The following is a 55,868-nucleotide window of genomic DNA, read 5'->3' as shown; positions in this document are numbered from 1 at the left end:
AATAACGGTTCCTGCGAGAGGTGACGGTTTTACCCCGGTTCTCCAATTCTTGTTTGACGGCTTCAGCATAATCTTGCAAATTTGTATAACGATCTTCTAAATCCAGAGTAATGTTATCCTTTTTGTACCCCATAAACCAATTAAATCCAAATATTGCAGCTATGAACAAAATGACACCAATGAAGAAGCCCACGGTTAGCCTCCTAATGAACGGTTATATATTAAAATTACGAAGGGTTAACAAAAAAGTTTCGTTTGTTGTTAATTAGGTGAGTTAGATGCTGCCTTTAGTTGTTTCCGCAGTGTCTCGGCTCCAAAGTCAACAATGGATGGTTGGTGGATGAGTCTGGATGTGGCCGATCCCACTTTCCCCAAGGTGATGTCATGGTGTAGTTCATAAGCCGCGCCGATATCAGGAAAGCGGTCTTCGTCGTATTGGAGCTCACTATAGGTTTGCCACACTCTGCTGCCGTTGTGAATAATGGGGCTGCCATTCGTCGCTGTTGGGTATTCCGGAACGCGATGCTCAGCTAAGTGTAAGGATGTATTGCTATCATAACCAACGCCTAGCAGTAAGACATAACCCTCTAGATCATAGACTTTGCCTAAGGGTGATTGTTCACCGAGTCCATCAGCAAGGGAATGATTGCTCACGATCCAGTCGTTATCTTTACCCCAGGCAGCGAAAGAATGAACCGGGTGGTTACTCCTTTTAACATCTGGAAAAGTTCGAAATAATTCAGGGACTTTTCCCATTGAGTAGGTTGGTGTTCGATCGGGATCAAAGGCCGGCATCTCGTTGCGAATCGTTTCCCACCAATCTTCAGGCACAGGCGGGTTTTTCCATTCCTTTGGATCAGACACATTCGCGCTATGCGTTGGGATAATGAGGTTGCCGCGAACAGAAACAACATCTTGCAGGGCTTGAATGACAGTCATTGGCCCACCGCAGACCCAGCCAAGTGCGCTCATGGATATATGGACCATCACAGTCATGCCTTCTTTGATGCCGAGCCGGCGCAAATCGTTGGCTAAAGAATCCCGAGTACGAGGTGCATCAGCATTTTGTACAGTATTTGCTTCGCTCATTGTCATCCTCCCCAATCATTATCGGCGTTAGTGAAAGCCCTTTTAGTCCAGTTTAACATAAAAATAAGCGGTGCATTGGCACCACTGGTTAAGCTCCATTTTGGTATAAAATTGTTTGCGCAATACCGATGAAGTATTCGGATTCATCAATAATATGTTTCATGACAACTTTGCTTGTCGGATTGGACTTGATGGGTTCACTAGATTGCAAGAGTTTATGACAGAAGTCAATGAAGGCATGGCTTTGATCAAGACAAAATTTGACTAAGTTCATCACGTCCACATAAAAGGCCTGGGAGAACATGCCTTTTGAACGGGTGGACGTTTCAATAAATCGCACTACACGTTCATGGGCCTGATTTAATGTTGCTTCCCACTGAGTTAACGCATCAACATACGTTTTCTCGAGCCCGCTAACCAACTCACGAATGACGACCGTATGCTCGGCCTCCTGTTGCTTCCAGAATTCGCACTCATCCAACACTCTTAGGGGCATTTGGCTTCCGTAGTAAAATTGCATGATGTTCACCCTCCGTATGGTTGTTCTACAAAAGGCATATTCAAGAACTTGTTGCAAAAGAACTATAAATTTGCGGCTGTGATCAAAATAGGAACTGTCATATTTGAGGTCAGAGGTCAAACATGAAGGTGATAATTTTATGAATTCATGATATATTTAGAATATTATTATTATATTAATGCATAAATTGTCTGTAAGGACAGTAGCGATGTTAGGTATTCTGCTATAATTCACCGACGCCCCTTCTAAAATACATTTTTTCACTTTTAAGAATTGACAACTTAGACGCTCTTTTTTAACGACTGATGTGACCGAGTGTTAATAAAATCTTATAAAAAAGGGAGTTGAGGCATGTGACCATTCACGACCAGCAGTCTGTCTCGTTGCAGCGGGCGCGCCGCAATACGGTATCTGATTTGTTAGAACGAACGCGGGATCGATCGCCGGACAAGTTAGCGTTGGTTTATCAGGATAAAAGGTTAACGTATGCAGCGTTTGATGATCAGGTGAATCAAACAGCACATGCATTTCAAGAAGATGGTATTGGGAAAGGGACGATGGTGGCGGTTTTGTCCAAAAATAGTATGGACTTTGCTGTCATCAACTTTGCTCTAGCCCGCATTGGTGCGGTAATGGTTCCAATTAATTATATGCTGACGGTATCGGATATCCAGTTTATTGTTGAGCATGCGAAAATCACTGAATTTGTGGCTTCGATGGAATGCGCGTCACTTTTGGATAGCGCTGCACAGGGGAGTCAGTTGAAAATTTTCAACCGTTATCTGATGGATGTACCCATGAATGCCTTGATTCCAGAGGACGTCTCTCATTGGGCGGTTTTATCAACAAGGCGCCATGGTTTGTCTACCAGCTTGGTTGAAGCCGATATTGAGCATGATGACCTTGCGCAAGTATTATATACAAGCGGTACCGAATCTCGACCCAAAGGAGTCATGTTGTCACATAGTAACTTGGTGGGGGAATACGTCAGTTGTATCGTCGATGGCCAAATGGAAGCTCGTGATGTCGCCATTCATGCATTGCCGTTGTACCATAGCGCTCAATTGAACTGTTTTCTGGGTCCTGGGATTTATGTCGGAGCGAGTGGTATTATCCTTGGACAGGCAACACCTGAAGAGATATTAAAAACGATTGAAGAAGAACACGCGACGCAATTGTTTTGCCCACCGACGGTTTGGATTGCCTTGCTTCGTCACCCGGATTTTAGTAAACGGGACTTATCTTCTCTAGAAAAGTGTTACTACGGTGCTGCTATTATGCCAAAGGAAGTGCTGAAGGAATTGTCAGAGCGGTTACCGCAGGCTAAGTTCTGGAATTTTTATGGACAAACAGAGGTTGCGCCATTAGCGACGTCATTGCAGCCGGAGGATCAAATCCGCAAGTTGGGATCAGCCGGGAAACCAAGTTTGAATGTGCAAACAAAAATCGTTGATGACCAAGATCAAGAGGTACCACGCGGTCAGATGGGCGAGATTGTTCACCGGTCCTCCCATGCAATGAAAGGCTATTTACACGACCCCGAGAAGACGGCTGCCGTTTTTGCAAATGGTTGGTTCCACAGTGGGGATCTTGGTGTCATGGATGAGGAAGGTTATATCACGATTGTCGACCGGAAGAAGGATATGATTAAGACTGGCGGTGTCAATGTATCCAGCCGAGAAGTTGAGGAAGTTATTTACCAAATGGACACGGTTTCAGAGGTCGCTGTCATTGGTGCCCCAGATTCTTACTGGATTGAGGCGGTCACAGCCGTGGTTGTTCCCAAACCCAATACCCAACTACAAGAGAAAGACATTCTATCATTCTGTAAAGCAAAATTGTCAACGTTCAAAGTGCCGAAGTTAGTTGCGTTTGTGGATAGCCTGCCGAAAAATCCGAGCGGTAAAATTCTTAAACGGGATTTGCGTGATCAGTTTGAAAATACCGTGATTAAAGATTAAAGCCCAAGATAAGTGCTAAGTTACTCGACAATGATAATAAAACCAATTATAATAAAAATTAGAAACGGGAATATGTATATTATGATTATTATTTTTGAATAATCATAAAAATAACCGAGGTGCTGGTAACACCCCGGTGACAACTTTAGCCGCAAGAAGAGCGGTGGCCATTATAGGAAAAGTAATCACCCTATTAATTGACCTGGTGCAGGGTGGTTACTTTTTTTGGTTTAAAGAAACGACGATAGCGACAATGGCTGTTAGAAACCCGGCTATAAAGATGCCAAAGTTAATCATAAGTGTTAGCGTCTCGTATGTTGTCACGGTATCACCCCCTTTCTGCAAGGGAGTGGTCACCGCCCACCCTGCTTATGAAGTTGTCTAGTTCATTCTATCACAAAACTATTCTTAATAGTTCAAAAAGTGACACGCTATTTACTATAAAAAGGTGGTGTGTCATTTTTTAATGGAAAGGTAGAATTGTAGCACGCCAAAGAAGGGAATATCTCGTTCCTATCTTCGAAATCGCTCATAAGATTCGGACGAAACCATCACTCCCGACAAAGCATCCAAGGCGCGAGCGTCATTTTTCAAGCCTTTCACCTCCGTCTAGAAATACCCTGCCTGTGATTTAACATTCATATGGTCTCTTTGAGATAGTTTTGCACTAATCAAAAGGGAGTGAAAAGGGTATAATGCATCTAAAATTGTCCCCTTTTTCAGAAGGAGTATCGTTATGGATTTATCCTATTACCAGCTTCGTTAATTTTTAAGTATCATCCGATCAGGCGCCGGACGTTTCATCCGATGATCCAAGATATCCGCTTTGAAGCGTTCGGACAGCTTGATCTGCGCCGGTTATGGATACCGCGATCATACAATTAAAAAAGGGGTTGATAGAATGGCGGAGCAAACAGTAGTGAAAGAATTGACGACCGATCAAGAGGCATTGGAGGCGTTCCCTGTTATGCGGCAGTTGCGTCAGCATTTAAATCATCAGACTTACCTTGAGGGCATTCAGAATATGCGTGAACAAGGTTATAGACTCTTCGCCTTATACTATGGGAACGATGTCGTAGCGGTGGCCGGGCTTAATGTCATGATGAGTTTTGCATGGGGACGCTATGTCTGGGTGCACGATTTGGTAACGGGTGAGTCACAACGTTCAAAAGGATATGGTAAGCAAATGCTTGAGTTTATTCATAACTGGGCTCGTGAACAGGATTGCGATGAAGTCGCTTTGTCGTCCGGTGTGCAGCGTACCGAAGCCCATCGTTTTTACGAAGATAAAATGGGCTATCGTAAGAAGAGTTTTGTCTTTCGAAAACGATTATAGGGTGGAAGAAATGCTTTGAACCGATACATTAGTTTGATACGTCGTATCAGTGCTTCCATACATACCTCCATCTAAACTTTTGTATTTTGATTATAGATGTTTTTTTCTTGTAATGCCTGAATGGATGGATTAATATAATAATGACATTGAGAATCATTATCATCAATGTTAAACTTAATTTATAAGTTATAAGATGGAGGGATTATATCATGTTTGTTATGAATGCCAGTTTTACAGTAGACAAAGCCCATGAAGAACGGTTAGCTCAAAAGTGCAGGCAAAATGATCAAGACTTAAAAGAAGCACAAGGTCGGATTTCCCATGAATTTTGGCATAAAGACCATGGTGAAACGGTTGAATATGTCATTGTCTCAAAATGGGAATCAGAGGACGACTTTAAACAGTTTATATCGCGAGAAGATCATGTTCAGGAGCATAAAGCAATGAATAAAGAAAGAAAAGAAAATCCTGAAAATCACTTTAAAGTTGATAAGAAATTAAGATCATTTGAAGTATTTGACGTCTCTTAAGGAACCGGTGCTTGTGAATAGCAGCCACCGTTAGGCAGGGGGGATATGAATGCGTCTTAAGCGTGGGCATTATCTGGGACCGTTAATCGTTATTATCGAAGGCATTGTGTTATATTACATCTCTTACCGATATTATCCTCATATCATTGGCATAACGAATGTGTTTTTAACGGTGATGATGGTCGAGTTGATTACCCTTCTATATTTATTGGTCAAAGAACCGGGTAAAGGGATATTCGTGTTTCATGCTACGCGTCTCATATTATTTCCTGCTTTTTTCGCTGTAGCTTTACCGGAATACAGCTATGAGGAAGCCAAACAACGTGTGGTTGCCCAGAATAATGAAGTTGTCAATGTCATCCAGCCTTCTGACCGCCATGAGAAAACGGTTCCGGTTAACAATCATGTATCATGGTTTCTAAATGATCGGTTTTACTATTTTGTCGTTACAATGAAAGATCATCAAAAGGAATACATTTCGGTGAATCCTATTAACGGTCAGTTAGTAAAATTGGATAAACCGTATTGGGGGAAGCATTAAAATTTATGGCAACTTTGGCTCATTGGAATGACTGTTGTTCTAGCACTTCGAAATAGCGTGATGTCACGGACCCAAACCTAAATTCACCGCCTCTCAAATGTTACTTATACCGCCAAAGATCCAATAATGGCGCCTATAACTATACCAAGCACAATAAAACATCCCATCTTCGCGAACCCTTTTTTTGAAACCGTACCATCCTCATTTTTGTCCTTCCGAATAAACAGATAGCCGAGGAGCCGATCCCCGAGCCCCCGTACATTAATAATAAGTCCGACCTTCTATCAGAAAGCTTCCTTACTCAACTTTTCGATCGATTGCCGTGAGCCTCTAACCTCCCTTGGCACCATTCTAATGTTAAGCTTCCTTTATAATCCGTACTATTTGTTATAAGGTTGAAACAAATCATGGATGGTTTCGTTTGACATTAAGAGAGTATTAAAAGGGGGAACGATGATGTCGGAAGAAACAGCTATTGAACTATCAGGTTTGAATAAGCAATACGGGCGAACAGCTGCTGTTAAATCATTAGATTTGCAAGTGTCAAAGGGTGAATTGTTCGGTTTTCTTGGACCAAATGGTGCAGGTAAAACAACGACGATTAAAATGATGACAGGTTTGTTGGAACCGAGTCTTGGTCAAGCGTGCATTTGCGGTATTGATATTTGGGAGACACCGCTTAAAGCCAAACGTCGGCTTGCTTATGTACCGGACGAACCCAACTTGTATCCAAAATTGACAGCTTGGGAATATTTGCGTTTTATCGGTTCCGTGTTCCAAATGTCTAATGAAGCGTTCCGGACCCGTGCGCATGAATTGCTACATAATTTTAATATCGAAGCTCGGGCTCATGAATTGATTGAAAGTTTTTCACATGGGATGAAACAAAAAGTCGCTTTATCCGGTGCGCTGCTCCATGCCCCTGATGTCCTGTTTCTTGATGAACCAACGGTGGGACTCGATCCTGGAAGCGCAAGACATTTAAAGAATATGCTCCGCCGGATTTGTGATGAAGGAACAACGGTATTTTTATCAACTCATATTTTGGAGATTGCTGAAAGAATGTGTGATCGGGTCGGCATTATTAATGAAGGCGACTTGATTGCTCTTGGAACGATGGAAGAACTTCGCAATCAAGAAAAAGGTGCCAGTCTTGAGGATATTTTCTTAGAAATGACAGGGGATGAATCATCTGCAGAATGGGCTAAGCAATTAGATAAGGAGGACAACTAATGGTTCGCTTACTCCTTCGTAATGAATGGAACCAATTACGCAACCAGTGGCGATATGGCGGAATCAAAGCCTGGATGGCTCCTCTATTTTCAATTATTATTGGGGCGGTTATTTTATATTTTTTAACTAGGGGTGCATATTCAGCAGGATTCATGGTGACAACGCTGAACATCACGGCGCCTATTTCAATCGTATTCATTGTTGCTTGGACTCTTACCTTATTAATAGGGATTCCACAAGTGTTCAAACAATTGTTTTCCGCCAGTGATCTGCAAACGCTATTTACATTACCGATAGCACCCAAAAGTATTTTTATTAGCAAATACTTAAACTCCTTTTTTAACTTACCTGGTCTCTTATGGTTGTTAATGGTCGTTCCTCTAATTGGGCTTGGTATTGGCGCAGATTATGCCTGGATGTATTACCCAGTCTTGATCATTGTGTCGCTAGGTCTAACGGTGATAGCGGTATCCGTTATTTATCTAATTAATCTTGGCTTGATTCAAGTTTTTCCAGCAAGCCGCGCCAATGAATTAATGACCGCCATGAGTGTCTTAACAGGATTGCTCGTCTATCTTCTTGTGCAAATGCCGACCTATATGATGAGTGGTGAATGGTCTGTTCAAGATTTTGCTAATATGTCGGGATTACCCTCGTGGCTTCCGACAACTTTTGGCGCCCATGCTCTCATGTTAGCTTCACGCGGTGACTTCGGTTCATTGCTGCCGACCATTTTAGTCGTTCTAATAGCTTTATTTTTAACGTATTTTGCATCGATGTTCGTGGAAGGTGGTTTTAGAAAAGGATGGATTCGTCTTAGTGAAGGCAGCAAGCGGAGAAAGAAACAGCGCCAAGGCGGGAAACGTCTTTATTCACCTGTTATTCTAGTAGGTCTTAAAGAATGGCACACGCTCAGACGGGATATGCGTGAGTGGGTCACCCTTGTGCCGATGATGTTTTTTATGGTTTTTCCATTGATCAACCTATTTGTTGGCGGGGGTGAGGACCTTCAGGAAAACCCATTGATGCTATGGCTCATCATCCAATGCTTCTTTCTGTTCTTTTTTGGCGTTATTTCAGGTATTTTAACATTAGCCTCTGTTGGTCGAGAGGGGAAGGCTGCTTGGCTCATACGAATCTTACCTTTGAAAGGCTGGCAAATTGCTTTAGGAAAGTTTTGGATCGGTTGGCTCATACCTTTTGCCGTCTTTGTTCTTGCTGAAGTTGTTTTTGGCCTCATTCTATCATGGTCCTTGTTATGGATTCTGACGGGTATCGGATTATTTGGTGTGCTGTCCCTTGGTATGAACGGGATCAGTCTTCTTACCGGGACGCTAGGGGCAAAATATAATCCGAATAATCCGCAAGATCGTGTGCAATTTGGTGTTCGACTGATTGCGGGCTTGGCCAATCTTATTTATATGGTTCTTGCGATGATACCTGTGGCAGTCATTTTGCTGCCAATCAGATTTCAAGAATCGATGGCTGAATTTGCATCCGAAGGAAACACCTTGATCTATAAAATAGTCAATATATTGGCGGTGATCTTGCATGCTAAGGCTGATCATGAATGGGTGACGGTTATTATTTGTGTTCTAGGGGTTCTGCTTTTGTCCGTTATTGTATCCATTGTGACTTTGTGGCTGAGTGCCAAACGGTTTGACCGTGGGGTTCATATTGATATCGTACAAGGGACCAAAGGAAAAGGGCTATTTCAGTCTCCGTTTGCAAGTAACCGATTGAAATAATGGTTAAAAGATCGTCACTTGTGCTATACTGTTAATAACTACCTAACATCTACTGAAATCAGATTGACACGTGTCTAGGATCATGCTAATAATATAATAATACTTTGACTATATATTAATTTCGATGACGAGAAGAGTAAGCTTGATGTTGGATCACAGAGAGCCGGGAAGGCTGAAAACCGGTATTCATCACAAAGCTGAAGATCCCCTCCGAGAAGTCAGCTGAACGAAATGATGATTAGGCTGCACCGGTATTCCACCGTTAACGGATATGACTGAGTGTTGCAGTTCCAGAACTGCAAAATCCGGGTGGTACCGCGGTGATCAACAACCGTCCCTGTTACAAGGGGCGGTTTTTTTAATAGACAGGGGACTGGGCGATAATCCAAGTTTTCTTTAGAAATAAGGGAGGACTATATATGCATGATGTTAATGCGAAGGAACACCCGTTAAACCGGGAAAATCGGGTCAAAGAATTTTGGCATGATGAAAATGTCTTCAGGCGTTCAATTGATGAACGTGCGGGCAATGAAACGTATGTTTTTTATGAAGGGCCGCCGACAGCGAATGGTTTGCCGCACGCCGGACACGTTCTTGGTCGTGTGATTAAAGATTTCGTTGGCCGGTATAAAACAATGAACGGTTATCAAGTACTCAGAAAAGGCGGCTGGGATACACACGGATTGCCGGTTGAATTAGAAGTCGAAAAGCAACTCGGTCTTTCTGGTAAACACGAAGTTGAACAGTACGGCATCGAACCCTTTATTGAGAAATGTAAAGAGAGTGTATTCGAATACGAAAAACAATGGCGAGAATTTACCGAGGCCATCGGCTATTGGCTGGACATGGATGATCCTTATGTTACTTTGCAAAACAACTACATTGAGAGCATTTGGTATATTCTCAGCGACATTCATAAACGCGGCCTGCTTGATAAAGGTCACCGTGTAACGCCGTATTGCCCAAGTTGCCAAACAACGCTGAGCTCGCATGAAGTTGCGCAAGGTTATGAGGATGTCAAGGATCTTTCAGTAACGGCTAAATTCAAAGTCAAGGGCAGTGACAATGAATACTTCCTCGGTTGGACGACGACGCCTTGGACGTTGCCGGCAAACGTTGCCCTTGCTGTTCATCCCGAACTGACCTATGTTAAGGCGACTCAAGACGGTGAGGTTTACATCGTTGCAGAGGGGTTAGCGGAATCCGTACTTGGTGAAGATCATGAAGTCATCTCTAAGCATAAAGGCAGCGAATTTAAAGGAATTAGCTATGAGGCGCCGTTTCCGTTCGTAAAACCTGAGAAGGGACACGTTGTTGTAACGGCCGATTACGTCACCGATGAAAGTGGTACAGGTGTCGTTCATATGGCGCCGGCTTATGGTGAAGATGACTATCGTGTTGTTCAAGAAAATGATCTGAGCTTTTTTAATGTCGTTGATCGTGGCGGACGCTATACTGAAGAGATTGAGCCTTTCGCAGGTCGGTTTGTGAAAGACTGTGATGTGGACATCGTCAAATATCTGGCGAATGATGGTTTGTTATTCCATAAGGAAAAATATGAACACAGTTATCCGCACTGCTGGCGTTGTGACTCACCGCTTTTATACTATGCCATTGAGAGTTGGTTTATTAAGACAACAGCGTTAAAAGATCAATTCTTAAGCAATAATCAGTCTGTCGATTGGCATCCAGACCACATTAAAGATGGACGCTTTGGTAAATTTCTAGAAAATATGGTGGATTGGAATATCGGCCGTAACCGCTATTGGGGAACCCCACTCAATGTTTGGGTGTGCGAATCGTGTGACCACCAGCATGCGCCTAACAGCATCCAAGATCTTCGTGACCGTGCTATTGGTGATGTGGCAGAAGATATCGAATTGCACAAACCATATGTTGACCGCGTTAAACTACAGTGTGATGCATGCGGTGGTGACATGCACAGAGTGCCCGAAGTTATTGACGTTTGGTTTGATAGTGGTTCAATGCCATTTGCTCAATATCATTATCCGTTCGAAAACAGAGAGCTGTTTGAAAAGCAGTATCCAGCTGATGTCATTTGTGAAGGTATTGACCAAACGCGGGGCTGGTTCTATAGCTTGCTTGCGGTATCAACACTGTTCATGGGTAAAGCCCCTTATAAACGCGTGTTATCTACCGGGCACATTTTAGATGAACACGGCCGTAAAATGTCCAAAAGTAAAGGTAATGCGCTTTATCCAATGGATTTGGTTCATGAATTTGGTGCTGATGCCTTGCGGTGGGCGTTGCTAGCCGATAGTGCCCCTTGGAACAATAAACGGTTTTCCAAACGTGTGGTCGCTGAAGCTAAGTCAAAAGTGGTTGATACACTAGCGAATACACATGCATTTTATACCCTCTATGCCAAAATTGATAGCTTTTCACCTGAGGATGTTTATCGAGGTGAAGTGACGCTACTTGACCGCTGGGTGCTTTCGCGGCTTAATAGTGTAGTGGCTGAAGTTCGAGGCGCCTTAGATGAATACGATTTTACCCGGGCAGCACGGCAACTGGAAGGGTTTGTGGATGAACTGAGTAACTGGTATATCCGCCGTTCCCGTGATCGCTTTTGGGGCGAAGGCATGACTGAGGATAAAAAGTCGGCTTATCACACGCTTTATGAAGTGATGACAACGTTGAGTCAAATGTTGGCACCTTATACGCCATTTTTGGCTGAAGATATTTATCATAATCTTACTGGGGAAAGTGTGCATCTGTCCGCATTCCCTGAGGTTGACAATCAAGCGATTGACCGTCAATTAGAACAAGATATGGAAGCCGTTCGCCAAGTGGTTGAGTTATCACGCAGTGTTCGAAACAATGAAGCCATCAAAACCAAACAACCTCTGTCCGAGCTCATCGTGGTGCCAGCTGAAAGTCAAGGTGAATCATTGAAGCAGTATGATACGATTATTAAAGATGAGATCAATGTTAAAAAGCTGACCTTGGAAACATCGTCTGAAAATCTTGTTCAATATGATTTGAAGCTGAACCTTCGGGAAGCGGGGCCACAATTAGGGAAGCAGACGGGGCAAGTTCAGAATTATCTCCGCGGCTTATCTGGTTCTGAAGCCAAGCAAGTCGTTGATCAAGGGTATGCTGAGGTGCCGGTATCCGATGACCAAACCGTCAATGTCGGGACCGATTTGATGTTAATTGAAAAAACCTCAGCTGAAGGCACAGCTATGGCTGCGAATAATGGGTTCACTGTTGTTTTAAATACAGAGATTAACGAGGAACTGCGATTGGAAGGCTTAGCTCGGGAAGTGATCCGTGCTATACAAGATTACCGTAAGCAATTGGATCTACCTGTTGACTTGCGCGTTGACATTGTCATGGACGGAGATGATCATGTTAAGCAAGCTGTTAGACAGAACGAACAATTGATTCGGGAAAATATTTTGGTTAATAGTCTAGATATCAATCATGTTGATCATATGGCAGCATTCCAAGTCAATAACTACGAACTGAAATTAACGATTAAACAGCCAGCCTTATAAAGCTAAAAACCGCTCTCCAAAGACAATTGGAGAGCGGTTTTTTGTTGTTTGAAAGATTTAGATACAGGGTAATATCCGCTAAAAGTCTTAATTGTAGCAAACGGTAGGATAAAATGGTCTCTTGTTGCTCATCCTATGTAAAAAGTTGTTTTTGACAGGGGGACTGTAATATGAAAGGTATCGTACTTGCGGGGGGTAAAGGGACGAGACTTTATCCGTTGACACTTGTAAATAACAAGCATCTGCTCCCGATCTATCAAAAGCCGATGATTTATTATCCGTTATCTGTATTGATGCTGGCTGGTATTGACGATATTATGCTGATTACAACGCCAGATGATCACGAACGGTTTCAGACCTTGCTTGGCGATGGAAGTGAGTATGGCATTAATCTTCAGTACGCAGTACAAAAAGAAGCCAACGGAATTGCTGAAGCCTTCACAATTGCTGAGGATTTTATCGGGCAAGATAGTGTTGCGCTCATCTTAGGCGATAACATTTTCTATGGACAAGGATTTACATCGATTTTGCGTAAAGTCGCCGACGGATTGGAAAGAACCAATGGGGCTACGGTCTTCGGCCACCGTGTTAAAGATCCGGAGCGATTTGGTGTCGTTGATTTTGACGATCACAAACGTGTGCTGTCAATTGAAGAGAAGCCAAAACAACCAAAATCGGATTTTGCTGTCACTGGATTATATTTTTACGACAATCAAGTGGTGGAATACGCGAAATCTTTGAAACCCTCTCATCGAGGTGAACTAGAAATCACGGACTTGAATAATCTATACCGTGAGCAGGGGCAGTTGCATGTTGAGTTGCTTGGACGCGGGTTTGTGTGGATGGATGTGGGGACACATGAGTACCTGCACGAAGCATCCGAATTTATGAAAAACATTGAGCTCCGTCAAGGATTTAAAGTCGCTTGTTTAGAAGAAATTGCTTATTATATGGGGAATATTAATCAAGAACAGCTGACGACACGAGCGGAGCAGTATAAAAATAATGCTTATGGGCAATATTTGTTTGACATAGCGAAAAGCAAACACAGACAACAATACTGGGACCCCATTTTTGGCGGTCACCATGGAGATTTTGGGTGGATGGAGAATGCTGAATAACGATAGTGGAAGAACAGTTTTAGTAACCGGCGGATCCGGGTTCATTGGTTCGAATTTTATCTTATATTATTTAGATCAACATCCCCAGGATACGATCATTAATATGGATAAACTCACTTATGCAGGAAACGCGGATCGCCTACAGGCGGTTGAACAGCATCCAAATTATCAATTTATTAAAGGCGATATTGGTGACAGTGAGATTTTAGAACAAGTGTTTACGAACTATGGGATTACTGATCTTATTCACTTTGCGGCGGAATCCCATGTTGATAATGCGATTCATGAACCGGATCCGTTTATTAAAACCAACTTACTTGGAACCTATGAGTTATTGAAAAAGGCGAAGCGCCATTGGATTGACCGCGGGCAGTCTAAAGAGGGAAGATTTCATCACATTTCAACAGATGAGGTCTATGGGACATTACGACCGGATGAAACGGCGTTTCTCGAGACATCCCCGTATACACCTAATAATCCCTACAGCGCATCCAAGGCTGGGGCTGCAATGTTAGTCAGAAGCTATCAGCAAACGTACGGACTGGATGCCGTGATTACGAATTGTTCTAACAATTATGGTCCGCGGCAACATAGTGAAAAATTAATTCCAACAATCATCCGGAAGGCCTTAGCGGAACAAGCGATTCCAATTTACGGCGATGGCAAACAAGTCCGGGATTGGCTGCATGTGAAGGATCACTGCCGCGCAGTCGATCTCGTTTTTCATCATGGTCAGAGCGGTGAGGTCTATAATATCGGTGGTCGAAATGAGCAATATAACATTCATATTGCAGAGAAGATTTGTGAGTTATTAGACGAATATCAATCCGTCAGGTCGTCTGCAAACATCGGCAGCTACCGTGATTTGATCACCTTTGTCCAAGATCGCCCCGGTCATGACCGTCGTTATTCGATTAATCCAGAAAAAATCGAGAATGAATTGAGATGGAAAGCAGAAATTCCTTTAGCTGATGGCCTTCGTGAAACGGTGGCATGGTATATTGACAACAACATCGTATAAACCAGATATTTCAGTCGTTGCTCCTGTCTATGGGTGTGCATCGTGTCTTAAGGAACTCTATCAAAGACTCCGGAACACCTTAGAACCGATCACTCCTCACTTTGAAGTGATTTTGGTCAATGATCAAAGTCCAGATGAGGCGTGGCCGGTGATGCAGCAATTGTGTGATCAAGACATACGCATCAAAGCAATAGCGTTATCACGCAATTTTGGCCAGCATCATGCAATCACTGCAGGGTTAGATTATACCAAAGGTGACTGGGTGGTGGTCATGGATTGCGATCTACAAGATCAGCCTGAGGAAATTCCTAAGCTCTATGAACAAGCGCAAACGGGTTATGATATCGTCTTTGCCAGACGGACGGAACGGAAAGATCGTTTCTTTAAGCGATTATCCTCAAAAATGTTCTATGCATTATATAGTTATTTGACAGATGAACCCTTTGATCACACTATTGCTAATTTTAGCATCTGTTCACGGCAAGTCATTAATGAAGTGATTACGCTTCGGGAACAGAGTCGTTCTTATCCGTTGTCTCTAAAATGGTTGGGATTTCGGTGGACGGCAGTGAATGTTGAACATGCCGAGCGCCATAGTGGCCAGTCCAGCTATTCTCTGAAAAAATTACTTCGGTTTGCGTTGGATAGCATTACTTCTCAATCGAATAAGCCTTTGCGATTATCAATTAAATTTGGATTTATGGTGGCCTTGATATCCTTTTTATATGGCTGTTTTTTGATTTATAAATATTTATTCCTGTACCAGCCTGTTGCCGGTTGGACAAGCGTCATGGTATCCATTTATTTTATTGGCGGTCTTTTGTTTGCCAATCTAGGTATTATTGGTCTATATATTGGTAAAGTTTTTGATGAGACTAAGGCACGGCCCCTCTACGTCATTCGTAGCAAAATTGGCTTTGATGAGGAACCTGTCAGAATGCTGAAGCAAAAAGGTGAGCGCTATGAACAAAGTGATTGAAACCCCTTGGGATGAGCGGGCTTTAGGGTATAAGACCTATGAAGTTGCGACATGTGATACCGAGACGTTAAATGCGATAAAGGGTCTTGACGGCCACTTTTCCATTAAGGTTCCTCCTTTGGTGTCTAAGGAGTTGTTACATAAACATGGTTTTTACTATTGTGATACACTCTTGGAACCTGTGTGTGATAGAGGTGGGTTCACCCCGGTTTACGAACAGTTTGTATCGGTGAAGCAAGTCGAACAAGTGGACACTCTTACACCCATGTGCCGGAACACGTTCACGTATGACCGTTTTCACCGGGATTTTCATATTGACCCTGAGCAGGCTGATCAAAGGTACGTGAATTGGTTGTATGATATTGCGGACAGCGGTGGCGTGTTAGCATTGTATTATAAACAAGAGCTTGCCGGTTTTTTCGCTTATCATGATGAACGCATTTTACTGCATGCTTTAAAACCCACTTTTCGCGGCCGAGGCATGGCTAAGTATTTCTGGAGTGAAGCGTGCCGCCATTTGTTTTCACTTGGTCACTCATCATTGTCGAGTTCCGTTTCGGCAGCCAATCTGCCGGTGGTCAATTTATATCATTCCCTCGGTTTCACCTTTAAAGAGGTGGTTGATGTTTATCATAAAGTTCAGCCATAAAGCTAGGGGGCTCAAGTATGGGCTATATTTATATCATTGGAACGATCGTCTTTACCGTTTATGGACAACTTATTTTAAAGTGGCGCATGAATCAAACTGAAGGCTTGCCGGAAGACCTGTGGGATAAGTTCTTGTTTTTATTTAAATTGGTGTTTGATCCCTTTGTATTCTCGGGATTGGCAGCTGCCTTTGTGGCGGCGTTATTTTGGATGGCAGCGATGACCAAATTTGCGATTAGTTATGCATATCCATTCATGAGTTTATCATTTGTGTTGGTCGTATTTCTTTCAGCAATGGTTTTTAACGAGTCGATTGGTTGGCTAAAAGTCATCGGATTATTGTTGGTCATCTCCGGCCTTATCGTCTCAAGTCAATCAGCGTAGGTGATCATGATGATACCATTTAATCGTCCGGCAGTCACCGGACACGAGGAGCAATATGTACTATCGGCCATCAATCATGGTGGTTTATCAGGCGACGGCGCCTATACTAAAAAGTGCGAGAAGTGGCTTGAAAGTCACACAAAGGCATATAAAGCTCTGTTAACGCCATCCTGTACGCACGCACTTGAGTTAAGTGCGGTTTTATTAGATATTAGGGAAGGTGATGAAGTGATTATGCCTTCCTACACTTTCACATCAACAGCTAATGCCTTCGCGCTACGGGGTGCTCGTATTGTATTCGTTGATATTCGGCCAGATACCTTGAACATAAATGAGCAGCTGATTGAAGCTGCAATTACGGAACGGACAAAAGCGGTGGTGGTCGTTCACTATGCGGGTGTTGCTTGTGACATGGCTCAGGTGATGGCAGTAGCTGACCAATATCAATTGTACGTCGTTGAAGATGCGGCTCAAGGTGTGATGAGTACATATATGGACCGGCCGCTCGGGGGAATTGGCCATTTAGGTTGTTATAGTTTTCACGAGACAAAGAACTATACTAGTGGTGAAGGCGGCGCATTATTGGTGAATGACCCTTCCCTTGCAGACAGGGCGGAAATTATTCGAGAAAAGGGAACGAATCGCAAGCAATTTTTGCGCGGGCAGGTGGACAAATATTCTTGGGTGGATATTGGCTCAAGCTTGCTTCCGAGTGATTTGAATGCGGCTTATCTATATGCTCAATTAGAGCACGCGGAAGCCATTAATGAGCAAAGGCTTGGTCACTGGGAGAGGTATAATGAAGCTCTTCAGGACCTTAATCGTGATCAAATCATTGATCTCCCTTATATTCCCCCGGAATGTGTCCATAACGCGCATATGTTTTATGTTAAAACGGCTGATTTAGCCGAGCGAACCGCCTTAATGAGCCATTTAAAAGCCCATGATATTACTGCTTCCTTTCACTATGTACCCTTGCATACCGCGGCGGCTGGAAAAAAATATGGCGTTTTTAGTGGTGAAGATCTTCATACGACAAAAGAAAGTCAAAGGCTGCTACGCTTGCCGATGTATTATGGTTTATCGGATCAAGACATAGACTATGTGGCTGACGTTGTTCACCAATTTTATAACCATTCATAGAGACTGGGGTCATCCAATATTACCCATGCACCCATTGGTAACCTTTATTGATCGAATGCTCTTAGAAGAAATCTGTTGACAGGAGGAAGGTTACCATGGCTATTGTGGCTGAACTAAAGCCTTTGCCAGTGACGGAGTTAACTAAAGACGACCCTTTATATAGAGAACTGGAATTATCGATGCAACAGCTTGGGCATTTGACACCTTACCGGGAAACTTTGAATTGGGACGAAGTCTTCGATTCCGTTGAGATTGGCGAAATGCCCTATTTGGACATGCTTAAGAAAGCGGCGGCGAAAAATGATGGTCTCCCGCTATTTATAGCGAAACTCATGAAAGGGCGAACCGTCTTTGAACATATCATGACCCACCCAAATAATAAGGATTATTATTTACCGTTTCATTTTGAACATCCTTATCAAGTTAATATTAAAGGGAATAAAATTTGGATCGGTTCCGCACCACGTCTGGCTGAGGAACTGAAGTGGTTGGAGATGACGATTCAAAATCATTCTTCAGATGAACTGAAAGCATTTTGGTCGCAATTAAGGTACGCCAGTCAGCAAAGTATGAAACATATGACGCCGATCCACTTACAGCAAAGTTAATATGTCTTCCATAAATTCCTTCTCTTAATCGTGGATATAGCTGTTTTCAGGGTAGATAATAACCCATGAATACTATATAGAGGAGGAATCACGATGGCAGACAGACCACGTCAACCCAAACCTGATGACCGCAGTGATAATGTCGAGAAGTTACAGGACATGGTGCAAAACACAATTGAGAATATTGAAGAATCGCATAAAACAATGAAAGATGACGATTTAGATGGGAAAGATCGTGAAGCGGTAAAAGAAAAAAATGAACGGCGCGAAGAGGCCATTAAGGGCATGCGTGCTGAAATGAGCGATGAAGCCAGGGATCATTAAAGTCATTAAGCGGCCTAAACGGCCGCTTTTAATATGTTGTCGATAATTGTCGGATCATGAATACCCTAGAAGAAAATTGTCTATTTATTATAAGTTTTGTCAAAGTGATTGAAATTCTATTCAACACTAGGCATAATTCTATTTGTGCGTTTTTCACAAGAACTATGTATTGGGGTTAGGGAATTCTATGTTGGAGATTAAAAGTGTTAAAGAATCAGAATTACTTGAATCGATTACGAGAAAGCGGGAAGAGATGTTTTCTACAGCGAATCGACAAGGGATGAAAAACAAAGCGACGGTCGAGCGAAGTCGTGAACTTGATATTTTAATCATCATGTATCAACGTATAATGCTTGCTAAGACAGGGACATGAAAAAAAGTAGACAAGCTACTGGTGTCGATCCAATACAACATTCAAGTAAAGAAGCTGCTGAGGGGTTAGCAGCTTCTAGTCGTTTTTCAGTTGTTGCCGGTGGTTAAAAAATGATTTGTAACCAAGCTGAACGAAGATAATCACAGATAAAGAGACACTGCCAGTGATGCCAAGCATGATCGCTAATTGGTATTTTACTGCTAGAACGGGACTCACACCGGATAATATCACGCCCGTCATCATGCCTGGTAAAAAGACAATGCCCATCCCGACCATATTGTTGATTGTTGGGAGAATAGCGTTATCAAATGTATGCTTAATAACGTCATGCGTTGCTTGCTTGGGTGTCGCCCCCAGCATAAGGGCCTGCTCGACGTGGGCTCGTTTGGAAGTCATACTTTCAGTTAAGGCATTGGCTCCCAGGGTCACACCCGTCATCGCATTACCAATCACCATGCCGGCAATCGGGATGAAATAACGCGGGTTATACCAAGGGCTGAAATGAATGACAACAAAGTTAAAGTAAATCAGAGCAATGAGTGTCCCTGATGCCAAAGAGATGGCAACCGCCTTCTTAAGATCGTATCCGAGGCTGTTTTTAACTCTCTGATAGACATTGAAGATCGCAAAACCTTCCATAATTAAGATAATGACGATGGTAAAAAAGGGATTCGCGTGATCAAAGACATAAATTAAGATGTAGCCGACAATCGTGAGCTGTAATGTCATTCGAAACGTCGCAATGATAATTTCCTTTTCACGAGGAATTTTTCTTAATTTGACAATGACGAGCAGAATTAAGATGAAAACATAGGCACTGATTAATTGTAAGAGTGTTATATCAATGATTTTATTCTCCATGAGACGTCACAACCTTATTGATATCGTCAATGCGAATGACGTTATCACTATATGTTTCCGCCATGCTCTTGGAATGGGTGACCATGATCACGGTTTTATTCTTTTTCTTAATAAAATCGATAAAACGTTGCATAATGGATTCTTCCGTGTGGTCGTCTAGTGCCGAAGTCGGTTCGTCGAGCAAATAGACCTCGGCGTTCATTAATAGAACTCGCGCCAAGGCGACTCTCTGTTGTTCCCCACCTGATAAATCAGCGGCATTATCATGAAGATTTTTTTGAAGATGAAACATATCTAACATCTCTTTCATCTCTTCCTCGGTGACATGATCTTCTGCATCTGAAAAGGTTAATCCGATGGTCAGGTTGTGCTTAATATCACCATCAAACATCACAGGCATTTGCTGCAACATGATCACCTCACGTCTTAATTGGATTGGATCGAGTTCATCGATCCGTTCGCCATTATATGTCATTTTGCCTTCATCAGCGGTGATTAAATGATTCAACAGTTTGAGCAGTGTTGTCTTCCCACCGCCACTCTCGCCAACAATACTGGTGATTTGGCCTTCATTAATAGCTAATGAAGGAATGGCGATGATGTCTTTAAATTTGACGTTCGTTAGCTGAAACAAATCCGCCACACTCCCAACATCATTTTTTATTATTATGCCCATTATTTACTTCAAGAAAAAGGTTGGTTATGATAACAGTAGTATATGTTAAAAAAGCAGGTGAAAATCGTGAGTAATAAATCGTGGGGCTGGTTGTTCTTTGCGTTGATTTTATTAATGACGTTGGTTTATTATGTGCTGCAGTGGGATTGACAGACAAATAAAGGCCATGTGAAACGAAACAGAGGTTAGCTTCGTAGAATGAGGGGCATAGCCAACAATTTAGATGAATTCAAAAGTGAAGGGTGGTTTTCCAATGTCATGGTCAGAGATAAGTTCGTTTATCATTATACTTTGTCTTGCAATTGGCTACTTCATCCAAATGCGTGAAATAAGCGCTTTAAAAAAAGAAAATGCTAGGCTTTTAAGGAAATACAATGGATATGATGACCTAAAAGACGAAGCAAAGGAACTGTTAGAAACTTCAACGGAAATGAAAACGATAAAAACAATAAGAGAAAGATATCGCTTGACGATGGTGGATGCTAAGAACATCGTAGACGCGGTCAAATAGTGATAATTCTTAAGAAAAGTGCTCTTAAAGCGGAATCAGCAGAAATTCGCGCCACTAACCTTTTAAGAATAAGGTATAGTACTCAATTAAGAGCGGATACAGCCCTTTGCGGTATAGAAGCCACCTAAAAGGTGGCTTTATTATGTCCAATTTTTTATATTCCATTTAAAATAACCGGGGTTTGCGTTAACAGGAATATTCTTTGAGATAAGAAAAGCAGTGGTGGGTAGGACGTCATCCACTTTTTGAAGAGTGCAAAGATAGGAGATAATCTATTTTGTCTTTTTAATTATTCATCCGATTTAAACATCTGCCATTCTTCATCACCTAATTGTTCCGGAGTGACACCTTTCTTTAATGCATAGTTGTATAGATCTTGAAAACGATAGTTGGGTTTCTGGGTTGATGGAACAGCAAAGACGCCGTCCGAAAACGCCTTTTCAAATTTTTTGTCTTCACGATCCATTTTTTCCTCTGAGACTTTTTTGACTTTAAATCCCGATTCTGTACGGATTACAATATCTTTTAACACCAGCGAACACCTCCTGAAAGGTATGTTTCCACTAATTCATACGAAGCCGAGGTTGGAAAAAAGTAATAAGGCGGAATCCCTCCTCGGGCTCGTACCGCCCCTAGGCTTGTATAGTATTCCTCATTATAGTTTGTTTTAATCGCCAGCCCGATATATCCTTCATAGGACTGTTTGAAACTTAGGAACGCTGCAAAAGCGATAAGAGTTTTCCCGATGCCAGCATATACTTGGGAATGATGCTTCCACTTGTTTTGAGGAGCCGCCTCAATCAAATCGACATCCACTAATTGATTTTGAGCATTTGGAGCAAGAGCGATCAATCCTTGTACCTGGGGATCACCTATAACAAAAATTCCATAAACGTTAAAGGCCTCAATAAACGCCTTCCGCCAATCAAACAGCCATCCATTCTTTTTGGCTACTCTCAGATCCTGAAGATCCTTACGTCTAAGGGATCGAAAACAGATGTCTTTAGTTTTGCCCGTCAAATTTTCTTTAATCATAACGCAGCCTTTTTTATCTTTTTCTTTTATTATAACATGCTTGATCAATTGAAACGTAACCGAGGTTAACATCGTAGAATTAGATGAAATATGCATGTTTGGAATCCGTGACATGACCAAATTTTGAGTGTTTCTCAAAAAAATATGACATGGAGAAAAAGCGATTTGTCCATGGTGATTGTCACCTTGGAAATGTTATGAATTCATATCATGGGTGGTACTGTTTAGATTTTGATGAGTGTGGGTTTGGGCATGAGGCCTTTGACATAGGTGTTCCCCGTATACATTTAATGGCTGCAGACCAATTAGATGACCTGTGGTCCTCTTTTATGGACGGTTATCAATGTCCTTTAACTGAGGAAGCTGTGAGAGTAGGCACGTCCCTTCGTCTCTTTTATATGGCGGGAAAAATTCCCAAACGTTTGGATATTCAAGATATACTAAACAATCCACAGAAACTCATTAGCCGTTACCTTAGTTTCATTGACGTAGAGCTTTCAGGGATGACAAACCTGTGATTGACTTTTGGGATTAAGAAGTTCAATTTCATTCCGTAGAGAAAACAATCTCAGCTAAGCGAAGGTTCTGTTTTTTAGCCTAAGTTTTAAATCTAGGTTTGTGAAAAGGCCCGTTGATTCTCTAAAGGACTTTATGGATGGAACTGTGCCTTCTAGGCAAAAGCGGTCATCCGATAGCTAAAAATATAGAAAAGGAGCAAAGTAAAAAGATCCCTGAATCTCTCATTTATATAGATCACTCAACCGACAAACAAGATGGAAAAATTTCGGGTGGTGGCTGGCCTTATTGTTTGGATGACAATGGGTATGGGCATAAAAATTTTATTACATCAGATTGCTATAAAATCACAGTTGGAATTGCACTTTGCGTACCTGGAATGGCAACTGACGCATTGCGTTACTGCAAAGCATATAAGCGTAACTGTTCACCCCTAATAGGACATAGCAAATACTGGAATACACACAAATGGTATCAAAAACTCCCGTAAAAAGGATGTCATATCATGAAAAAGCACATCATTGTCATCCTTTTGTTTACTTTATGTTTATCACAATTGGCTGGATGCGCTGGTGAACAGCAGGAAAAAGATGATTCTAGAACAATAATGGAGCAAGAGAAAGGTAAACCAGAATTTGCTCAGCAAGAAATCGGCGGTAGTCTTCATAAGTGGTATCAAAAAAATATTACGGGGAAACATGTGAAAATCGCCATACTGGATACGGGAATTGATAGGGAAAGTAAAGACCTTTCAGTTATCAAAGGCAGAAATTTTGTGGGCAATGATCCGGAAAAATTTGATGTTGATAATGGTCATGGCACGAAGATTACCGGGATTATTGGTGCACGAGAAAACCATTTTAACATGCGCGGTATTGCTCCCAAGTCTGACTTATATATTGCGAAAGTGGCCGATGAAAATGGAAACGTTAAATATGAGAACCTCATTGATGGAATTAACTGGGCAATTAAACAAAACGTTAATGTCATTAACATTAGTTTAGAATTCCAAAAAGGGAACTCTAAACTACATGAGGCAATCAAAAGGGCAGCTAACAAAAACATCATTATTATTGCCTCATCAGGAAATATTCTATATCCCGATGACACACATAATTCTTATCCAGGAACATACCCTGAAGTCATTAGTGTAGGCATGCTGAATACGGAAGGTAAGATATATTCCGATGAGTTTAAGAAGAAGAAAGTTGATGTGTATGCCCCGGGGGAAGACATTGTTTCTCTTTGGTTCGATAACAAAATGACGCTTGATACAGGGGTGTCATATGCGACGGCTTATACATCGGGCTACGCAGCTTTAATCATTCAGAAAAAAAGACAAAATGGAGAAAGCTATAATCAACCGCTGATAAAAAATGCATTGCAAGAAAATCTGCAAAAATATATAAAGAGTCAGCGACCTATTTCTCTTGTTTTACTTTTAGCTGTTAAGATGATTAGCATTGTATATGTTATAGGATTAGTGGGCTTCCTGTTAGTGTACTTCATCAGGAAAAGGAAAAGACAAATCAATTTCCCCAAAAAAACAGTCACCATTAGTCTTTCTTTGCTTGTCATCTTGAATATACTGGCTGTGATTGTTTCTCTACTAGGAGGCAAATATCATTTCTGACAAGAGAAGTGTTTCTACCCATGTGAGTTCTGGAGGACTACTGGTTTAAAAATAGCCAATTCCATGTTATAGAATAAACAAAGCAGCCACCGCTCTTATATGGGCAATGGCTGCTTTAACGTATCTGGTTCATTTTATATATGGCAGCTGGCCAGACCATTCTTCTGCAGATAATCTTGATGGTACTCTTCAGCTTTATAAAACGTTGAAGCTGGTGTAATTTCGGTTACGATGGGACGCTTGTAGGCACCAGAATTAACTTTATCTGCCCTTGACCGTTCAGCGGCTGCTTTTTGATCGTTGTCGTGATAAAAAATAGCGGATCTGTATTGTTCCCCAACGTCGTCACTTTGTCGGTTAAGCTGGGTTGGGTCATGATTTTCCCAAAATAAGTTGAGCAAGGCATCATAACTGACCACATTTGGGTCAAATTCAACTTGAACGACTTCAGCATGACCGGTTTTTCCTGATTTCACATCTTCATAGGACGGATTTTCGTAATCCCCTCCAAGATAACCCACTGTTGTCTGTTTCACACCGTCAACGTCCCGGAAAAAGGCTTCTGAACCCCAGAAGCATCCAGCGCCAAAAGTTGCAATCGCCATTTTTGTATAACTCCCTTCGTTGCTTATAATAATGATCATACGAATACAATTAAAAATCCCTCTTCATCAATAAGAAGAGGGATTGGCAGGCTTTATTCATCCGTCTCTTCTTATTTTTCGGCGAATCACCGCAGGAATTAGCACGGTATCCATATGGATCCGTTGCCGAGGTTTCAAAGGGCCAGTCCCTCCACCTCTCTAAATAAGAAGTAAGCTTCATTTTTTTTATAATAAATCTAATATATTCTACAGTAGGCACTGATGTCAATGAATTTGTATGTATTTTTTGCTTAGTTCATCAGAAACTAATCATGCATCAATCATCTAATGACGAAAGGGATGGATTCTCTTGGCAAAAGATGTATTGTGTGAAGTTGAAAATTGTGTCTATTGGGGAGAAGGTAACAAGTGTCATGCTGATGCCATTTATGTCATCAGTCATAATGGGACAAAAGCCTCAGACCAAGAGGAAACGGACTGTAAGACGTTTGAACCTCGACACTAATGAATGAGGAAGACAGCCATACGGCTGTCTTTCTTCACCCAATTTTATCTATAAAATTTATTTTGCCTATAAAATTTTTTCTTAACTACTTGAAAAACAGGATTAAAAACTGGTTTAATGGGTCATGGCAAAGCCTTTTTATTATAACTTTTTGATTGTGGTTTATAAAATAATTTAACCGATAGATTTGGGGTGACAGGCTGTGAATGAAGAAGAGGCTCAATTAGAAGAATCACGTGATGTGGTGATCAGTGCGATAGCTCAAACCATGGTGATTTATGGCGTTACACCTTCCGTAGGGCGGATTTATGGCTTACTTTACTTTTCCGATCGTCCCTTGTCCATGGATGAAATTAAAGAACAAGTGGCGATGAGCAAAGGCAGCGTTAGCAACGGTCTTAGAGAATTGATGGATACCGAGATGGTCAGTAAGGTTTGGAAAAAGGGGCAACGAAAAGATCATTTCATCGCTGAAAAGGACTTTTTTAAGAACTATTTAAACTTCTTTGCGAAAAAATTACGTCAGGAAAGAAGTGTTTTGCTAAAAGCAACGGAAAAAGCTCGACCTGATCTTCTTGAACTAAGAAACAATACAGAATCAGAGGAGCTGCAAGAACAAATTGATCAAGATTTAGAACGGATTAGCGAAACGACTGACTATTTGGATTGGACCTTGCGCCTAGCTTATGCTATGGAAACACGGGATATCTTTGATTACTTCCCAAAAGTTCGTTCTGACAGCGGCGAGTCCCATGAATGATCCAAATGTTAAAATCGATAACGTTTATCAGAGTAACTAAAAAGTCCTACATGTGAGGGCTTTTTTTATGTATGTAAAGATACTGTATGTCCCATCTTTAATTTGATATAATAGTGAAGATTCATATGATATTATTTGACTCAGTTTTCATAAAGTCTTCAAACTATTTTTTGAATTTGTCTGGTAAGATAGTTTATAAATAGAAAGAAATGGGGGGGATTCGCCATGACTAAGAATCACGAACAAGCAAAAAAGAAGCAGCGACGTATACAAAGAGACAAAGCAAAACAGACAAAAAAACAGCGGCAGTGGATAGTTTTGGGGACCGTGTTTATATTGCTTCTTGTCTTTATCATATTAGGTATTGCTTTGAGCCGGCAGGATTCGTCAGATCAGGACACAAGTCAAAATGATCAGCAAGGGTTGAGTTACGAAGGGCAACCTATGACAGGGGACTCAGATGCTCCGGTTAAAGTCGTGGAATTTGGGGACTATCGTTGCATGTATTGCGGTCAATTCGACCAACAAATTTTTCCGCAGTTAAAGAAGCATTTTATTGATACAGGAAAAGTCCAATTTTACTTTATTAATAATACGGTGATTGATCAGAATTCCGTGAAAGCAGCTAACGCCTCTGAAGCGATTTTTGACTTGGCCCCTGATCATTTTTGGGTGTTTCATCATGAACTGTATGATCGGCAAAAAAGTGAAAACGTCAAATGGGTAACGGACGAGCTGTTAGTAGATGCCGCGAAGCAAACAGTTCCGGAGCTTGATATGGGATCATTTAAAGCAGCTCTAGATGATATGAGTTATAAAGATGAGGTTAGCGGGGATAAATCAATGGCCATGTCACTCGATTTACAAGGAACGCCAATGGTGTTTGTCGACGGTGAACTCATACAAGATCCATTTGACTATAAGGCGATTAAAAGCCGTATCCAAACGGCCATCGAAGGGAAGTCAACCGGCAATGAATGATAGCGGTCTGAACGGTCGCTTGTATGGTGCCTGGTTGGTTGCCATCATCGCGACGGTAGGCAGCCTCTATTTTAGTGAAATTGCTGGATTCTTACCCTGCAAATTATGTTGGTTCCAACGGATTTGTATGTATCCGATGGTAATTCTGCTCGGTATTGCCTGTTTTAAAAATGATCGCGGGATGAGTGTCTATCTGTTACCTTTAACTGTCATTGGCGGGTTGATTTCAATCTTGCATCTCGCTGAGCAACATCTTGGGTTGTTTCAAACGATATGTACAGGAACCGTTCCATGCAGCGGCAAGTATATTCAATGGCTCGGGTTTATGACCATTCCACTTCTTGCTTTGATGGCTTTTATTCTTGTTTCTGTTATGCTATGGCGCGATTGGTATCTCTGGCGGCACGAAAGTAAGGAGCGTTCTTAATTGATATTACGAATCCGACAATCATTGATAGTTATATCCGTGCTAATATTGATTATAATGATGATTCATCCGGTTAGCGCTAAGGATGATTCAAAGAAGCAATATATGATTACAAAAGTCACTGGTGTTTATCAAATGACGGTGGAACAAAGCAATAAAATGGAAGTCAAAGTTATTCAATTTAATCAGGATCATCCGAAAGATACAAATGAACCTGCGTCAGATGTGAAAGTATCAGCCGTTTTCCAAAAGGATCAGCAAGCGAAGCCTTTCTCGTTACAGCAAACTGATGATGGCTTATATCAAGGCGATGTTACATTGCCAGAGTCAGGCGAATGGAAGATGGTCGTGATGACTACGATGGATGGGGAGACTGTTGCCACTCATAACGAAACCATCACTGTTGAAAATGCTTCAAACAGTATGATGTGGTTCATCGGTTTAGGTGTTGGGATTGTATTATTGGTCATACTTTTGTTGATCTTTCGCAGACGGAAACCACAAGAATCTTAATGAAGGAACGGTCCTTTTTGGGGGACTGTTCCTATTTTTTTATCTCGTATGTTTTAAAAATATTACAAAGTGAATATAGCGAAATGTCCTATGAATTCGGCAACGAGACATGGTCAATCCCGAATGAACTAGGCGCTCTCTAATACTTGTAACACAACTGTAAGTTATGAAGTGTGTTGTTAGTCAATATCAGTATGATAGAGAATGTTTTTTCAGAGGAGGGTGCTTTATGAAAGCCAATTATGCCTTGTTAAAGAAAGCAGCGGTTACGACGACATTAACGGGAACCGTTTTGGCTATCCCAACCGTAGCGAACGCTCACTTCGGAAACGACCTAATGGCAAAGGGCATGAAGGATGACCATGTTAAAGAACTCCAAAAAGTTTTACATAAAGAAGGCTATTATAAAATCAATAAAACCTCAAACTACTTTGGAGCCGCTACTGAGAAGGCTGTCCGTGATTTTCAAAAAGAACATGACTTGAAAGTAGATGGTTTGGTCGGCCCTAATACGAAACAGGAACTGAATAAAAAGGTTGAATACTCTGGTGAACTGTTGCATCAAGGAAAAAAGGGCGAAGAGGTTAAGACGATTCAAGAAGATCTAGAGAAACTAGGCTATTATCGTGGAGATATCGACGGCATCTATGGTTCAAAAACAAGACTAGCTGTGTTGCGCTTTCAAAAAGAGAATGATATTAAAGTCGATGGCATTGTTGGTCCCAAAACGTTTAAGGCCATGCATCATGATCCTGAGAAGCGAAAGGTAGCGGCTACAGCAACTAAGTCGAAAACAACAACGAATCACACTAATAAGACCGCCCAGTCCAATCATTCTAAAGAAGAGAACAACCCACCAAAAAAAGCACAAACGGCCGTGAAGGAACTTCACGTCGAAAGTACGGCTTATACAGCCTATTGTTCAGGTTGTTCTGGAACAACAGCAACGGGTATTAATCTACGCGCTAATCCCGGTGCTAAAGTAGTAGCGGTTGATCCCGACATCATTCCACTTGGCACAAAGCTCTATATTGAAGGTTATGGTTATGCGGTGGCGGGTGATACAGGTGGAGATATTCAAGGCCGTCGAATTGATGTCTTTATGTCTGATCGAGAGGAGGCTTTGGATTGGGGCAGGAAGACGGTTAAAGTAAAAGTTTTAAATTGATGAATTGAACCCTCCTGTTTGCTTCAGGAGGGATTTTTTTGTTGATACAGAAATGATTATTAGCCGATGCTAAGACGTTCTGTAGGACGCAGGAGAATCGGAAGGGGTGTAAAGTGGTTCGATGATGACGTTATAATGAGCTTCAACGTCTTCCATAGGGTAAATTTTTAACTTGCTTTGATTGCTAAGAATAATGTCAATATTACCTTTAAGAATGTCCATCGGGCGTTCCCCTACTAATTGGCCTTGGTATTCCTCGAAATAGAGGTCGTCCAATTCCCGGCGGAAAGTAAGGTCCATAAAGGCATTAACGAGAACGATTGTTTCACCTTTTTCATCGATCGCGTAGTAATAGTTACCGTAATGGTCGACAATTAAATCACCGCGTTTTTTGATATTCATGACGGTCACCTCAGTTTATAAAGTTATTCTTAATTGTAATACTTATAAAGGGTCAATGGAAATAATGAGACGATAGATAAAGGGAGTGGACATTTTTGCAAATTGAATTCCTTGGAACGGGTGGTGCGATTCGAACGCCTCGACCGGGTTGTCATTGTCAGGTATGTCAGGAGGCTAGAGTCAAGGGGGTTCCTTACAGTCGTAGCGGTCCGGGGGTTTTTATCCATGATATTCAGTTATTGATTGATACTTCAGAAGATATCGCGATGCAGCTCAACCGGGCGAACATCCCATCTGTTAAAGCGTGTTTGTACTCTCATTGGCACCCTGATCATACAATGGGAAGAAGGATATTTGAAACCTTGAATGCCGACTTTAGTCAGTGGCCGCCGGTTAATGGCATGACGGATGTTTATTTTCCTGAACAAGTGGCTGCTGATGCTGAGGCGTACCTTGGGATCCGCGACCATTTTGCATTCATGGAAGATAAACAAAAATCCCTCAGGACGCATACGATCTTGGATGGTGAGCATATTGTTATCAGCGATGTAACGATTACACCGTTGCGGCTAGCGGAGGATTATGTTTATGCTTTTATAATAGAAGATCACCATCATCGTGTTTTAATCGCGCCCGATGAATTAAATGGTTGGATCCCGGATGAATCACTGCAACATATGGATCTCGTCATTTTACCTACAGGTGTATTTGGAACGCATCCCCTTACAGGTGAACAGCATCTCGCTGAGAATCATCCAGTGCTTGATGAGGAAGCGACGTTCCAGGAAACGTTACATATCGTTGAGCGGTTAGCACCTAAGTGCTGTTATTTAACCCATGTGGAGGAACCCGATCGTGTCAGTTACGATGACCTCTGTCAAGTGGAAAAACAATTACAGGCTAAAGAATTGCCGATATCATTTGCTTATGATGGTCTGAAGGTTCATATTTGATATGCTAAAATAGTAGTATAAAAACCAGTAGGGAGATTATTATGCCAGACCAACCACAGGCTAAGAATAAGAACAATTTTAAGAATAAGGGGATTTTGGCGACGATTGGCGCCCTCATTTTGACTAAGCTTAAGTCGATCTTTGCATTACTCAAGCTGTTCAAATTTGGTGGTACGTTTATTAGTTTATTTATTTCATTAGGGGCTTACGCCATATTCTTCGGCTGGACATTTGCCGTTGTCCTCATATACCTTCTTTTCGTCCATGAAATGGGGCATTTAATTGCTGCTAAGCAAAAAGGCTTGAAAACAAGTCCCGCCGTGTTTGTGCCTTTCATGGGTGCCGTTATTGGTCTTAAGGAACAGCCTAAGGATGCCAAAATGGAAGCTTATATTGCATATGCGGGACCATTGGCGGGGCTGATTTCCATCATTCCTGGTGTGGTCATGTACTATTTTGATGGCGGGCTGATATGGGCATTGGTCATTTTTCTAGGGTCTATGCTGAATCTGTTTAACCTTTTTCCGGTATCACCTTTAGATGGTGGGCGCGTTGTAGGTCTGTTATCGACAAAACTTTGGTTTGTCGGTTTGATTGGCATTGCGGTATATTTTTATTTTACCAAGTCTCCGTTAATCCTGTTAATCTTAGTCTTCGGGCTGTTTAACTGGTGGCACCGTGTTCGGGATAATTATCGATTGCGCCGGTTAAAGTTAAGTGAAAAGGCACTTGAGGACCGTCGGGAGTTGCTTAAGGAGCTCCGGAATGACTTGTTTTACCAACACTCATTTCATGATGAAGATGGACCGATTCGTAATGAAGGGATGATATTTTATCTCGTTCGCCATTACAGAACAAAGGCGCAGTCTATTGAAGATGAATTAGCGCCGGTTAACGAGAAATGGTATATTCCATTTTTTCAAGATGACAAAAAATTGGCCCGTGAACAGCTGCGTGAAGAGAAGCAAAAGTATATTAATATGATTCAAGCTGTGCAGGCCATTGAAGATGACGAACAATGGCAATCTCAGATGAGCAGTCTATTAAAGCAGTTACAAAATATCCGTGAAGAACAGCAGACGATGGAGACCTATTACGAAGCTGATACGAAAACAAAATGGAAAGTATTTATTGCCTATATTCTTTTAGCTATCATCTTATCGACAACTTTGTATTATTCACAAATGATCTTAGATTCGATTCGTGGGTATAGTCAATTTATGTAGTTAATACACATGGGTAGACAACAGTTCTATCCATGTGATTTTTAATAAATATTAAGTTAAATTCATTCGTTTATTGGGGGAGGTTATGAGATTGGCTGATCGGGAACATGCAGTCATTACGGTGAATGATACGGAGTATCATGCTCATCCGGGCGACAATTTAATGACGTTCATGCATCAAATGGGTATGGAGCTTCATGGGCTTTGTTACCATGAAAGCTTAGGACCGATTGCGACGTGTGATACGTGCACTGTAGAAGTCAATGGTGAATTAAAGCGTGCCTGTAGTACAGCGATTGAATCCGGAATGAAGGTGAACACGAAAACGCCGGACGCTGAGCAAGCCCAAAAAATAGCGATGAATCGAATCCTCGTGAATCATGAATTGTATTGTACGGTCTGTGATTATAACAACGGAGCCTGTGATGTGCACAATACAGTGAAAGCGATGGGAATTGAACATCAGGATCAGCCGTTTGCGTTCAAACCTTATGAAGAGGATCCTTCAGGGAGTTTTTATCGTTATGACCCTGACCAATGTATTCAATGTGGCCGCTGTGTCGAAGCGTGTCAAAATGTCGAAGTGAACGAAACACTGTCCATTGACTGGTCACTGGATCAACCCCGGGTGATGTGGGATGGTGGAACATCGATTGATGACTCAAGTTGTGTTAACTGCGGTCAATGCGTGACCGTTTGTCCATGTAATGCCTTGATGGAAAAGTCAATGGTTGGGGAAGCCGGTTACATGACGGGTCTTGAAAAGGGGACAATGCGTTCGATGATCGATTTAACGAAAAAAGTAGAAAATGGCTATGGTACATTAATGTCAGTATCGGATTCGGAAGCGGCGATGCGCGAGGAACGGATTGAAAAGACGAAAACCGTGTGTACGTATTGTGGCGTGGGCTGTTCATTTGATGTATGGACAAAAGATCGAAAAATCTTAAAAGTTGAACCACAACCGGATTCACCTGCCAACGGTATCTCTTCTTGTGTCAAAGGAAAATTTGGTTGGGATTATGTCAATAGTGATGAGCGCCTGACCAAACCGTTAGTGCGTAAAGGGGATCGCTTTCATGAAGTCGAGTGGGAGGAGGCATTGGACGTTATCAAAACTAACCTGTCATCCATTAAACAAAAAGATGGAAGCGATGCCATTGGTTTGATTTCATCATCGAAAGCGACCAATGAGGAGTCATACTTAATGCAGAAATTAGGTCGACAAGTGATCGGGACCAATAATATTGATAATTGTTCAAGATACTGTCAGGCACCGGCCACAAAAGGATTGTTTAGAACTGTCGGCTATGGTGGTGACAGTGGTTCAATGTCAGATTTAGAAAAAGCGGATTTAGTCATAACCATTGGTTCTAACACTGCAGAGTCCCATCCGGTGCTTGCTTCCAAAATTAGGCGGGCGCATAAACTAAACGGTCAAGGGCTTATAGTTGCTGATATTCGTAAGCATGAGATGGCAGAAAGAGCAGATGTATTTATCCAACCAAAGCCCGGTACTGATCTTGTGTGGTTATCTGCTGTAACTCACTATATTCTAGAACAGGGTTGGGAAGATGCCGCTTTTTTATCAGAACGTGTTAACGGATTAGACGATTACCGAGAGCATCTCGAAAAATATACATTAGACCAAGCGGAACAAATTACAGGTTTGTCGAAGGCTATGTTGACAAAAGTTGCTGAGACGATTCATAACGCTGGTTCTGTGTCCATTTGTTGGGCGATGGGGGTTACACAGCAGAAAGGCGGGAGTGACACGTCTACAGCCATTTCAAACCTTCTATTAGTCACAGGCAATTATGGTCGTCCTGGGACAGGGGCTTATCCGCTACGAGGTCATAATAATGTCCAAGGCTGCAGTGACTTCGGTAGTATGCCGAATACATTCCCTGGTTATGAGCCAATTGATAATGATGAGGTGCGTAAGCGCTATGAACAAGCTTGGGGGACAGAGCTCCCAGATGAACCGGGGTTGGATAATCATGAAATGGTTGAAGCGATTCATGATGATCAGCTGAAGGCCCTCTATTTGCAAGGTGAAGATATGGGTATCGTTGATTCCAATATGAATCATGTCCAAGCGGCTTATGAAAAACTGGACTTTTTCGTCGTTCAGGAATTGTTCTTAACAAAGACGGCCCAATATGCGGATGTTGTTTTACCTGCCGTTCCAAGCTTAGAAAAAGCAGGAACATTTACGAATACCGAAAGACGCATTCAACGATTGTACCAAGTGCTTGAACCGTTGGGTGATGCTAAGCCAGATTGGCAGATCATCCAGTTGATAGCGAATCACCTGGGGGCAGATTGGCGTTATCATCATCCATCAGCAATTATGGATGAAGCTGCTAGTCTTGCCAACTTGTTTAAAGGGGTTAGCTATGACTTACTTGAAGGGTATCAAAGTTTACAATGGCCGGTTAGAGCTGATGGAACGGATGAGCCATTGCTGTATACCAAGGCATTTGCATTTGAGGATGGTAAGGCTCGTTTGTTCCCTGTCGATTGGACCGAAACGACAGGCACGGATGATGAGTATGATTTACACGTTAATAATGGTCGCTTGCTTGAACATTTTCATGAAGGCAATATGACTTATAAGTCGGAAGGCATTACGCGTAAAACACCTAAGGCTTTTTTTGAAGTCTCTCCTGATTTGGCGGAAGATAGAGGTATTAAAGATGGATCAGTCGCCCGGTTAGTGTCAAGACACGGCGCTGCCAAGGGTCATATCCTTGTGACCGACCGCGTAAAAGATAAGGAAATCTATGTGCCTATGAATGATAACGGCGAGGCTGCGATCAACCGGTTGACGTCTAGCGAGGTTGATAAGGACACTGATACACCGGCTTATAAGGATACGGCTGTGCGAATGGACGTTTTGGAAGTTGAAGGTGCACGACCCATGCCGGATAACAATCACCGTTATGGCAAGCGGACACCACAGCAAGGCGTCCTTGTCGAGAACAAATGGGCCAGAGATGATTACGTTTTTCCAGGTGAAGTCATTCGTAAGAAAAAGGAGATGAGTCGACATGGCAAAACCGATAACCGATATTGAACCTATAAAGATGTCTGAAGATGAGCAAAAGCAGAAGGATACAGAAGACATCCTAACAGCTCTAATAGACAATAAGGCATCGGTTCTGGAATGCTTGGAATTATTGCATCATTTACATGAACGCGGCATCCTTGAATTGCTGAACGGCATGTTCGGTCAAGGTGACAGGGTCATGGGAATAGCGGCACGGGAATTCAATAAACCCGGCATAAGTCATTCTTTAGATCACATGATGAATATGGCGCAAATGCTGGGTGAGATTGATGTGCATCAATTCAAAGGGCTGGCGACGAATATTAACGAAGGCATGAGCAATGCGGCAAAGCATTTAGAGGCTGGGGAAAAAGTGTCGATGTTCGATCTTGTTAAAGCATTGAAAGACCCAGAGATTAATCGAACGGTCACAGCGTTACTAAGTTTTTTAAAAGGCGCAGGTAAAGAGGTCTGATTTTCTCATTTTATAAAGCCAAAAAAAGGGGCTGCCGTTTAGACAGCCCTTTAAGTATGTCTACTTAAAGAAGTCCTTGTTCAATTGGATGTACTGCTGCTCTTCCTCAGGAACTTCTTCCTCAGGATAGATGGCTTCTACCGGACAAACGGCTTCACAAGCTCCGCAATCGATGCAGATATCAGGATCGATATAAAACATATCGTCGCCTTCGACAATGCAATCAACCGGACATGTTTCAACACATTCGCCTGATTTTTCTCCGACACAAGGTGAAGTGATAACAAATGCCATTGGTGTTGAACTCCTTTCTATAATCTTGAGACATTATACTCTATAGAATCTTACACTATCCTAGTATGCCGAACTTCACAAAAAATTTCAAACCAAAAATTCATATGAATGGAAGCACAGGCTGGCAACATAACTCCAAAAATACAAAGCAAAATGGAACAATAAGGAGTATCATGTTAAGTAAGGGGATAAAACATAGAGATTGAGTGGAAATGAAAAACGAGCCATCCGAACACACATCGGATGGCTTGAGACTTGACTTATAAAGTTTTTACAACTTCAGTGTCTGGATCAGGTGCGCCGCTTGGCGGGCCTATGTCCTGATGTTTAAATATAAAAGTAGTGACTCCTCCAAACATCAATGAAGCAATAATACTGATTTTAAGCATTTTATTCATAAGATGCACCCCTTTAATTAATATCGTCTCGTGTTTTTTTGGCTAAACGATAGTATTCGCTCGCCCGTTTATAATGTTTTTTATTATAATATATATCTCCCAAAACTTCTGCGTATTCAACAATTTTGTCTAATCTTTTAGAACTTTTGTAGTAAGGTAACGCTTTGTTCTTTAGCAAATTCTCATATGAATGGTCGTAAATTTGATTCGCTTTCTTGTAAATGATCTCCAAGAATAAAGGGTACTCTTTACCGTAATTTCCACATCTTATCAATTCTCTAGCCCTGTCCAACTCCTTATTGCATTGAGGAATATCATTTAGATAATAATAAGACTCGGCAATAGAGACTTGACTGGACACCGCTAAATGACTAGTCTCACCAAGTAAGTCTATTATATTTTTAAAGTAGTCAATTGATTGGTGAAATTCATTATTATACGCACTAATCACAGCAAGGTTGTAATAAACAACCGATTTTCGATAATCATCATTTAATAGCTCAATAAACTTCAAGGCTTGAGTATAGTGGTATTCGGCTTGGCGGTAATTTTTCATCGCCCGGCTGCTAATGCCGAGTATGACTTGGCAATCAGCGATGCGTTTTAAATTATATTGTTTATTAAAAATATCCAACCCTTTGTTGGCATAGTCCATGGCTCTTGTGAATTGAACATGATTACTATGAACGAGAGCAATTTGGTACCATAACTCACCGGTTTCTGCTTCTCCCAAAGTGAGTTCTTGGATGGCCTTCTCAGCCTTTTCAAAATGGACGATCGCATCGTCATAGGCATTGACAGCGCCATAGTAGATGCCGAGAAAGTGATGATAATAATAAAGCAATTCGTCATCCATCAGTTCATGATATTGCTCGACATTGGCTATTCTTTCTTTGGCTTTTTCAAAATTACTTTTTGCTGTTAAGTATTTTATTTGGAACAAATCAAACCTTATGTTCAGTAAGGGAGATTGTGCTTTTCCCAAACTTTCCTCAATCCGGTCTTTGTAATCTTCATAATCATAAAAGACTTTGTCCCTGATTTCTTTGTACCAATGATCCAAAAGTCGCCTTGTTTCCTCAAGTTGAGCTTGGTTGTCGACATCCTCATAGGCGATGCCTAAGCGATCACATAGGAGTTTAGCGACTTCATCGCTGGATTTGTCCCCATGTTCAATCTTGCTTAGATAGGACACGGAACAAATCCCTTCCGCCAATTTCTCAAGGGTCAGACCAGTCTGCTTCCTATAATATCGTATTCGCTGTCCTATCATAAGATTCCTTCCTTTAACAACTTGGGAAAATTGTCTGTTAACACCCTTGTTCGTCCTATGACTTTCGTACTTTTTTCCCAATAAAAGAGTACCAGAATTTCTGTTATTATTATTATACAATAGATATACATTTTGAAAAGCTATTTTCCTATAGTTTAAATCAAAATACAGCAAATGTTAACCGCTTTTACAGATGTTTACATTATCTAAACACAACAAATACACAGGACTTTTGTACCGAGCTATTTATATTTAAGGAGGCTGGTTTGATGCGTTCGCAGTCAGTATTATTTGAGGATATTCGTCGACCTTTGATTAATGATATTCCGAATCCCGCTGATTTTGAAGAGTTTCTGATTGATTCGGAAGGCAAGTTGTGGTTAACCTCAAAAATGGATAAGTGTCAAGGGACATCAGAAATCCACGTGTTTTGCGGACAAGGTCACCTTTTGGAACAGAAATGTGTCAAAGGAAAAGTGTCGCTGTATGAATCCAGTCATTGGTTAGTGGCCGCTTGCGAAGGGGAAGATGGTTACGGCTATGTGTATCAATTCGATAAAACGGCAATTACGCTTCTGAATGAATGGCAAATTGACGGCTTTTTATGGGATTTAGCGATTGACCACAATCACCTGCATGCAGTCAGTTACTCACCCAAAGATAACCATGCTTATCTAACAAGCATTAGTACTTTGGGAAAAGACAGTCTATGTTTGGGAGAAGGTTTTTTCCCAACCGGCATTATTAAATACGGTGCAGGCTTTTATGTGACGACATGTCAGTTGACTGAGCCAAACCGTGGCAAGTTGTTACAACTCGATGAATCAGGGATTATTGTAAATACTGTGATTGTTGATACATCTCCCCGTCAATTGTTCAGATATGATGGTGATTTGATTTTACATGGTTTGAATATGGAAACAGGCAGAGCTGACCATCTTGTCTATATTCACTTACAAACTTTGAAGGCCGCGACCTATAATATACCTAAGACAAAAGATATACGTGAGCAAAACCAACATTTGCTCTTGTACAATGATGATAAACAATCGCTCTTTTATTGGAATCACCAAAAGCGGAAAGTGACAAGCGTGATTCATTTGTCCCGTACTTTAAATTCCTAGCTGCTGGTAGCACCTACCAGCAGCTTTTTTTGCATAAAATAGTCATTAATTTCACAGTATAAGGCAACTAACCAATGAAAGGATGACGGTCTTGTCAACAGTGGTGTCAGTCGGGCTGAGCAATCCACCTTATGTTCTGGCGCAAGAAGAAGTGATGGACTTTGCCAGAGACTTTTACCGAAATGATTTTTCGGACGTCGAACGTTTATTAAAAGTCTTTCATAATGGGGACATTGAGCGCCGGTATTTTTCAGCACCAATCAAGTGGTTCAGTCAGCCTCGAACGCTGAAAGAAAAAAATGATCGCTATTGTGAAATGGCTGTTAGTCTAGGGATAAAGTCGATTAATGATTGTCTCAATCAGGTCGATTACCTTTCAACGCCTGTTGAAGCCACAGCCATTGATGCTATTTACTTTATATCCACAACGGGCATGGCCACGCCCAGTATTGAAGCCAGGATTATGAACCAATTACCATTTGATGTCCACACTAAACGGATTCCTATTTGGGGACTGGGTTGTGGGGGCGGCACCGCTGGACTAGCTCGTGCTGATGACTATTGCCGTGCTTACCCTGAAGCTAATGTATTAGTTCTTTCGATTGAATTATGTAGTTTAACGTTTCAATATGGTGACCGCTCCAAAAGCAATTTAATAGGAACGTCATTATTTGCTGATGGTGCTGCTTGTGTGCTCGTTTCAGGCGAACAATCATCGTTGAAAAGTAAAATTCAGCTCCCGATCGTTCCTAAAGTAAGAGGGAGTCAATCGACATTAATGCCTAACTCCGAAGAAGTCATGGGTTGGGATGTTCGTGATGAAGGGCTGCATGTTGTTTTTTCAAAAAGTATCCCGCATATTGTCGAAACATGGCTTCAACCTGAGGTGAAACAGTTTTTACAGCAATATTACCTTGATATATCAGAATTGCATCACTTTATTGCTCACCCTGGTGGTCGTAAGGTACTTGATGCCTATGAAGCCATATTTAATCTTGAACGCCAGTTTACGGACAATGCTCGTAACATTTTACGAAACTACGGAAATATGTCATCGCCAACCGTTTTATATGTCCTAGATCGGGCGATGAGGCAAGCCGGGAATCCCGGTGAGCAGGGACTGGTTGTATCCTTGGGTCCTGGTTTCACCTCTGAGTTACTGCTACTCGAATGGGTTGACGCGTCATGAAGTTATTTGTGGCTTTATTTTTGATAGTGTTGCTGCAAAGAGGAGTCGAGTTGAGCATAGCGAAGCGGAATGAACGGTCTCTCAAGGCTTATGGGGGGATTGAGAAAGGGCAGTCACATTACCACTTAATTGTGGGTCTGCATATCGCCTTTTTTGTAAGCCTGCTTCTTGAGGTGCTTTTTATTGGTGCCCGGCCAGCCCCATGGTATTGGATTCCTTTAGGTTTTTTCCTTCTTGCCCAAATTATACGTGTCTGGGCATTAACGTCATTAGGTGTTTTTTGGAATACGAAAATTATTGTCTTACCCGGTGCTGATATCGTTACGAAAGGGCCATACAAGTATGTAAAACATCCTAACTATCTAGTCGTGGCTGTAGAAATATTAACCTTGCCGCTAATTTTCCAGACTTATTTAACAGCGATTGTATTTACTGTCTTAAATGCGGTGTTAATCTTGGGCGTACGTATTCCTGAGGAAGAGCGGGCATTAAGAGGGGTCTGACCAGGTCAGACCCCTCTGTGAATATTGTATAGCGAAACAGGTGCTAAAATGAATCCAGCCAACAGGCCGAATAAGTGACCTAATACATCGACGGAAGCGGGTGAGAAAAACGTAAATAGGACGCTGATGACCAGAATAACCATGACGATGTTCATATCATTCTTACTCATAAGGTCCCGCCTAATAGCTACCATATAGAGATAGAAACCGAATAAACCGAAGATAGCCCCTGAAGCTCCATAGAAGATTACATTGAAACCCCAATCACTAAAGAAAAAGGTGCCAACATTGGCTAATATACCAGACCCTAAAAAGGCAACGATAAATTTGATTTTTCCTAACATCCGTTCCAATGCTGGACCAAATAAAAATAATGAAAAGCAATTAAAAAACAAATGCGATAGGCCGAAGTGAACGAAGATGGGTGTAATGAGCCGCCACCATTCATTATTAACAGCAACGCTGTAATGATGGCCAACAATTAAGTTAAAAAAAGCATTTAAGTTGAGAATAGGGCCAAGCGGACCTGATACAAATAAAGCATGTAATAGAAATATCGCAAGGTTTATTGCTAAAATGGTGGTAACAATAGGGTATAATCGAGTGAAAGTTTTAAAATCTTCATGTCTGATAAACAAGGTAACAGACCTCCTCCTGTAAAAGGTTGTGAATAAATGATTATTGGAACAGGTGTCGATATCATTGATTTAAACCGGATCAACCGGCTAGTTGAACGTCATCAATTTATACATCGTATTTTAACATCTCTAGAGTACCACAAATTTACCACTTTATCTGCCAATAGACGGACGGAATTTTTGGCGGGACGGTTCGCGGCCAAAGAAGCATTTGCCAAAGCTCTGGGGACGGGGATTGGTTTAGAACTTTCTTGGCGCGATATCGAGGTACATAACAATGATCAAGGAAAGCCGGAAGTCACGTGTGAGCGTTATAATGATTGCAGAGTTCACTTAAGTATTACCCATTCTAATGAATATGCTGTTGCTTTTATCGTTATTGAGGACAAGGAAAGCTAGTCTGCATATTCCTTATGGTTGTCTCATATATTTTTAGTGCGCTGGGAGGGACTATTGTGCAGGTCGTATCACGAGATGACATGCAGCGTATTGACCGGTTTGCTAGTGAACAAATCGGTCTTAAAGGTGAAATGTTGATGGAAAATGCCGGCCGGGCCGTCTTTCATCACATCAAGAAATTACTGCCATCAGCAGGCAAAATAGGGGTGATGATCGGCAAAGGAAATAACGGGGGTGATGGGTTTGTCATTGCCCGTTATCTTATGGAGGCGGGCTATCAGGTTTCTGTATGGGTTATTCCGAATAACCAAAGTATCCAAGGTGATGCAGCTATTCATAAGGCTATTTTACAAAAATGCGGGGGTCATCCGAAATTTTTGCAAGACTATGAGTGGGAGGCGCTTTTCGAAGATTGGCATTCATGTACAATCATCATTGATGCCTTGCTCGGTACTGGTATCACGGGAGTGCCAAGGGAACCTTACAGACACCTCATTCAAGCTATGAATCAGTTGGAGCAGACGGTCGTTTCGGTGGATATACCCAGTGGAACGCCTGCCAATGGCGGTCAGTTTGATCATGAAGCGGTTCAAGCAGATTATACGATAACTTTACAATGCCCTAAAATGGGACGGTATACGTATCCGGCTGCCAACTTTTATGGGGTTACTCAAACGGCTGATATTGGTATTCCCTATCAGGCTGTTGAACGAACAATTGAACATCCGGGGGTATCGGTTTGGCAACGGCAGCATGTTTTACAATCATTGCCGAATAGGGCTGCAGACGGTCATAAAGGAAACTATGGCCGCGGCCTTCTTGTCGCAGGCTCCAAGCGAATGCCTGGAGCGGCAGCACTAGCTGCTCGCGCTGCTTTAAGATCTGGCATTGGCTTATTGTCGGTTGCTGTGACGGCGGAGGCAATCCCCATTATTGGCGCGAATGCCCCTGAAGCTACTTTTACAACGCGTCAGGATATTGATCCTTCAAAATTTGATGGAGTCGCGATTGGGCCGGGGATGGGCGTTGACGAACAAGCACGGCAGTCTCTAGCTCAATTGTTGAAAAGTGATCAGCCGTTTGTCATCGATGCCGATGGACTTCATTGCCTGAAGGATGATTTAGAGACTTTGGCTCAAAGAAAGGGTATTACCGTGTTAACGCCTCATCCAGGTGAAATGGCGCGGCTAACGGGGGATGATGTTAACACGATTGAATCGGATCGATTTGGTATTGCCCGGGCATTTGCGACCCGTTATGGTATTTATCTGGTATTAAAAGGCCCCTTCACGATCATTACGACCCCTGAAGGTAGACAGTACGTTAATGAAACAGGCAATCCTGCTCTAGCCAAAGGGGGTAGTGGCGACGTGTTAACGGGCATGATCTTGGCGCTCCTAATGCAATATGAAAAACCCATTCATGCTCTTAATAATGCCGTTTATTTGCATGGGCAAATCGCTGATAGGCTCATTCAAGAGGAACACTCACCTTTAGATGTTGTGGCGAGTGACCTTACCCAGCACATTCCAAATATTTTGTATGAATGTTATCGTGATGCGACTAGCTAGAATAGAATCCCTCCTTTGTCACTGAACCTGAGACAAAGGGGTTGGATATAGTGAAGAAAGCATTGGCAATTTTCATGACAAGCGTTATGTGTATGTTTGTCTTGGCAGCTTGTGGTGAAAAATCTCAGGAAGATGTTATTAAGAGTTTGGAGAAAAAGACAGAAAATCTAAAAGGCTATAAAACTCAAGCGACAATGGTCTTTCACCAAGGCGACAAAAAGCAAAAGTACAAGGCGGAGATCTCGTACAAATCATCTGACTTTTACAAGATTGTATTGGATGGAGGTGAGCAGAGCAATAAGCAAATGATCATCAAGAATGATAACGGTGTCTTTGTCCTAACGCCGGCTTTGAAGAAGAAGTATAGCTTTGAAAGCAAATGGCCGAATAATCGTAGTCAGTATTATCTTTATCAATCATTGGTTACGGATATTTTAAATGATCCTGAACCTGATTTCGAAACAAAGGATGACCAGTACGTCTTTACAACAGCCACAAATTATAAGACAAAGGAATTAGCGCATCAAAAAATTGTCCTAAACAAAGACCTTGAGCCTAAGAAAGTTCAAATTATGGATAAAGATATGAATACGGTTATCGATGTTTCATTTAATGATTTTAAATTTAATCCAGAATTTGAGAAAGGCACATTTGATGAAGATAAAGCGATGAGTGCAGCTAGGATTGAAAAGCCAACAATGGCCAATCAAGATAAGGAGCTCACGGTTGTTCGTCCCAATCTGAACTGGGAGAATACAAAGCTTGCTCTAGTCAAGAAAGTAAAAAATGACGACAAAGTCCGTCACGTCATCAAATATGAAGGTGACCGTTCTTTCACTTTAATTGAATCAAAGAGTGATGTCGCAGAAACATCTTCAACCGTTTCTGCTTCAGGGAACCCAGTTGATTTAGGGTATGCGGTTGGAACAATCACGGACGGTTCGTTATCTTGGAGTTATAATGGCACTGACTTTTATCTGGCATCAGACAACTTGACGCAAAAGGAAATGATTGAAGTTGCTGGTTCTATGAATAGCGGTCTCGTCAAATAATAGGGTTCATGTTGAAAGGCCTGAGACATCACGGGCCTTTTTTCTTTGGGCTCATAAGCCGTGAGTCAGTTCGACGGTGCCGCAGGAATTGGCGTAGTTATTCGAATATCCTTACATTGAAGAACTTCCTTTAACATTTGACAATTAAGATTTGGGAAATGATAATTTATATATAATTTATTGAGGGAGGAGCCCAAGGATGGAACGAAAATATTATCGTGATACCTGGGCTGAAATCAATTTGGATGCGATATCAGCGAATGTCCGATCATTGCGGTCACATCTTCCGGGTAAAACCGAAATCATGGCTGTTGTTAAGGCGGATGGATATGGCCATGGTGCATATCAAGCTGCTGTGACCGCTTTAAATGCTGGCGCGACTTGGTTGGGTGTCGCTCTTCTTGATGAAGCGTTAGAGTTACGTGAACAAGGCGTGCAGGCTCCTATTCTTGTTATGGGTTGGGTTCGCCCAAAAGACGTTGCGGTTGCTGCTGAACATCATATATCTTTAACTGTTTTTCAAGAAGAATGGTTGGATCAAGCACAGGCGTATTTACCGAGCTATCAAATGTTATTTTTGCATCTAAAAGTGGACACGGGCATGGGACGAATAGGCGTCCGGACAGTTGGGGAACTTGATGGTGTGATTGAAAAAATTAAGAGTGATCGACAATTCATTTTAGAAGGTGTGTTTACACACTTTTCGACGGCTGATGAAGATGACCCGACCTACTTTAATTTGCAGTATCGAACGTTTAACCACTTTTTATCTCAACTGCAGAACCATAAGGTGAATCCAAATATCGTTCATTGTGGGAACAGTGCTGCAGCACTGAAGCATGCTGATAAAATGTTTAATGCGGTTAGATACGGTATTGCTATGTATGGTTTGTCACCAGGTAAGGACATGAATGCTCATTTGCCATTCCCGTTAGAAGAAGCCTTTTCTTTAAAGAGCCAAATCATCCATGTCAAGAAAATGAACCGTGGTGAAGCGATTAGTTACGGTGCAACGTATTATACCAATGGTGAGGAATGGATTGGAACTGTTCCAATTGGTTACGGTGATGGGTGGCCACGACGATTGCAAGATGCCGAGTTATTGGTGGGTGAACACAGGTGTCCTGTAGTTGGGCGAATATGCATGGATCAATTGATGTGCCGCTTACCTGAGGCCGTTCCGATCGGCACTCCTGTGACATTGATCGGCTCTTCACCTAGTGGAAGTGATGGCATCGCCGTTGGGGATATTGCCGAAGAGCTTGAAACGATTCCCTATGAAATACCTTGTATGATTAATGCAAGAGTTCCAAGGTTATACTTTAAGAATAAGGGGCATATGGATGAATAGTTCGGTGTTTTTGCGAGAGAAGCTTTGCAAACTGTTCGATCTAATGATAATATTTAATTTGGAATCTTATTGTGCGAAGTGACTGGGTTGGAGGTGCACCTATGCCTGAATCAAATTCTGAAGAGGTCGTCGTAGAATTACCACAACAGATTATAAGAGAGTTAGATGGTATGGCGCAGAAAGAAAACGTTAATCGGAGTGAATGCCTTCGTCGAGCAGTAAAATTGTACCTTCGTGAGCATAATAAACGCCAAATTCGCGAATCCATGCGACAGGGCTACATGGAGATGGCAAAGATTAATCTTAATATCGCATCTGAAGCGTTCTTAGCCGAAGAGGAGGCTGAAAGCACCCTCGAACGCCTAGTTAGCGGGGTGTAACGGGTGTGATAGTAAAACGCGGCGATGTATATTTTGCTGACCTGTCTCCGGTTGTTGGATCCGAACAAGGCGGCGTCAGACCGGTTTTGGTCATCCAAAACAATATCGGTAATCGGTTTAGCCCAACGGTGGTTGTTGCCGCAATTACTGCTCAAATCCAAAAAGCCAAACTTCCTACACATGTTGAAATTGATGCGCAAAAATATGGCTTTGACAGGGATTCTGTTATCCTGCTTGAGCAAATCCGAACGATTGATAAACAACGTTTGACGGATAAAATTACGCATTTGGATGATGACATGATGAATGGCGTTGATGAGGCTATTCGTATTAGTTTAGGCTTAATTGACTTCTAGCGAAAGTTGTCCGCGATAAAATCGGGCAACTTTCCTTTTTTTGTTGAAGATTTGTTTATTCAATGAAATAATAATTATAATTATTCTCTTATAGAAAGAAGGTTGACCAAGGGTTGAACAAATCAGTGATACAGTTGATTACCGACAACAAAACATCAATTATTGAACGTTGGATGAGTGAGATGGGTGATGTCACGCCGGAAAGTGCGATTCATTCTACTAATGAAAAAATTGCTGAAGCCAATAATGAAACATTTGCTCACTTAATTTTCAGTTATATGGCTAAAGACGGTGACTTCACTCAGTTGAATGAATTTGTCAAGAGAATTTTAGAGTTCGGCTACCCGCTTAACTATTTGACAAGAGGTTTGCAATTGTTTCGCAGGGTCATGATTGAGGTAACGGGCCATGAGGCGAACGATACTAAAGAACTTTTGAAAATCTACCAAGACATTGAAGCTATCATGGATTCGATTTTTAACCGGTTAATTGAAGATGCCACAGAACAATGGGAAAACACGGTTGCTATGCAGAAAAACGCGCTTTTGGAATTGTCAGCACCGCTCATACCCATTATGGACTCCATATCAGTGATGCCGCTCATTGGAACGATTGATACGGACCGTGCCAAACTCATTATGGAAAATCTATTAAATGGTGTGATTGAAAACCGATCGGAAGTGGTTTTGATTGACATTACCGGGGTCCCTGTAGTTGATACTATGGTTGCACATCATATATTACAGGCAGCGGAAGCCGTTCACCTTGTTGGTGCTGAATGTATTTTAGTTGGCATACGTCCGGAAATTGCCCAGACTATTGTTAATCTCGGGATTGAACTTGGTGAATTTCCGACGAAAAGTACTTTGAGAAAAGGTATTGAGACAGCTCTTGGTATGACAAAGCGAAAAATTGTGGACACGGATCAGGAGGCTTGACATTGCGAATACCTATTCTGAAATTACACGGTTACTTACTTACAACAATACAAGTTGAATTAGATGATCAAACAGCCATCCAATTTCAAGAAGATTTATTGAAGAAGATTCATGAAACAGAAGCTAAAGGCGTTGTGATTGATTTAACGTCGGTGGAACTGATTGATTCGTATATTGCTAAGATCCTTGGTGACGTTGTGAATATGTCACGTATGTTAGGGACAAAGGTTGTTTTAACTGGTATTAGGCCAGCTGTTGCAATTACTTTAATAGACCTGGGAATCCATCTAAAAGGGGTGCCAACCGCTCTTGATTTAGAACAGGGTCTAGATAAATTGCAACAGGAATTGGAGGGGTAATGATGGGGACCCAATCCAATATTGATATCAAAAATGAATGGGATATTGTTAATGCCAGGCAGCAAGGAAGATATCTGGCTAAAGAACTTGGCTTTGGTCATGTTGACCAAGCTCGAATCACGACGACAATTTCTGAACTAGCACGAAATATATATCTATACGCACAAAAAGGAACGATCACAGTAGCCGCCTACCATGAGGCTGGGAGAACAGGGTTAAAGATGGTGGCAAAAGACGACGGTCCTGGTATTAATGATGTTAAGAAAGTCATGCAGGATGGATATACGACCTCAGGAGGCCTTGGGGCTGGACTACCAGGTGTTAAACGCCTTATGGATTCATTTGATTTGCGCTCCCATCAGAATGAAGGGACAGAAGTTGTGGCCATTAAATGGCTCCGTTGAACTGAGAGGAGACAGGGGATATGTTGGATCAGGAGAGTATGCAGAAACGTTATGAACAATTTTTGTCTGAATATTTAGCTAGGCGGGATGAAAAAAATCTCTATAATGGGCAAAAAATCAGCCGTAAGATGATTGAACAACATATTTCGCCTGAAGAAGTTGTCAGTACCCATGTTGATGTGTTAACGAAGTTATACCCTGAGATGAGTGATGATTTACATGCTTCATTTGACTTTTTATTGGAAGTTATGATGGGATATGGGTTCGCTTATCGAGAGCATCAAAGTCTGCGGAATTGGCAACAACAACTTGAAAGTGAAATTGAAATTGCTTCCGATGTCCAACAATCGCTGTTGGTAAACGATATGCCAGATGTTGAAGGTCTCGAAATGGGTGTCATTAGTCGTCCAGCGAAGCAAATGAGTGGCGATTACTATCACTTTGTCCGTGATGGACAGAATTCAATTAGTGTCGCTGTAGCCGACATTATTGGTAAAGGTATACCGGCAGCTATGTGTATGTCGATGATCAAGTATTCGATGGACAGTGTTTCTGAACAACGAATGGAGCCAACGGCCATGTTGGAAAGCCTCAATCGAGTTGTTGAACATAATGTGGACTCGAGTATGTTTATCACGATGTTTTACGGTGTTTATAATTCCATAAAACACCGATTCTACTATGCTTCGGCGGGGCATGAACCTGGGTTTTATTACTCATCAATGGATCAGCAGTTTTATGAAATGGAAGCCAGGGGATTGGTTCTTGGAGCGACACGAGATACAAAATATGTTGAATACAGACAGGATTTAAACAAAAACGATATGATCATTTTACTTTCGGACGGGGTCACAGAATGCCGTACGGAAAGTGGTTTTATTGAGCAGGAAAAGATATTAGACATGATCCGGTCTAGAATTGATGAACGTCCGCAAGAGATTGTTGAAAGGGTCTATGAAGAGCTAGAAAGATTGCAAGACTTTGAATTGAGAGATGATTTTACACTTATCATTATGAAACGAGATGTTTAAAGGGCGTCGATGAGGGGTAATTGATTATTTAAGGAAGGGAACATCGGCCAAATAGCGTAACGATTTCCTACGAATACCGATCCTAATACGGCCTGATGTTGTAACATGCAAGTTTAAGGAGGATGGAAGCTTGAACTTACATATCGAAGATCAACTCATTAATGAAAATAAATACCTTTTGAAAGTCTCGGGAGAAATTGATGCTTACACGGCACCTAAGTTAAAAGAAAAATTATTACCTCTGACAGAGCAAGCAGGAATAACCATTGTTATAGATCTTGAGCAAACCGAATATATGGATAGTACAGGTTTGGGGATTATTATTGCTGGATATAAATCAGCGTACAAAAACGAAAGTTACATCCAAATTCAAGGAATGACCCCCCGTGTTAGAAGGTTATTTGAAATAACGGGTGTCTCAGATTTGCTCATGGATCAGCAGTCACTAAAGGAGGGACAGAAATGAGTCAGCAAGTTGACTCCGTAGAGCTTAAAATTCCAGCCAAATCCGAGTACGTTGGGGTTGTTCGATTGACAGCTTCAGGTGTGGCCTATCGCATGGGATACTCTTATGATGAAATTGAAGATATCAAGGTTGCTGTCTCAGAAGCGTGTACCAATGCCGTTAATCATGCCTATCACGGTGTTGATTCCGGCCAAATTGCTATTCACATAAGAAGTTATACTGATCGTATGGAAGTTGGGGTTATTGATGAAGGCTGCAGCTTTGATTACGAGGATAAAATCAAAGAATTAAAGCCTATTGATGCCGGTGTAAGTATAGAACATGTAAATGAAGGGGGTTTGGGACTATTCCTCATTGACACATTGATGGATCAAGTTAATATTAGTGGCGGCTCGGGTATCAATGTCATTATGACAAAGTTTTTGGACGAAGATGGGGTGTTGAACCATGTCAACAAAGTCCAATCAATCGAATGAAATGATGAAAGAAAATATCTTAGATTTTATTAAGCGGTATCAGGAAGATACGGACAATGAGGAGCTTCAGTCATACCTTGTTTCTTATTATGATCAATTAGTTGCATCCCTTTCGCGCAAGTTTGCAAAAAATAAAGGCATTGAAGAAGATTTGTATCAAGTAGGTATGATTGGTTTATTAGGGGCTCTTAGGCGTTTTGACACATCTATGGGACGTAGTTTTGAATCCTTTGCAGTGCCCACCATTGTCGGCGAAATCAAACGCTATATGCGTGATAAAACGTGGAGTATTCATGTCCCGCGGCGAATTAAAGAATTAGGTCCCAAAATTAAACAAGCTGTCGAACAATTAACAAATGACAAGCAACGATCACCTTCCGTCCAAGAAATAGCTGCTTATCTAGAAGTGACTGAAGAAGAAATTCTTGAAACTATGGAAATGGGTAAAAGCTATCAAGCTGCTTCTGTTGATAGCCAAATGGACGCTGATCAAGAAGGTGGAACGGTTACTTTGCTGGATTTAGTTGGCCAGACAGACAAAGGTTATCAGAATGCGAACGAACGTTTGATGTTGGAAAAAGCTTTTAAAGTGCTTAGTGACCTTGAAAAAAAGGTAATCACTTGTACGTATTTTGATCATCTGAGTCAGAAGGAAGCCGGAGAAGCCATTGGTATTTCACAAATGCATGTGTCAAGACTGCAGCGGAGAGCTCTTCGGAAACTCCGGGAATCATTGGCAGATGAAGGAATGACATCAACTCATGTTTGAACATCATTATCTTAATTCGTTTGACATTGTGGTTTTTCAAAAAGCTAAAGGTGATGATAAGATTTGTGGTGACAGTTACCTCGTTCAAGCTGATGATCAGCATGTATTATGTGCTGTGGCTGACGGATTGGGAAGTGGTGAATGGGCTTGGGAAGCTTCAAGCCAGGCCACACAAACGATTGAAACTTATTCGAAGGAATCGCTTGATTCCGTGTTAGGGCATGTCAACGCATCTTTGTTAAAAACGAGAGGGGCCGTTGTGTCCGTTTTGCGTATTGCTCCGGAGACGAATCACTTTGAATTTTGTGGCATTGGCAATGTTAACGTCAAAATTGTCAGTCCGGATGATTCTAAAAAAGTGGGACATCCTATGCCTAATCCGGGCTTTCTGTCGGGACGTCCGGTTGACCTTAAGCATGAGCAACACTATTTTCCATCTGAAGGCTGCTTTGTCATTTATTCAGATGGTATCGGTCTTATTAATAATACAATTAAGGATATTGCTAAACGATTTGAACAAACCTCTCATGAAGTTTTTTTATCTGAGTTACAAGCACTTTTATCATCTGAGTCTGTTAGTGATGATATGACATTCATTATAGGCCAACATCGACCACAGTTCTTCTGATATTTTGGAAGAGCTTTTTTACACTAAAAGGAGGACAAGATATTTGGATACGACAACTAAGCAAAGTGTGCTGACTCGTATCAGTCAGGATATTGAAGTCTCATCGAAACAAGTGAGCAATGTTATTCAATTGCTTGAAGATGATAATACGATTCCTTTCATAGCACGGTATAGAAAAGAATTGACGGGGGGCTTAGATGAAGTCCAAATTAATGATATTTATGAACACTGGCAGTATGCAGTAAATTTAGATAAGCGTAAGGAAGAAGTTATTCGTTTGATTGAAGAGCAAGGTAAACTGACGGAAGACCTTAAACATAGTATTTTGCAAGCGCAGAAATTACAAAAGGTTGAAGATCTTTACCGGCCTTATAAGAAAAAACGGCGGACACGTGCAACGATTGCTAAGGAAAAAGGTTTAGAGCCGTTGGCCGATTGGTTGCTGCTTTTGCCCGATACCTCTATTGAAGAAGAAGCGAGAGGCTACATAAATGAAGACAAGGACGTTCATACCGTGGAGACTGCGGTGGCGGGTGCTCAAGATATTATTGCGGAAGTGATTTCAGATGATGCTAAGTTACGCGAATGGATCCGTGATACCACCTTCAAAAATGGGGTTATTGTAACGAAAGCAAAGAGTAAAGAACAGGATGAACGCGGGACATATGAGATGTATTATGAATATGATGAGCAGGTCAAAAAAATTGTCCCTCACCGGGTGTTGGCGATTAATCGCGGTGAAAAAGAGGATATATTGCGAGTGTCAGTAGAGGGTCCTGAAGACGTTATCCTTAGATTTATTAAAAGCCAATATAGTAGAAAGGCTACAAATGAGGCTGCTGATTTGATTGATCAAGCTGCTGAAGATAGCTATAAGCGTTTGATAGCGCCTGCAACTGAACGGGAGATCCGACAGAGACTAACAGAGACAGCTGGTGAACAAGCGATCCATATTTTTTCGGAGAATTTAAGACATTTACTGTTACAACCGCCAATGAAAGAAAAAATTGTTTTGGGCGTGGATCCAGCTTATCGTACGGGCTGCAAACTCGCTGTTATTGACCAGACAGGTAAAGTGCTTGATATAGCAGTAATTTATCCAACACCGCCTGTTTCCAAGGTGAAAGAAGCAAAGGATAAAGTCCTCGGCTTGATTCGACAGTATGAAATTGAAATGATCGCGGTTGGTAATGGGACGGCTTCGAGAGAAACCGAGCGTTTTATTGCTGATGTGCTTAAAGATGTTAATGATCCCATTTATTATCTTATTGTCAATGAAGCCGGTGCCAGTGTATACTCCGCATCTGAAGTTGCTCGAGAAGAATTTCCTAATTTTCAAGTTGAGGAACGCAGTGCTGTCTCCATTGCGAGGCGTTTGCAAGATCCCCTATCCGAATTGGTGAAAATTGATCCGAAATCCATTGGTGTCGGTCAATATCAGCACGATGTGTCTCAAAAGTCATTGAATGGTTCTTTGACATTTGTTGTCGAAACAGTGGTTAATAGGGTCGGCGTCAATATTAATACCGCTTCAGCTTCATTGTTGCAATATGTTTCCGGAGTTTCAAAAACAGTTGCCAATCACATCGTGAAACAAAGAGAAGAAGAGGGTCGATATACGAATCGTAATCAGTTAAAAAAAGTCCCCCGTCTTGGTAATAAAACCTTTGTTCAGTGCGCTGGTTTTCTAAGAGTCCTGGATGGGGATGAACCGTTTGACCATACCCCGATTCACCCTGAAACTTATACAGAGGCCAAAGAGCTTTTAAAAAGCTTAGACTGTGATAGCGGCGATATTGGAACCGAACGATTAACTGAGCGGTTGTCATCGGTGGATATTGAAGCCAAAGCAGCTGAATTGAATATCGGTGTCCCAACGTTGAAGGATATTATGGAGGCTATAAGCCGGCCTGGACGTGACCCGCGGGATGACGTGCAAAAACCATTGCTTAAAACTGATGTTCTTGAACTTAAAGATTTACATGGTGGTATGCACCTACAAGGCACGGTCCGCAATGTTGTTGATTTCGGAGCCTTTGTAGATGTTGGTGTCAAAAACGATGGGTTAGTACATATATCTAAGTTATCCAACCAATTTGTTAAGCATCCTCTTGACGTTGTCCACGTCGGTCAGATTGTTGATGCATGGGTTGAATCCGTTGATCCAGACAAGGGACGTCTCGCCTTAACCATGATTCCAGCTTCTAACTAATGCTTTTTTATTGAAAAGACCTTTTAATTTACATTAAGATAAAACAAGAAAAGAGGCACTGTTTCATGAACAGTGCCTCTTTCTATAAAAAAACCAACATTGATTGAGTAATTTGATTTGATACCGGTCTTTTTCCAAATAGGCGTTTCTAAGTTGTTTCATAAACCATACCGGCATTTTAGTAATGTGAACCTCCTTTGTATGTTTTTTTTTTTGTGTAGTGACTATCTTATGCATGACAGCTTGGCAAAGTGCAAAGAAATTAGAAGGTGAATCCATTGACTGATGATGAGTTGCAGCAGTTAGTTGAATCAGTGTCCATAGAAAGCTTTAATACTCCTTTTAAACATAAGGCAACTTTCAATAATCGTTTAAAAACAACGGGTGGGAGGTATTTGTTAAAAAACCATCATATTGAATTTAATCCTAAGCAACTTCAATACTTTGGAAAAACTGAGTTTATTAAGATTATTAAGCATGAATTATGTCATTATCATCTTCACCTAAGAGGAGACGGGTATCGACACAGGGATCTGGCGTTTAAAAGGCTGCTGAATAAAGTCGGGGGATCAAGGTATTGTAGGCTCGTCCCAGGGACAAAGAAGTCCAATAAGAAAACGGTCGTTTATCAATGTCAATCTTGTTACCGCATTTACCATAAAAGGCGAGAGATGGATCCGAAAAAGTATGCTTGCGGTCAGTGCAAGGGACGAATAAAAAAAATAAAAACGATTGTTGACGATGCTTAGCATTATATGATAAATTATAAAAGTCGCTGATGAGCGGCACAGAAAAAAACGGCAAATAAATTTTGGTGTTGACAAGATATTAAAGATCATGTATTATTAATAGCGTCGCATTTCAACGGAAGCGACATTATTCCGCAGTAGCTCAGTGGTAGAGCACTTAGCGCTACATCGTCGAATAGACTGCGTTGAGGAATACGATTGTTGTATTCCGAACTTATTGCGATACTTAATCGGATATGCTATGCTGAAGAATGCAGTTTGGGCATTCCCGACATTAGACATTATGTTATATTCCTTTTATGAAATTGTAGTTCTTAATATTATTCCGCAGTAGCTCAGTGGTAGAGCAATCGGCTGTTAACCGATCGGTCGTAGGTTCGAATCCTACCTGCGGAGCCATATGGAGAAGTACCCAAGTTGGCTGAAGGGGCTCCCCTGCTAAGGGAGTAGACGGGCTTCCCGTGCGAGGGTTCGAATCCCTCCTTCTCCGCCATTTGAACATCATAAAGTGGCCCCTTGGTCAAGCGGTTAAGACACCGCCCTTTCACGGCGGTAACACGGGTTCGAGTCCCGTAGGGGTCACCATATAATGAGGGTCTGTGGTGTAGCGGTTAACATGCCTGCCTGTCACGCAGGAGATCGCGGGTTCGATTCCCGTCAGACCCGCCATTATTTATTGGCCCATAGCCAAGCGGTAAGGCACCGGTTTTTGGTACCGGGATGCGCTGGTTCGAATCCAGCTGGGCCAGCCATTTTTTTGAGCCATTAGCTCAGTTGGCAGAGCACTTAGCGGTACATCGTCGAATAAACTACGTTGAGGAATACGGTTTTTGTATTCTGAACAACTTGAGATACTACTTTTATATAATGGCAAAAATAAATACAAGTTTTAGGGACACCATGAGCCATTAGCTCAGTTGGCAGAGCATCTGACTTTTAATCAGAGGGTCGGAGGTTCGAATCCTCCATGGCTCATCATTAGCAAGCGGGTGTGGCGGAATTGGCAGACGCGCTAGATTTAGGATCTAGTGTCTTACGACGTGAGAGTTCGAGTCTCTCCACCCGCATGTTGCATCAAGGGAAGTTTGCGGTCGTGGCGGAACGGCAGACGCGCTAGGTTGAGGGCCTAGTGGGGGTTAAACCCCGTGGAGGTTCAAATCCTCTCGACCGCATTTTTATTAAGCGCCCTTAGCTCAACTGGATAGAGCGTCTGACTACGGATCAGAAGGCTGAGGGTTCGAATCCTTCAGGGCGCACCATTATCGGGAAGTAGCTCAGTTTGGCAGAGCACTTGGTTTGGGACCAAGGGGTCGCAGGTTCAACTCCTGTCTTCCCGACCAGCCAAAAAAGATGGTTTTTATATAAGCGGGTGTAGTTTAGTGGTAAAACAAGAGCCTTCCAAGCTCTGGTCGTGGGTTCGATTCCCATCACCCGCTCCACTTTTTAAGTTTAAAACTATTAATATATTTGTGATAACTTTATGGGCCTGTAGCTCAGTCGGTTAGAGCGCACGCCTGATAAGCGTGAGGTCGGTGGTTCGAGTCCGCCCAGGCCCACCATTAAGTCAATTAATTATAAGTGTTGACGCACTTTTAATTAAATGTTACATTAAATATTGTCGCTTTTTCAACTATCTTCTATTGAAGAGGGTGGTTGACAATAGAGTGTCTCCTTGTTACAATTGAAAGGTCGCTCTGAAGCCAATCGATAGATTGCTCTTTGAAAACTAAACAAAACTCAAGCGCTGTTTGAAAGGAACCTCTTTTCAAACATAGCCAAGGGTCAAACGCAACAACTTTTATGGAGAGTTTGATCCTGGCTCAGGACGAACGCTGGCGGCGTGCCTAATACATGCAAGTCGAGCGCGAGATATTCTATGATCTCTTCGGAGTGATTAGGATGGATCGAGCGGCGGACGGGTGAGTAACA

At 41.8% G+C, this 55,868-nt stretch carries 65 protein-coding genes, 12 tRNA genes, 1 rRNA gene, 1 riboswitch and 1 other annotated feature (1 of these 80 running past the window's edge); of the genes, 62 read left to right on the top strand and 16 right to left on the bottom strand.

What is annotated here, in order from left to right; all coding sequences use genetic code 11:
• The 3 genes from B9Y89_RS00420 to B9Y89_RS00410 all read right to left on the bottom strand — a co-directional run.
• Positions 1-193, bottom strand: partial view of a hypothetical protein gene (locus B9Y89_RS00420; protein ID WP_254901144.1) — the 5' portion only. Its footprint begins 107 nt before the window's first position; 193 of the gene's 300 nt are visible here — the first part of the coding sequence; its start codon is at positions 191-193; its stop codon lies beyond the left edge, outside the window.
• Between the two features lie 68 nt (positions 194-261).
• Positions 262-1,089, bottom strand: a complete 828-nt coding sequence (locus B9Y89_RS00415) for an AAC(3) family N-acetyltransferase (protein WP_441351456.1) — start codon at positions 1,087-1,089, stop codon at positions 262-264.
• Between the two features lie 88 nt (positions 1,090-1,177).
• A complete protein-coding gene (locus B9Y89_RS00410; protein ID WP_085520556.1) occupies positions 1,178-1,609 on the bottom strand; it encodes a DUF2935 domain-containing protein in 432 nt (143 codons plus the stop codon).
• A 344-nt stretch (positions 1,610-1,953) separates the two neighbouring features.
• Between B9Y89_RS00410 and B9Y89_RS00405 the strand changes: the two genes are divergently transcribed.
• On the top strand, positions 1,954-3,570 hold the full coding sequence (locus B9Y89_RS00405) for a fatty acyl-CoA synthetase (protein WP_085520554.1): 1,617 nt from the start codon (positions 1,954-1,956) through the stop codon (positions 3,568-3,570).
• 216 nt (positions 3,571-3,786) lie between these two features.
• On the opposite strand, the gene B9Y89_RS19235 is transcribed toward B9Y89_RS00405, so the two are convergent.
• Entirely contained in the window at positions 3,787-3,894 is a 108-nt protein-coding gene (locus B9Y89_RS19235; RefSeq protein WP_254901143.1) for a putative holin-like toxin, read from the bottom strand.
• A gap of 577 nt (positions 3,895-4,471) precedes the next feature.
• On the opposite strand from B9Y89_RS19235, the gene B9Y89_RS00400 reads away from it, so the two are divergent.
• The 3 genes from B9Y89_RS00400 (at position 4,472) to B9Y89_RS00390 (ending at position 5,977) form a co-directional block, all read left to right on the top strand.
• Entirely contained in the window at positions 4,472-4,906 is a 435-nt protein-coding gene (locus B9Y89_RS00400; RefSeq protein ID WP_085520552.1) for a GNAT family N-acetyltransferase, read from the top strand.
• Between the two features lie 209 nt (positions 4,907-5,115).
• Positions 5,116-5,436, top strand: a complete 321-nt coding sequence (locus tag B9Y89_RS00395; RefSeq protein WP_085520550.1) for an antibiotic biosynthesis monooxygenase family protein — start codon at positions 5,116-5,118, stop codon at positions 5,434-5,436.
• Positions 5,437-5,485: 49 nt separating this feature from the next.
• Positions 5,486-5,977, top strand: coding sequence for a hypothetical protein (locus tag B9Y89_RS00390; RefSeq protein WP_085520548.1), 492 nt, complete (start codon positions 5,486-5,488; stop codon positions 5,975-5,977).
• A 104-nt stretch (positions 5,978-6,081) separates the two neighbouring features.
• Here the strand turns inward: B9Y89_RS00390 and B9Y89_RS18645 are convergent, their stop codons facing one another.
• Positions 6,082-6,198 (bottom strand): hypothetical protein, encoded by a 117-nt coding sequence (locus B9Y89_RS18645; RefSeq protein ID WP_254901150.1) that lies wholly within the window; start codon positions 6,196-6,198, stop codon positions 6,082-6,084.
• A gap of 235 nt (positions 6,199-6,433) precedes the next feature.
• Here B9Y89_RS18645 and B9Y89_RS00385 point away from each other — a divergent pair, with 235 nt between their 5' ends.
• The 12 genes from B9Y89_RS00385 (at position 6,434) to B9Y89_RS00330 (ending at position 19,080) form a co-directional block, all read left to right on the top strand.
• Positions 6,434-7,210: an ABC transporter ATP-binding protein gene (locus tag B9Y89_RS00385; RefSeq protein WP_085520546.1), complete on the top strand. Its 777-nt coding sequence runs from the start codon at positions 6,434-6,436 to the stop codon at positions 7,208-7,210.
• Positions 7,210-8,958, top strand: coding sequence for a putative ABC transporter permease subunit (locus B9Y89_RS00380; RefSeq protein ID WP_085520544.1), 1,749 nt, complete (start codon positions 7,210-7,212; stop codon positions 8,956-8,958). Before B9Y89_RS00385 ends, B9Y89_RS00380 begins: the two co-directional genes overlap by 1 nt.
• A 115-nt stretch (positions 8,959-9,073) precedes the next feature.
• Positions 9,074-9,300, top strand: a binding site (T-box leader).
• A gap of 77 nt (positions 9,301-9,377) precedes the next feature.
• Complete coding sequence (gene ileS, locus B9Y89_RS00375) at positions 9,378-12,479, top strand: isoleucine--tRNA ligase (RefSeq protein WP_085520542.1); 3,102 nt, start codon at positions 9,378-9,380, stop codon at positions 12,477-12,479.
• A gap of 170 nt (positions 12,480-12,649) precedes the next feature.
• Positions 12,650-13,600, top strand: coding sequence for a glucose-1-phosphate thymidylyltransferase RfbA (gene rfbA / locus B9Y89_RS00370; RefSeq protein ID WP_085520541.1), 951 nt, complete (start codon positions 12,650-12,652; stop codon positions 13,598-13,600).
• Positions 13,590-14,621, top strand: a complete 1,032-nt coding sequence (rfbB, locus tag B9Y89_RS00365) for a dTDP-glucose 4,6-dehydratase (protein WP_085520539.1) — start codon at positions 13,590-13,592, stop codon at positions 14,619-14,621. Before rfbA ends, rfbB begins: the two co-directional genes overlap by 11 nt.
• Complete coding sequence (locus B9Y89_RS00360) at positions 14,602-15,600, top strand: glycosyltransferase family 2 protein (RefSeq protein WP_254901142.1); 999 nt, start codon at positions 14,602-14,604, stop codon at positions 15,598-15,600. The genes rfbB and B9Y89_RS00360 overlap by 20 nt, the downstream gene beginning before the upstream one ends.
• Positions 15,584-16,249 (top strand): GNAT family N-acetyltransferase, encoded by a 666-nt coding sequence (locus tag B9Y89_RS00355; RefSeq protein ID WP_085520535.1) that lies wholly within the window; start codon positions 15,584-15,586, stop codon positions 16,247-16,249. Before B9Y89_RS00360 ends, B9Y89_RS00355 begins: the two co-directional genes overlap by 17 nt.
• A 17-nt stretch (positions 16,250-16,266) precedes the next feature.
• Positions 16,267-16,632, top strand: a complete 366-nt coding sequence (locus B9Y89_RS00350) for a DMT family transporter (protein ID WP_085520534.1) — start codon at positions 16,267-16,269, stop codon at positions 16,630-16,632.
• A gap of 9 nt (positions 16,633-16,641) precedes the next feature.
• On the top strand, positions 16,642-17,775 hold the full coding sequence (gene rffA / locus B9Y89_RS00345; protein WP_085520532.1) for a dTDP-4-amino-4,6-dideoxygalactose transaminase: 1,134 nt from the start codon (positions 16,642-16,644) through the stop codon (positions 17,773-17,775).
• A 95-nt stretch (positions 17,776-17,870) separates the two neighbouring features.
• Positions 17,871-18,383 carry a hypothetical protein gene (locus B9Y89_RS00340; protein ID WP_085520530.1) on the top strand — a complete coding sequence of 171 codons (513 nt, stop codon included), beginning with the start codon at positions 17,871-17,873 and terminating at the stop codon, positions 18,381-18,383.
• Between the two features lie 93 nt (positions 18,384-18,476).
• Positions 18,477-18,707: a small acid-soluble spore protein Tlp gene (tlp, locus tag B9Y89_RS00335; protein WP_085520528.1), complete on the top strand. Its 231-nt coding sequence runs from the start codon at positions 18,477-18,479 to the stop codon at positions 18,705-18,707.
• Between the two features lie 187 nt (positions 18,708-18,894).
• A complete protein-coding gene (locus B9Y89_RS00330; protein WP_085520527.1) occupies positions 18,895-19,080 on the top strand; it encodes an aspartyl-phosphate phosphatase Spo0E family protein in 186 nt (61 codons plus the stop codon).
• A gap of 75 nt (positions 19,081-19,155) precedes the next feature.
• Here B9Y89_RS00330 and B9Y89_RS00325 read toward each other — a convergent pair whose 3' ends face one another.
• A complete protein-coding gene (locus B9Y89_RS00325; RefSeq protein WP_085520525.1) occupies positions 19,156-19,941 on the bottom strand; it encodes an ABC transporter permease in 786 nt (261 codons plus the stop codon).
• A complete protein-coding gene (locus B9Y89_RS00320; protein ID WP_085520524.1) occupies positions 19,931-20,575 on the bottom strand; it encodes an ABC transporter ATP-binding protein in 645 nt (214 codons plus the stop codon). Before B9Y89_RS00320 ends, B9Y89_RS00325 begins: the two co-directional genes overlap by 11 nt.
• 295 nt (positions 20,576-20,870) lie before the next feature.
• Between B9Y89_RS00320 and B9Y89_RS00315 the strand changes: the two genes are divergently transcribed.
• Complete coding sequence (locus B9Y89_RS00315) at positions 20,871-21,128, top strand: hypothetical protein (protein WP_085520522.1); 258 nt, start codon at positions 20,871-20,873, stop codon at positions 21,126-21,128.
• 289 nt (positions 21,129-21,417) lie between these two features.
• Here the strand turns inward: B9Y89_RS00315 and B9Y89_RS00310 are convergent, their stop codons facing one another.
• Both B9Y89_RS00310 and B9Y89_RS00305 read right to left on the bottom strand, forming a co-directional pair.
• On the bottom strand, positions 21,418-21,660 hold the full coding sequence (locus B9Y89_RS00310; RefSeq protein ID WP_085520520.1) for a hypothetical protein: 243 nt from the start codon (positions 21,658-21,660) through the stop codon (positions 21,418-21,420).
• Positions 21,654-22,163, bottom strand: coding sequence for a hypothetical protein (locus B9Y89_RS00305; RefSeq protein ID WP_139822660.1), 510 nt, complete (start codon positions 22,161-22,163; stop codon positions 21,654-21,656). Before B9Y89_RS00305 ends, B9Y89_RS00310 begins: the two co-directional genes overlap by 7 nt.
• Positions 22,164-22,312: 149 nt before the next feature.
• On the opposite strand from B9Y89_RS00305, the gene B9Y89_RS19500 reads away from it, so the two are divergent.
• The 3 genes from B9Y89_RS19500 (at position 22,313) to B9Y89_RS00290 (ending at position 24,312) form a co-directional block, all read left to right on the top strand.
• The gene (locus B9Y89_RS19500; RefSeq protein WP_085520516.1) at positions 22,313-22,681 is read left to right on the top strand and encodes a phosphotransferase; all 369 of its coding nucleotides are present in this window, start codon (positions 22,313-22,315) and stop codon (positions 22,679-22,681) included.
• A gap of 137 nt (positions 22,682-22,818) precedes the next feature.
• Positions 22,819-23,169: a hypothetical protein gene (locus tag B9Y89_RS00295; RefSeq protein WP_085520514.1), complete on the top strand. Its 351-nt coding sequence runs from the start codon at positions 22,819-22,821 to the stop codon at positions 23,167-23,169.
• A 15-nt stretch (positions 23,170-23,184) separates the two neighbouring features.
• Positions 23,185-24,312 (top strand): S8 family serine peptidase, encoded by a 1,128-nt coding sequence (locus B9Y89_RS00290; protein WP_085520512.1) that lies wholly within the window; start codon positions 23,185-23,187, stop codon positions 24,310-24,312.
• Between the two features lie 134 nt (positions 24,313-24,446).
• Here the strand turns inward: B9Y89_RS00290 and msrA are convergent, their stop codons facing one another.
• Complete coding sequence (gene msrA, locus B9Y89_RS00285) at positions 24,447-24,917, bottom strand: peptide-methionine (S)-S-oxide reductase MsrA (RefSeq protein WP_085520510.1); 471 nt, start codon at positions 24,915-24,917, stop codon at positions 24,447-24,449.
• 107 nt (positions 24,918-25,024) lie between these two features.
• Positions 25,025-25,126, bottom strand: a riboswitch (SAM riboswitch).
• 140 nt (positions 25,127-25,266) lie between these two features.
• Between msrA and B9Y89_RS00280 the strand changes: the two genes are divergently transcribed.
• From B9Y89_RS00280 to B9Y89_RS00255, 6 genes are all read left to right on the top strand, one after another.
• A complete protein-coding gene (locus B9Y89_RS00280) occupies positions 25,267-25,422 on the top strand; it encodes a DUF1540 domain-containing protein (RefSeq protein WP_085520508.1) in 156 nt (51 codons plus the stop codon).
• A 202-nt stretch (positions 25,423-25,624) separates the two neighbouring features.
• On the top strand, positions 25,625-26,182 hold the full coding sequence (locus tag B9Y89_RS00275; protein ID WP_085520506.1) for a GbsR/MarR family transcriptional regulator: 558 nt from the start codon (positions 25,625-25,627) through the stop codon (positions 26,180-26,182).
• 225 nt (positions 26,183-26,407) lie between these two features.
• Positions 26,408-27,163, top strand: a complete 756-nt coding sequence (locus B9Y89_RS00270; RefSeq protein ID WP_085520504.1) for a DsbA family protein — start codon at positions 26,408-26,410, stop codon at positions 27,161-27,163.
• On the top strand, positions 27,156-27,590 hold the full coding sequence (locus tag B9Y89_RS00265; RefSeq protein ID WP_085520502.1) for a disulfide oxidoreductase: 435 nt from the start codon (positions 27,156-27,158) through the stop codon (positions 27,588-27,590). Before B9Y89_RS00270 ends, B9Y89_RS00265 begins: the two co-directional genes overlap by 8 nt.
• On the top strand, positions 27,591-28,103 hold the full coding sequence (locus tag B9Y89_RS00260; protein WP_085520500.1) for a FixH family protein: 513 nt from the start codon (positions 27,591-27,593) through the stop codon (positions 28,101-28,103). It begins immediately after the preceding gene.
• Positions 28,104-28,332: 229 nt separating this feature from the next.
• Entirely contained in the window at positions 28,333-29,271 is a 939-nt protein-coding gene (locus tag B9Y89_RS00255; RefSeq protein ID WP_176222046.1) for a peptidoglycan-binding protein, read from the top strand.
• Positions 29,272-29,340: 69 nt separating this feature from the next.
• Here B9Y89_RS00255 and B9Y89_RS00250 read toward each other — a convergent pair whose 3' ends face one another.
• Complete coding sequence (locus tag B9Y89_RS00250) at positions 29,341-29,673, bottom strand: hypothetical protein (protein ID WP_085520497.1); 333 nt, start codon at positions 29,671-29,673, stop codon at positions 29,341-29,343.
• Between the two features lie 95 nt (positions 29,674-29,768).
• Between B9Y89_RS00250 and B9Y89_RS00245 the strand changes: the two genes are divergently transcribed.
• From B9Y89_RS00245 to B9Y89_RS00230, 4 genes are all read left to right on the top strand, one after another.
• Complete coding sequence (locus B9Y89_RS00245) at positions 29,769-30,626, top strand: MBL fold metallo-hydrolase (protein ID WP_085520495.1); 858 nt, start codon at positions 29,769-29,771, stop codon at positions 30,624-30,626.
• A gap of 41 nt (positions 30,627-30,667) precedes the next feature.
• Positions 30,668-31,852, top strand: coding sequence for a site-2 protease family protein (locus tag B9Y89_RS00240; RefSeq protein WP_085520494.1), 1,185 nt, complete (start codon positions 30,668-30,670; stop codon positions 31,850-31,852).
• A gap of 85 nt (positions 31,853-31,937) precedes the next feature.
• Positions 31,938-34,931, top strand: a complete 2,994-nt coding sequence (gene fdhF, locus B9Y89_RS00235) for a formate dehydrogenase subunit alpha (RefSeq protein WP_139822659.1) — start codon at positions 31,938-31,940, stop codon at positions 34,929-34,931.
• Positions 34,906-35,379 carry a helical membrane plugin domain-containing protein gene (locus B9Y89_RS00230; RefSeq protein ID WP_085520490.1) on the top strand — a complete coding sequence of 158 codons (474 nt, stop codon included), beginning with the start codon at positions 34,906-34,908 and terminating at the stop codon, positions 35,377-35,379. Before fdhF ends, B9Y89_RS00230 begins: the two co-directional genes overlap by 26 nt.
• A gap of 60 nt (positions 35,380-35,439) precedes the next feature.
• On the opposite strand, the gene B9Y89_RS00225 is transcribed toward B9Y89_RS00230, so the two are convergent.
• The 3 genes from B9Y89_RS00225 to B9Y89_RS00220 form a co-directional block, all read right to left on the bottom strand.
• Positions 35,440-35,673, bottom strand: coding sequence for an indolepyruvate ferredoxin oxidoreductase subunit alpha (locus B9Y89_RS00225; RefSeq protein WP_085520488.1), 234 nt, complete (start codon positions 35,671-35,673; stop codon positions 35,440-35,442).
• Between the two features lie 260 nt (positions 35,674-35,933).
• Positions 35,934-36,071, bottom strand: coding sequence for a hypothetical protein (locus tag B9Y89_RS18865; protein ID WP_176222045.1), 138 nt, complete (start codon positions 36,069-36,071; stop codon positions 35,934-35,936).
• Between the two features lie 13 nt (positions 36,072-36,084).
• On the bottom strand, positions 36,085-37,344 hold the full coding sequence (locus B9Y89_RS00220; protein WP_085520486.1) for a helix-turn-helix domain-containing protein: 1,260 nt from the start codon (positions 37,342-37,344) through the stop codon (positions 36,085-36,087).
• Between the two features lie 269 nt (positions 37,345-37,613).
• On the opposite strand from B9Y89_RS00220, the gene B9Y89_RS00215 reads away from it, so the two are divergent.
• The 3 genes from B9Y89_RS00215 (at position 37,614) to B9Y89_RS00205 (ending at position 40,160) form a co-directional block, all read left to right on the top strand.
• Complete coding sequence (locus tag B9Y89_RS00215; protein WP_085520484.1) at positions 37,614-38,468, top strand: hypothetical protein; 855 nt, start codon at positions 37,614-37,616, stop codon at positions 38,466-38,468.
• Between the two features lie 91 nt (positions 38,469-38,559).
• Complete coding sequence (locus B9Y89_RS00210; RefSeq protein ID WP_139822658.1) at positions 38,560-39,657, top strand: type III polyketide synthase; 1,098 nt, start codon at positions 38,560-38,562, stop codon at positions 39,655-39,657.
• A gap of 50 nt (positions 39,658-39,707) precedes the next feature.
• Entirely contained in the window at positions 39,708-40,160 is a 453-nt protein-coding gene (locus tag B9Y89_RS00205) for an isoprenylcysteine carboxyl methyltransferase family protein (RefSeq protein ID WP_303393577.1), read from the top strand.
• A 5-nt stretch (positions 40,161-40,165) separates the two neighbouring features.
• Here the strand turns inward: B9Y89_RS00205 and B9Y89_RS00200 are convergent, their stop codons facing one another.
• Positions 40,166-40,798, bottom strand: a complete 633-nt coding sequence (locus B9Y89_RS00200; protein WP_085520478.1) for a rhomboid family intramembrane serine protease — start codon at positions 40,796-40,798, stop codon at positions 40,166-40,168.
• A gap of 36 nt (positions 40,799-40,834) precedes the next feature.
• Here B9Y89_RS00200 and acpS point away from each other — a divergent pair, with 36 nt between their 5' ends.
• From acpS to B9Y89_RS00125, 15 genes are all read left to right on the top strand, one after another.
• On the top strand, positions 40,835-41,197 hold the full coding sequence (gene acpS / locus B9Y89_RS00195) for a holo-ACP synthase (protein ID WP_085520476.1): 363 nt from the start codon (positions 40,835-40,837) through the stop codon (positions 41,195-41,197).
• A 56-nt stretch (positions 41,198-41,253) separates the two neighbouring features.
• Positions 41,254-42,768, top strand: a complete 1,515-nt coding sequence (locus B9Y89_RS00190) for an NAD(P)H-hydrate dehydratase (RefSeq protein WP_085520474.1) — start codon at positions 41,254-41,256, stop codon at positions 42,766-42,768.
• A gap of 50 nt (positions 42,769-42,818) precedes the next feature.
• Positions 42,819-43,820 carry a LolA family protein gene (locus tag B9Y89_RS00185; RefSeq protein ID WP_085520473.1) on the top strand — a complete coding sequence of 334 codons (1,002 nt, stop codon included), beginning with the start codon at positions 42,819-42,821 and terminating at the stop codon, positions 43,818-43,820.
• A 199-nt stretch (positions 43,821-44,019) separates the two neighbouring features.
• Positions 44,020-45,171: an alanine racemase gene (gene alr, locus B9Y89_RS00180; protein WP_085520471.1), complete on the top strand. Its 1,152-nt coding sequence runs from the start codon at positions 44,020-44,022 to the stop codon at positions 45,169-45,171.
• Between the two features lie 101 nt (positions 45,172-45,272).
• Positions 45,273-45,551: a CopG family ribbon-helix-helix protein gene (locus B9Y89_RS00175; protein ID WP_085520469.1), complete on the top strand. Its 279-nt coding sequence runs from the start codon at positions 45,273-45,275 to the stop codon at positions 45,549-45,551.
• Between the two features lie 5 nt (positions 45,552-45,556).
• Positions 45,557-45,907 carry a type II toxin-antitoxin system PemK/MazF family toxin gene (locus tag B9Y89_RS00170; protein ID WP_085520467.1) on the top strand — a complete coding sequence of 117 codons (351 nt, stop codon included), beginning with the start codon at positions 45,557-45,559 and terminating at the stop codon, positions 45,905-45,907.
• A gap of 113 nt (positions 45,908-46,020) precedes the next feature.
• Positions 46,021-46,845 carry an STAS domain-containing protein gene (locus B9Y89_RS19465; protein WP_085520466.1) on the top strand — a complete coding sequence of 275 codons (825 nt, stop codon included), beginning with the start codon at positions 46,021-46,023 and terminating at the stop codon, positions 46,843-46,845.
• Positions 46,846-46,847: 2 nt separating this feature from the next.
• Entirely contained in the window at positions 46,848-47,204 is a 357-nt protein-coding gene (locus B9Y89_RS00160) for an STAS domain-containing protein (RefSeq protein ID WP_085520464.1), read from the top strand.
• A 2-nt stretch (positions 47,205-47,206) separates the two neighbouring features.
• Positions 47,207-47,608, top strand: coding sequence for an anti-sigma regulatory factor (locus tag B9Y89_RS00155; protein ID WP_085520462.1), 402 nt, complete (start codon positions 47,207-47,209; stop codon positions 47,606-47,608).
• A gap of 20 nt (positions 47,609-47,628) precedes the next feature.
• Positions 47,629-48,639 carry a PP2C family protein-serine/threonine phosphatase gene (locus B9Y89_RS00150; protein ID WP_085520460.1) on the top strand — a complete coding sequence of 337 codons (1,011 nt, stop codon included), beginning with the start codon at positions 47,629-47,631 and terminating at the stop codon, positions 48,637-48,639.
• Positions 48,640-48,769: 130 nt separating this feature from the next.
• Positions 48,770-49,105 carry an anti-sigma factor antagonist gene (locus B9Y89_RS00145; RefSeq protein ID WP_085520459.1) on the top strand — a complete coding sequence of 112 codons (336 nt, stop codon included), beginning with the start codon at positions 48,770-48,772 and terminating at the stop codon, positions 49,103-49,105.
• Positions 49,102-49,581, top strand: a complete 480-nt coding sequence (rsbW, locus tag B9Y89_RS00140; RefSeq protein WP_085520457.1) for an anti-sigma B factor RsbW — start codon at positions 49,102-49,104, stop codon at positions 49,579-49,581. Before B9Y89_RS00145 ends, rsbW begins: the two co-directional genes overlap by 4 nt.
• Entirely contained in the window at positions 49,553-50,350 is a 798-nt protein-coding gene (gene sigB / locus B9Y89_RS00135; RefSeq protein ID WP_085520456.1) for an RNA polymerase sigma factor SigB, read from the top strand. Before rsbW ends, sigB begins: the two co-directional genes overlap by 29 nt.
• Positions 50,343-50,978 (top strand): SpoIIE family protein phosphatase, encoded by a 636-nt coding sequence (locus B9Y89_RS00130; RefSeq protein ID WP_085520454.1) that lies wholly within the window; start codon positions 50,343-50,345, stop codon positions 50,976-50,978. Before sigB ends, B9Y89_RS00130 begins: the two co-directional genes overlap by 8 nt.
• 43 nt (positions 50,979-51,021) lie before the next feature.
• Complete coding sequence (locus tag B9Y89_RS00125) at positions 51,022-53,190, top strand: Tex family protein (protein WP_085520452.1); 2,169 nt, start codon at positions 51,022-51,024, stop codon at positions 53,188-53,190.
• Between the two features lie 63 nt (positions 53,191-53,253).
• Here B9Y89_RS00125 and cmpA read toward each other — a convergent pair whose 3' ends face one another.
• A complete protein-coding gene (gene cmpA, locus B9Y89_RS00120; protein WP_085520450.1) occupies positions 53,254-53,367 on the bottom strand; it encodes a cortex morphogenetic protein CmpA in 114 nt (37 codons plus the stop codon).
• A gap of 101 nt (positions 53,368-53,468) precedes the next feature.
• Here cmpA and B9Y89_RS00115 point away from each other — a divergent pair, with 101 nt between their 5' ends.
• The 14 genes from B9Y89_RS00115 to B9Y89_RS00050 form a co-directional block, all read left to right on the top strand.
• Positions 53,469-53,939 (top strand): SprT family protein, encoded by a 471-nt coding sequence (locus tag B9Y89_RS00115; protein WP_085520449.1) that lies wholly within the window; start codon positions 53,469-53,471, stop codon positions 53,937-53,939.
• A gap of 324 nt (positions 53,940-54,263) precedes the next feature.
• Positions 54,264-54,338 (top strand) — tRNA-Asn (locus B9Y89_RS00110).
• 3 nt (positions 54,339-54,341) lie between these two features.
• Positions 54,342-54,432, top strand: a tRNA-Ser gene (locus B9Y89_RS00105).
• 17 nt (positions 54,433-54,449) lie between these two features.
• A tRNA-Glu gene (locus B9Y89_RS00100) sits at positions 54,450-54,524 on the top strand.
• Positions 54,525-54,532: 8 nt separating this feature from the next.
• A tRNA-Asp gene (locus tag B9Y89_RS00095) sits at positions 54,533-54,608 on the top strand.
• 8 nt (positions 54,609-54,616) lie between these two features.
• A tRNA-Gln gene (locus tag B9Y89_RS00090) sits at positions 54,617-54,691 on the top strand.
• A gap of 150 nt (positions 54,692-54,841) precedes the next feature.
• Positions 54,842-54,914, top strand: a tRNA-Lys gene (locus tag B9Y89_RS00085).
• A 10-nt stretch (positions 54,915-54,924) separates the two neighbouring features.
• Positions 54,925-55,006 (top strand) — tRNA-Leu (locus B9Y89_RS00080).
• A gap of 20 nt (positions 55,007-55,026) precedes the next feature.
• Positions 55,027-55,111: transfer RNA gene (locus B9Y89_RS00075), tRNA-Leu, on the top strand.
• Positions 55,112-55,121: 10 nt separating this feature from the next.
• Positions 55,122-55,198: transfer RNA gene (locus B9Y89_RS00070), tRNA-Arg, on the top strand.
• Positions 55,199-55,202: 4 nt separating this feature from the next.
• Positions 55,203-55,279 (top strand) — tRNA-Pro (locus B9Y89_RS00065).
• A gap of 25 nt (positions 55,280-55,304) precedes the next feature.
• Positions 55,305-55,378 (top strand) — tRNA-Gly (locus B9Y89_RS00060).
• A gap of 43 nt (positions 55,379-55,421) precedes the next feature.
• Positions 55,422-55,498, top strand: a tRNA-Ile gene (locus B9Y89_RS00055).
• Positions 55,499-55,736: 238 nt separating this feature from the next.
• Positions 55,737-55,868: ribosomal RNA gene (locus B9Y89_RS00050) — 16S ribosomal RNA — on the top strand; the annotation flags it as partial.

The sequence above is a fragment of the Tuberibacillus sp. Marseille-P3662 genome, assembly GCF_900178005.1.
GTDB lineage: Bacteria > Bacillota > Bacilli > Bacillales > Sporolactobacillaceae > Marseille-P3662.
This window is presented reverse-complemented; position numbering and strand designations above follow the sequence as displayed.

Bases quoted from the DNA above. Each gene is read 5' to 3' on its own strand.
- B9Y89_RS00220 (WP_085520486.1), bottom strand. From the start codon at position 37,344: ATGATAGGACAGCGAATACGATATTATAGGAAGCAGACTGGTCTGACC.
- B9Y89_RS00225 (WP_085520488.1), bottom strand. From the start codon at position 35,673: ATGGCATTTGTTATCACTTCACCTTGTGTCGGAGAAAAATCAGGCGAA.
- B9Y89_RS00350 (WP_085520534.1), top strand. From the start codon at position 16,267: ATGGGCTATATTTATATCATTGGAACGATCGTCTTTACCGTTTATGGA.
- B9Y89_RS00395 (WP_085520550.1), top strand. From the start codon at position 5,116: ATGTTTGTTATGAATGCCAGTTTTACAGTAGACAAAGCCCATGAAGAA.
- cmpA (WP_085520450.1), bottom strand. From the start codon at position 53,367: ATGCCGGTATGGTTTATGAAACAACTTAGAAACGCCTATTTGGAAAAA.
- rfbA (WP_085520541.1), top strand. From the start codon at position 12,650: ATGAAAGGTATCGTACTTGCGGGGGGTAAAGGGACGAGACTTTATCCG.
- B9Y89_RS00230 (WP_085520490.1), top strand. From the start codon at position 34,906: ATGGCAAAACCGATAACCGATATTGAACCTATAAAGATGTCTGAAGAT.
- sigB (WP_085520456.1), top strand. From the start codon at position 49,553: ATGTCAACAAAGTCCAATCAATCGAATGAAATGATGAAAGAAAATATC.
- B9Y89_RS00390 (WP_085520548.1), top strand. From the start codon at position 5,486: ATGCGTCTTAAGCGTGGGCATTATCTGGGACCGTTAATCGTTATTATC.
- B9Y89_RS00175 (WP_085520469.1), top strand. From the start codon at position 45,273: ATGCCTGAATCAAATTCTGAAGAGGTCGTCGTAGAATTACCACAACAG.
- tlp (WP_085520528.1), top strand. From the start codon at position 18,477: ATGGCAGACAGACCACGTCAACCCAAACCTGATGACCGCAGTGATAAT.
- B9Y89_RS00330 (WP_085520527.1), top strand. From the start codon at position 18,895: ATGTTGGAGATTAAAAGTGTTAAAGAATCAGAATTACTTGAATCGATT.
- B9Y89_RS00255 (WP_176222046.1), top strand. From the start codon at position 28,333: ATGAAAGCCAATTATGCCTTGTTAAAGAAAGCAGCGGTTACGACGACA.
- B9Y89_RS00355 (WP_085520535.1), top strand. From the start codon at position 15,584: ATGAACAAAGTGATTGAAACCCCTTGGGATGAGCGGGCTTTAGGGTAT.
- acpS (WP_085520476.1), top strand. From the start codon at position 40,835: ATGATTATTGGAACAGGTGTCGATATCATTGATTTAAACCGGATCAAC.
- B9Y89_RS00400 (WP_085520552.1), top strand. From the start codon at position 4,472: ATGGCGGAGCAAACAGTAGTGAAAGAATTGACGACCGATCAAGAGGCA.
- rffA (WP_085520532.1), top strand. From the start codon at position 16,642: ATGATACCATTTAATCGTCCGGCAGTCACCGGACACGAGGAGCAATAT.
- B9Y89_RS00265 (WP_085520502.1), top strand. From the start codon at position 27,156: ATGAATGATAGCGGTCTGAACGGTCGCTTGTATGGTGCCTGGTTGGTT.
- B9Y89_RS00325 (WP_085520525.1), bottom strand. From the start codon at position 19,941: ATGGAGAATAAAATCATTGATATAACACTCTTACAATTAATCAGTGCC.
- B9Y89_RS00295 (WP_085520514.1), top strand. From the start codon at position 22,819: ATGGAACTGTGCCTTCTAGGCAAAAGCGGTCATCCGATAGCTAAAAAT.
- B9Y89_RS18865 (WP_176222045.1), bottom strand. From the start codon at position 36,071: ATGAATAAAATGCTTAAAATCAGTATTATTGCTTCATTGATGTTTGGA.
- B9Y89_RS00305 (WP_139822660.1), bottom strand. From the start codon at position 22,163: ATGATTAAAGAAAATTTGACGGGCAAAACTAAAGACATCTGTTTTCGA.
- B9Y89_RS00270 (WP_085520504.1), top strand. From the start codon at position 26,408: ATGACTAAGAATCACGAACAAGCAAAAAAGAAGCAGCGACGTATACAA.
- alr (WP_085520471.1), top strand. From the start codon at position 44,020: ATGGAACGAAAATATTATCGTGATACCTGGGCTGAAATCAATTTGGAT.
- B9Y89_RS00410 (WP_085520556.1), bottom strand. From the start codon at position 1,609: ATGCAATTTTACTACGGAAGCCAAATGCCCCTAAGAGTGTTGGATGAG.
- B9Y89_RS00290 (WP_085520512.1), top strand. From the start codon at position 23,185: ATGAAAAAGCACATCATTGTCATCCTTTTGTTTACTTTATGTTTATCA.
- rsbW (WP_085520457.1), top strand. From the start codon at position 49,102: ATGAGTCAGCAAGTTGACTCCGTAGAGCTTAAAATTCCAGCCAAATCC.
- rfbB (WP_085520539.1), top strand. From the start codon at position 13,590: ATGCTGAATAACGATAGTGGAAGAACAGTTTTAGTAACCGGCGGATCC.
- B9Y89_RS00240 (WP_085520494.1), top strand. From the start codon at position 30,668: ATGCCAGACCAACCACAGGCTAAGAATAAGAACAATTTTAAGAATAAG.
- B9Y89_RS00415 (WP_441351456.1), bottom strand. From the start codon at position 1,089: ATGAGCGAAGCAAATACTGTACAAAATGCTGATGCACCTCGTACTCGG.
- B9Y89_RS00250 (WP_085520497.1), bottom strand. From the start codon at position 29,673: ATGAATATCAAAAAACGCGGTGATTTAATTGTCGACCATTACGGTAAC.
- B9Y89_RS00315 (WP_085520522.1), top strand. From the start codon at position 20,871: ATGTCATGGTCAGAGATAAGTTCGTTTATCATTATACTTTGTCTTGCA.
- ileS (WP_085520542.1), top strand. From the start codon at position 9,378: ATGCATGATGTTAATGCGAAGGAACACCCGTTAAACCGGGAAAATCGG.
- B9Y89_RS00380 (WP_085520544.1), top strand. From the start codon at position 7,210: ATGGTTCGCTTACTCCTTCGTAATGAATGGAACCAATTACGCAACCAG.
- B9Y89_RS00385 (WP_085520546.1), top strand. From the start codon at position 6,434: ATGTCGGAAGAAACAGCTATTGAACTATCAGGTTTGAATAAGCAATAC.
- B9Y89_RS00340 (WP_085520530.1), top strand. From the start codon at position 17,871: ATGGCTATTGTGGCTGAACTAAAGCCTTTGCCAGTGACGGAGTTAACT.
- B9Y89_RS00150 (WP_085520460.1), top strand. From the start codon at position 47,629: ATGTTGGATCAGGAGAGTATGCAGAAACGTTATGAACAATTTTTGTCT.
- fdhF (WP_139822659.1), top strand. From the start codon at position 31,938: ATGAGATTGGCTGATCGGGAACATGCAGTCATTACGGTGAATGATACG.
- B9Y89_RS00215 (WP_085520484.1), top strand. From the start codon at position 37,614: ATGCGTTCGCAGTCAGTATTATTTGAGGATATTCGTCGACCTTTGATT.
- B9Y89_RS00155 (WP_085520462.1), top strand. From the start codon at position 47,207: ATGGGGACCCAATCCAATATTGATATCAAAAATGAATGGGATATTGTT.
- B9Y89_RS00130 (WP_085520454.1), top strand. From the start codon at position 50,343: ATGTTTGAACATCATTATCTTAATTCGTTTGACATTGTGGTTTTTCAA.
- B9Y89_RS19500 (WP_085520516.1), top strand. From the start codon at position 22,313: ATGGAGAAAAAGCGATTTGTCCATGGTGATTGTCACCTTGGAAATGTT.
- msrA (WP_085520510.1), bottom strand. From the start codon at position 24,917: ATGGCGATTGCAACTTTTGGCGCTGGATGCTTCTGGGGTTCAGAAGCC.